Source organism: Micromonospora sp. IBHARD003 (assembly GCF_056106285.1).
Map to the genome: position 1 here is coordinate 7,343,802 of NZ_JBWBBX010000001.1, position 57,671 is coordinate 7,401,472.

The window sequence follows — 57,671 nt, forward strand, 5'->3', positions numbered from 1 at the left end:
GGAACCTCGGAGAGGAAGCCAAGCGCGAGCGGCTCGAGTCGACCCGCGAACTCCTCGGCAGGATCCGCGGCGACAAGGTCTACGAGGACGACACCGACCCCGTGGCCGTGGCGCTCGCCGACGCGGCGCGCCGGTTCCCGATCCCGCTCGCCGGACTCGACGAGCTCATCGACGGCGTCCTCATGGACGTCCGTGGCGAGACCTATGAGACCTGGGACGACCTCAAGGTCTACTGCAGGTGCGTCGCCGGTGCCATCGGCCGGCTCTCCCTCGGTGTGTTCGGCACCCAGCCGGGCGCGCGGGGCGCCGACCGCGCAGGCGAGTACGCCGACACGCTGGGCCTGGCCCTCCAGCTCACCAACATCCTCCGGGACATCCGCGAGGACGCGGCGGGCGGCCGCACCTATCTGCCGGCCGACGACCTCGCCAAGTTCGGCTGCTCCGCGGGATTCTCCGGCCTGGTGCCGCCCGGCGGCGCGGACTTCACCGGCCTGGTCCACTACGAAGTCCGGCGCGCGCGGGGCCTGTTCGCGGAGGGCTACCGGCTGCTGCCCATGCTCGACCGGCGCAGCGGCGCCTGTGTCGCCGCCATGGCGGGGATCTACCGGCGCCTGCTCGACCGCATCGAGCGCGATCCCGGTGCGGTGCTCCGCGGCAGGGTCTCGCTTCCCGGCAGGGAGAAGGCCTATGTCGCCGTCCGCGGTCTGTCGGGCTTCGACGCCCGGCATATCTCCCGGCACATCACGCGGCAGACCGTCAGGAGGCGCGCTTGATGCGATGCCGCCCCGTCCGGTTTCGCCGTGCGCGTAACCGGTGTGCAACCCTCCACGGCGTTCCCGCGTCCCTGACTACTGCGACGCGGGGGACCGCGGCGCGGTCGCACGCGGCGCGTGCCGACGCCGGGGAGGGCAGATGACAGCACACGACGGCACGACTCCGGCACCACACGCGGTGGTTGTGGGCGGAGGGCTCGCCGGAGTCACCGCGGCCCTGCAGCTCGCGGACGCGGGACTGCGCGTCACCCTGGTCGAGAACCGCCCGCGGCTCGGCGGTCTCGCCTTCTCCTTCCGCCGCGGTGAGCTGACCGTCGACAACGGCCAGCATGTGTATCTGCGCTGCTGCACCGCCTACCGCTGGTTCCTGGACCGTATCGACGGCGCCCGTCTGGCCCCCCTCCAGGACCGGCTCGACGTCCCCGTGCTCGATGTCGCCGACCCCCGCAGGCCACGCCTGGGACGGCTGCGCCGCAGCGCGCTGCCCGTGCCGCTGCACCTCGCCGGCAGCCTGGCGACATATCCGCACCTCTCTCTCGCGGAGCGGGCGGCCGTGGGACGGGCCGCGCTCGCACTCGGGCGCCTCGACCCCGCCGACCCGGCACTCGACGCCGTCGACTTCGCCAGCTGGCTCGGTCGCCACGGCCAGTCGCGGCGCGCCATCGAGGCGTTGTGGGATCTCGTCGGCGTGGCGACCCTCAACGCCACCGCGGCGCACGCCTCCACGGGCCTGGCCGCGATGGTCTTCAAGACGGGCCTGCTGTCCACGCCGGGCGCCGCCGACATCGGCTGGGCCCGGGTGCCGCTCGGCGAACTCCATGACACGCTCGCCCGCAAAGCCCTCGACTGCGCCGGAGTCCGTACCGAACTGCGCACACGCGTCAGTGCCGTCACACGCACCGCCGACGCGCGCTGGAACGTCACAGCAGGTGCCGAACGTCTCGACGCGGACGCGGTCGTGCTGGCCGTACCCCAGCGTGAGACGCATGCCCTGCTGCCCGACGGCGCACTCGAGGACCCGGACCGGCTGCTCGGCATCGGAACCGCCCCGATCCTCAACATCCATGTGATCTACGACCGTATGGTGCTGCGCCGGCCGTTCTTCGCCGCGCTCGGCAGTCCCGTCCAGTGGGTCTTCGACCGTACGGAAGCCTCGGGACTGGCCCGAGGGCAGTACCTGGCGCTGTCCCAGTCGGCCGCACACGACGAGATCGACGCCTCGGTCGCCGTGCTGCGCGAGCGCTATCTGCCCGAGCTGGAGCGGCTGTTGCCCGCTGCCAACGGCGCGGAGGTCGTGGACTTCTTCGTCACCAGGGAGCGGACCGCCACCTTCGCACCCACCCCCGGCGTGGGCAGGCTGCGGCCCGCTGCGCGCACCCGTGCCCCCGGCCTGTATCTGGCCGGATCGTGGACCGCCACCGGCTGGCCCGCGACCATGGAGGGCGCCGTGCGCAGCGGACTCAGCGCCGCCGCGGCGGCGCTCACCGCCCTCGGCCGCCCCCATGGACATCCGCTCAAGGAGGCGGCATGAGACCGAGCACTGGAATCAGAGGAGAGAAAGTGCCGACTGCGCCCTCGGCGAACCCGGCTGTCGACACCGTGGACATCACCGCGCTGCTGGAGCGCGGGCGGACCCTGTCCACCCCGGTGCTGCGTGCTGCCGTGGACCGGCTCGCGCCGCCCATGGACACCGTCGCCGCCTACCACTTCGGCTGGATCGACGCCCAAGGCCGCCCTGCCGACGGCGACGGTGGGAAGGCGGTTCGGCCGGCGCTGGCACTGATGTCCGCCGAGGCGGCCGGAGCCGCACCCGAAGTGGGCGTCCCCGGCGCCGTCGCCGTCGAGCTGGTGCACAACTTCTCACTGCTCCACGACGATCTGATGGACGGCGACGAGCAGCGCCGCCACCGCGACACGGTGTGGAAGGTGCACGGCCCCGCCCAGGCCATCCTGGTCGGTGACGCGCTCTTCGCGCTGGCCAACGAGATCCTCCTCGAGCTCGGCACGGTCGAGGCCGGGCGTGCGACGCGCCGGCTCACCACCGCCACCCGCAAGCTCATCGACGGCCAGGCCCAGGACATCTCCTTCGAGCACCGCGAGCGGGTCACCGTCGAGGAGTGCCTGGAGATGGAGGGCAACAAGACGGGTGCCCTGCTCGCCTGCGCGGTCTCCATCGGTGCGGTGCTCGGCGGAGCCGACGACCACACGGCCGACACCCTGGAGGCGTACGGCTACCACCTCGGACTCGCCTTCCAGGCCGTGGACGACCTGCTCGGCATCTGGGGCGACCCCGAGTCGACGGGCAAGCAGACGTGGAGCGACCTGCGCCAGCGCAAGAAGTCCCTTCCGGTCGTCGCCGCCCTCGCCGCGGGCGGTGCCGCGTCCGACCGGCTCGGAGAGCTGCTCGCCGCCGATGCCAAGAGCAGCGAGTTCGACACCTTCTCCGAGGAGGAGTTCGCCACCAGAGCGGCCCTGATCGAGGAGGCCGGCGGGCGCGAATGGACCGCGCAGGAGGCCCGCCGGCAGCATGCGATCGCGGTGGGCGCCCTGGACCGCATCGAGATGCCGGACCGCGTACGGGCGCAACTCGTCGCGCTCGCCGACTTCGTCGTCGTACGCAAGAGGTGATCACGACGGTCGGAGGGGCCGATCACGCGAGGGAGAAGAACGCGCGAGAAATGATCACCACCAATCGCATATGAGCTCGCAGTCGCCGGCCGGTGCCCCTGACGGCACCGGCCGACGGCAGACCCGCAGCAGCAGAAAACGACTGCACGAAGGGGAAGCCATGACAGCGACGACCGACGGAAGCAATGGGGCACCGGGACCCCGCGCAGCCGCGGCCAGCGAACCGACCGACACACTTCCCGCCCCACTCCCTCTCCCCGCCCCCGACCCGGGAGGCGACCTGCTCTTCGCCGCGGAGCGTGCGGCACAGCGGTCCGTGGAGTACCTCCTCGCGCTGCAGGACGCACGGGGCTGGTGGAAGGGCGACCTCGAGACCAATGTGACGATGGACGCCGAGGATCTGCTGCTCCGTCAGTTCCTGGGCATCCAGGACGAGAAGACCACGGCGGCGGCCGCCCGCTTCATCCGCGGCGAACAGCGCGACGACGGCACCTGGGGCACGTACTTCGGCGGACCCGGAGAGCTCTCCACCACCGTCGAGGCCTATGTCGCGCTGCGCCTCGCGGGCGACCGGCCCGACGATCCCCACATGGCCCTTGCCTCCGCCTGGATCCGCGCGCACGGAGGCATCGCCGCGAGCCGCGTCTTCACCCGCATCTGGCTGGCTCTCTTCGGCTGGTGGAAGTGGGACGACCTGCCCGAGCTGCCGCCCGAACTGATCTTCCTGCCTTCCTGGTTCCCGCTCAACATCTACGACTTCGGCTGCTGGGCCCGGCAGACCATCGTGCCGCTCACCATCGTCTCCGCAGAGCGGCCGGTGCGTCCCGCACCGTTTTCGCTCGACGAGCTGCACACCGACCGCCACCACCCCAATCCGCCCAGGCCCCAGGCATCTGCGGCGAGTTGGGAAGGCTTCTTCCAGCGCCTCGACAAACTGCTCCACGGCTACCGCAGGGTCGCCCTGCGCCCACTGCGCCGTGCGGCGATGAACGCGGCGGCCCGCTGGATCGTCGAGCGCCAGGAGAACGACGGCTGCTGGGGTGGTATCCAGCCGCCCGCCGTCTACTCGCTCATCGCGCTGCACCTGCTCGGATACGACCTCCGGCACCCCGTGATGCGTTCCGGACTGGAGTCGCTCGACCGCTTCGCCGCATGGCGCGAGGAGGCGCCCGGCGGCCCTGACGGCGGCGCTCCCGTCAGGATGGTCGAGGCCTGTCAGTCGCCGGTGTGGGACACCTGTCTCGCCACCATCGCGCTCGCCGACGCGGGACTGCCCGCCGACCATCCGGCGCTGGTGAAGGCGGCCGACTGGATGCTCTCCGAGGAGATCGTCAAGCGCGGGGACTGGGCCGTGCGCAAACCCCGGCTCGCCCCCGGCGGCTGGGCGTTCGAGTTCCACAACGACAACTACCCCGACATCGACGACACCGCCGAGGTCATCCTCGCCCTGCGCCGGGTCAGGCATCCGGACCCGGCGCGCGTCGACGCCGTGATCGCCCGGGCCGGCAACTGGACCCTCGGGATGCAGTCGAAGAACGGCGCCTGGGGAGCGTTCGACGCCGACAACACCAGTCGGCTTCCCAACCGCCTGCCGTTCTGCGACTTCGGCGAGGTCATCGACCCGCCGTCCGCGGATGTGACCGCGCATGTCGTCGAGATGCTCGCCCTCGAAGGCCGCGCCCATCACCCGCGCACCCGCGCGGCCGTCGAATGGCTCCTCGCCGAACAGGAGCCGAACGGCGCCTGGTTCGGACGCTGGGGCGTCAACTACGTCTACGGCACGGGCTCGGTCGTACCGGCCCTCACCGCGGCAGGACTGCCGGCCCGGCACCCCGCGATCCGGCGAGCCGTCCGCTGGCTCGAATCCGTCCAGAACGACGACGGCGGCTGGGGCGAGGACCTGCGGTCCTACCGCGCCCCCGCGACCGCCGGCCAGGGCGGCTCCACCGCGTCCCAGACCGCATGGGCCCTGCTGGCCCTCCTCGCCGCGGGGGAGCGGGACGGCAAGGCGGTCGAGCGCGGCATCGCCTTCCTCGCCGGCACCCAGGGCCCGGACGGCTCCTGGGACGAGCCGCAGTTCACCGGTACCGGATTCCCCTGGGACTTCTCCATCAACTACCACCTGTACCGTCAGGTCTTCCCGCTCACGGCACTCGGCCGCTATGCGCACGGCGAGCCCTCCGCCCGCCGGAACGGGGCCTGAGGTGAACGCGCCCCCTGGCACGTCCCCGTCCGGCGCCGCGCCGCCCGGACTGCTGATCGCCTGTGCACTTGGCATCGAGCAGCTGGCCCTGCGGGGCGGCCGGCGCGGCCGAGACGACGCGCACGGGCCGGTGACCGTACTGCGAACGGGTATGGGCCCGAAGAACGCGCAGCGCGCCGTCACCCGGGCACTGGACGACGAGCGCCGCCACGATGCGGCGGTCGTCGCCTCCGGCTTCTGCGCCGGACTCGCCCCGGGCATGCACCCGGGTGACCTGGTGGTGGCGGTCGAGACCCGCGGCCCCTGGGGCATGACGCCCTGCACCGCGCCCGGGCTGCTGGCCGAGGCGCTGGCCCGGGCCGTACCCGGCCACACCGTCCACTGCGGTCCGCTGACCGGGACCGACCACGTCGTACGCGGCCAGGAGCGCGCGGTGCTCGCCGCCACCGGAGCGATCGCGGCGGACATGGAGTCGGCGGCCACGCTCCACAGTGCTCTGAGCGCGGGCGTACGCCCCGTTGCGGCCGTCCGGGTGGTCGTGGACGCTCCAGAGCATGAACTGGTCCGTATCGGCACGGTGCGCGGTGGAATATCTGCTTTCCGTGTCCTGCGTGCCGTCCTTCCGGCTTTCCATGAATGGCACCGTTCTTCGCTGCTCCCCAGGAGGTAAGCCAGATGGCCATGCCGCTCCGCCAATCCATCAAGGTCGGGACCTACCTCTTCGAACAGAAGCTCCGCAGGCGGGAGAAGTTTCCGCTGATCGTGGAGCTGGAGCCGTTGTTCGCGTGCAATCTGAAGTGCGAGGGCTGCGGGAAGATCCAGCATCCGGCGGGTGTGCTCAAACAGCGCATGCCCGTCGCGCAGGCGGTCGGCGCGGTACTGGAGTCAGGGGCGCCGATGGTCTCGATCGCGGGCGGCGAGCCGCTGATGCATCCTCAGATCGATGAGATCGTCCGCCAGTTGGTGGACCGGAAGAAGTACGTCTTCCTGTGCACCAACGCCATGCTGCTGCGCAAGAAGATGGACGGCTTCACTCCGTCGCCGTTCTTCGCCTTCGCCGTCCACATCGACGGGCTGCGGGAGCGCCATGACGAGTCGGTCGCCAAGGAGGGCGTGTTCGACGAGGCGGTGGAGGCCATCAAGGAGGCCAAGCGGCGCGGCTTCCGGGTCACCACCAATTCGACCTTCTTCAACACCGACACCCCGCAGACCGTCATCGAGGTGCTGAACTACCTCAACGACGACCTCAAGGTCGACGAGATGATGATCTCGCCCGCCTACGCCTACGAGAAGGCACCGGACCAGGAGCACTTCCTCGGTGTCGAACAGACCCGCGAGCTGTTCCGGAAGGCGTTCTCCGGCGGCAACCGCAGGCGCTGGCGGCTGAACCACTCACCGCTCTTCCTGGACTTCCTCGAGGGCAAGGTCGACTTCCCGTGCACGGCGTGGGCGATCCCGAACTACTCGCTCTTCGGCTGGCAGCGGCCCTGCTATCTGATGAGCGACGGCTATGTGCCCACCTACCGGCAGCTCGTCGAGGAGACCGACTGGAGCAAGTACGGCCGGGGCAGGGACCCGCGGTGCGCCAACTGCATGGCGCACTGCGGCTACGAGCCCACCGCCGTACTCGCCACCATGGGCTCCCTCAAGGAGTCGCTGCGGGCCGCCCGGGAGACGGTGTCCGGCAACCGCGGATGAGGACGACCGGGCGGGCGCCCGGACAGGACGACCTGGTGCCCGCCGTCGCCGTGACCGGAACGGACCAGGAGAGGGGGCCCGAACGTGTCCATGCTGGAGGACATCCGCTGGCCGCACAGCACCGCCTCGTCGCGGTCGTCGAGGACAACATCCGGGCCGGCGGGGTCGGCTCGGCCGTCGGCCAGGCGCTGCGGGACGCCGCGGTGGACGTGCCGCTGCGCACCTTCGGTATCCCCGAGCAGTTCCTGGCGCACGCGAAACGGGCCGAGGTGCTGGCCGACATCGGGCTGACGCCCGTGGAGATCGCGGGCCGGATCAGCGCCGCCCTGGTACACCGCGAGGAAGCCGCCTCCGCCCACCGCGCGGGGGAGAGCGAGGGGAACGGACGATGAGCAAGGAGTTCGACCTGGGGCGTCTGCTGGCCGAGCGCGGCGGCGAGCGCTACGAACTGCACACCAGGCATCTCAACCACCAGCTGCCGCGCATGCTCCACACCATCGGTTTCGACAAGGTGTACGAGCGAGGGGAGGGCGCGTACTTCTGGGACGACGAAGGCAACGACTACCTGGACATGCTCGCCGGCTTCGGCGTGATGGGTCTCGGCCGGCACCACCCCGTCGTCCGCAAGGCGCTGCACGACGTCCTCGACGCGTCGCTGGCCGACCTCACCCGCTTCGACTGCTCGCCGCTGCCCGGGTTGCTCGCCGAGAGACTGCTGGCCCAGAGCCCGCACCTGGACCGGGTGTTCTTCGGCAACAGCGGTACGGAAGCCGTCGAGACCGCGCTGAAGTTCGCCCGGTACGCGACCGGCAAGCCCAGGATCCTCTATTGCGCCCATGCCTTCCACGGGCTGACCACCGGCTCGCTCTCCGTCAACGGTGAGGCGGGCTTCCGGGACGGTTTCGCCCCGCTGCTCCCGGACACGGCCGTCGAGCTCGGCGATCTGGACGCGCTGGAGCGGGAGCTGCGGCGCGGGGACGTGGCGGCCTTCGTCGTGGAGCCCATCCAGGGCAAGGGCGTGCACGAGGCCCCGCCCGGATTCCTTCCGGCGGCGCAGGAGCTGCTGCGCCGCCGCGGAGCCCTGCTCATCGTGGACGAGGTGCAGACCGGCCTCGGCAGGACCGGTGACTTCTACGCCTACCAGCACGAGGACGGGGTGGAGCCCGACCTGGTGTGCGTGGCGAAGGCGCTCTCCGGCGGCTATGTGCCGGTGGGGGCGACGCTCGGCAAGGACTGGATCTTCAAGAAGGTCTATGCGTCGATGGACCGCGTCCTGGTGCACTCGGCCAGTTTCGGGTCGAACGCCCAGGCGATGGCCGCCGGGCTCGCGGTCCTCTCGGTCATCGAGGAGGAGCGGCTCGTCGCCAACGCCCGGGCCACCGGAGCGCTGCTGAAGGCACGGCTCGCGGCTCTCGTCGACCGCTATGAGCTGCTGAAGGAGGTCCGCGGCCGGGGACTGATGATCGGTATCGAGTTCGGCAGACCGTCGTCCCTGGGGCTCCGCAGCCGGTGGACGATGCTGCAGGCCGCCCGCAAGGGGCTCTTCGCCCAGATGGTGGTCGTGCCCCTGCTGCAGAAGCACCGGATCCTCACCCAGGTTTCCGGCGACCACATGGAAGTGATCAAACTGATCCCGCCGCTCGTCATCGGTGAGGCGGAGGTCGACCGGTTCGTCGGGGCCTTCACGGCTCTCATGGACGACGCGCATGCCGGTGGCGGACTGATGTGGGACTTCGGCAGAACGCTGGTGAAGCAGGCGGTGGCACAGCGGTAGTGCGGTAGAGCCGTCTGCCGGGCCGCGTCTTTGCCTCTGAGGCAAAGAATTTGCCCAGGGGGAAACATCCTGGCGCAATGGAGCCATGACCCCATCCGCCGGAGAGCCCTCCGGGCAGGCAGCGGACGAGCTGCCCGACGTCGCCCCGCGGCTGCGCGCACTGCGCCGCCGCCGAGGTCTCACCCTGGAGGCCGCCGCCCGGGGAGCGGGCCTGTCACCCGCCCATCTGTCCCGGCTGGAGACGGGCAACCGGCAGCCCTCGCTGCCGGCGCTGCTCACTCTCGCCAGGATCTACGGTACGACCGTCGCCGATCTCCTCGGCGAGATCCCGCCGGAACGCGACGCCGTCATCCGCGAGGGCCGGATGGGCCCGGCGGAGGCCGACGGCTGGATCTACCGGCAGGCCGGCGGACGCGGCCGGGCCATGCAGGCCCTGCGGGTCCGAGTGCCGTACGGCACCCAGGGCGACCTGGTGCGGGTCCATCCGGGCGAGGAGTGGCTGTACGTACTCGAGGGCCGGCTGCGGCTGGGCCTCGGCGACACCGTCCAGGAGCTCGACCCCGGGGACAGCGCCCACTTCGACTCGCTCACTCCGCACCGGATCGCGGCCGCCACGACGGGCGGGGTCGAGCTGCTGTTCGTCCACACACTGCTGCAGAGTCCCGATCCGCATGCCTGAGCCGCGGAGCCCCGGTCCGCACGCCTGAGCCGCGGAGCCCTGATCCGCGCCCCTGGACCGCCGGTCCCACGCCCGATACGTCCGCCCGCACACCCGAGGAGTTCCGTCATGCCCGAGAAGCCGCCGTCGAGCGGGCGCGCGAGCCGCGACGCCGCCGCCACCTCCGGCGAGGAGAAGACCTTCCCGGTCGGACTGGCCGTGCGTCTCTTCGCCTATCTGGTCGCGGGCCATCTGTTCGCGGCGTTCCTCTACCTCCTGTTCACCGTCGGAGGGAAGTGAGGGGGGCCTCTGCGGCCGGGGGAGCCGCAGAGGGCCGACCGAGTCTTGGCGGAGGTCAGACCGCCCCGTCCAGCAGACGGCCGTGCAGCCGCTCCTGGGTCTCGGGGGCGAGGCCCAGGCCCTCCGAGAGATAGCGCTCCGTGCCGCCCCAGGTCTCCTCGATGGTCTCGAACGCCGCCGCCAGATACTCGGAGCGGGCGTCGAACAGCGGCCGGAGCAGCTCCATGACCTCGGGTGACATCCCGGCCGGGGAGGTGTCGCTGCGGCGGACCTTGTAGCGGCGGTGCGGGTCGTTCGACTTCAGGTAGTCGGCCTCGATGGCGTCCCGCTCGACACCCACCGCCAGCAGCGAGATCGCGATCGACAGCCCCGCACGGTCCTTCCCCGCCGCGCAGTGCATCAGCGCCGGGACGCTGTCCTCCGCCAGGGCGTGGAGCACACGGCTGTGCTCCTGCGTGCGCTGCTTGATCATCTTCCGGTACGAGGCGGTCATCCGTGCCGCTGCCTGGCCGTCGGCGAGGATCGAGCGCAGCTGGTCGAGATCTCCGTCGCGGACCATCGTCCAGAACTCGGCGCCGTCGGCGGGATCACTAAGCGGGATGTTCACGTTCCGCACGCCGGGCAGCTCGACGTCCGCTCCCTCCAGCCTGTGGTCGGCGGCATTGCGGAAGTCGAAGATCGTGTGGAGGCCGAGGGAGGCGAGGAACGCCGCGTCCTCGTCGGTGGCGTGGGCGAGGTGTCCGCTGCGGAAGAGCCTGCCGTGCCGTACCTGCCGTCCGTCCACGGTCGGCAGGCCGCCGACGTCCCGGAAGTTGCGCACTCCGGAGAGCTCGGGCTCGGTCGACGGGACCTGGGGCAGCTGCTGCGTCACGGGGGCTCCTCCGGGCCTGTGGTCGGCGCCGCGCGCCGACGACGGTATGCACTTGACCATACGACATTGATTCCTCAGGCAATCATCACGGCGGCCGTCCCGACCGCCTTCCTTATGAGGTGCATTGCACTGTTAGTCCGATATGCCCGTGATGGGTTTCCATCGGCGTCGGGATGGTGTCCCGGTCTGTCTGTTGCGGGCGGACCTGGCCGTAGTCGTCGGATGTCGACTTGGAATGTTCTATGCCTGATGAGGCTTCTGTCCGAATTGGTGAATTCGCGTAACACGCCCCGGTTGGAAGGGGGATGGGCTTCGGGTCGTGAGCCGAATCATATTCGTGACGGTCCGTTGTTGTACCTCCCCGTCAAAGCCCTTTGCCCGTAAGCAAGTCAAAGATTCGAATCAACAGAGGGTGACCGGTAGATCCCTGTTGATATCGCCCGGGTGAATGGCGACTGATTGGCACTCCTTGTACCTCTCGCCCCGCTCGCCTACGGTCGCCGCAATCCGGACGGACCGCCGAATCCTGCCACCGTCCGGAATTTCACACCCACCCACGCGTGGCAGGAGCGGGGGACCCAGGTAAGTACGCCGTCCCGGAGTTCCGGGCGGCTCGGGGTGAAGTCGCGTGACCGCGCGGCCGGGCATCTCCAGTCCGAACCCGACAGCTCACCTCGCAGGCGCCGGAGAGGAACTCGCCATGCCCGCACGGGGTAAGCACCGTCGTCCGAAGGCCCGACCGCTCGCGCGCCGATTCGTCGCCGCGGGCACCGGCGGCGCCGCCATCGCACTCCCGCTCATCGGTGCCGCCGGGGCGCATGCCGCGGAAGCGTCCGCCACCGCCGTCACTCCCGAGCACGTCGCCGCCGTCGCCCGCCAGGCCGCCGCCCCGCAGGCGCCCCAGGCTCCGCAGGCGCCGAAGGTCTACACGGTCGTGCCCGGCGACCACCTGTCCAAGATCGCCGCGGAGCAGGACGTCCGCGGTGGCTGGAAGAAGCTGTACGCCGACAACCGCGAGGCCGTCGGCGCGAACCCCTCACTGATCCACCCGGGCCTCAAGCTCGCGCTCGGTGCCGCGCCGCGGGCGAAGACCCCGGCCCAGGCGGAGCCCGGGGCCGCATCCAAGGCTCAGTCCAAGGCGCAGCCCAAGGCCGAGGCAACGGCGAAGAGCGACCGGGCGTCCCGCTCGGCCGACCGTGCCGACTCCGCGCCCCGGAAGGACGCACCCCAGGCCGCCGCAGCCGCCCCCAAGGCCGCCGCCGCGCCCGCGGCCGCCGCGGCTCCGGCCGTGAAGAGCAAGGCTTCCTTCTACGCCGCTCCGGTCGGCGGAGGCATCAGCACCTCGTACCGCACTCCCGGTGCCATGTGGTCCAGCGGCTACCACACCGGTATCGACTTCGTCGCGCCCATCGGCACCTCGGTCAAGTCCGTCGGCCCGGGCACCGTCGTCTCGGCCGGCTGGGCAGGCGCCTACGGCAACCAGGTCGTCATCCGGCACACCGACGGCACCTACTCGCAGTACGCCCACCTCTCCTCCCTGGCCGTCTCGGCCGGCGAGGGCGTGAGCGGCGGCCAGCAGATCGGTCTGTCCGGCTCCACCGGCAACTCCACCGGTCCGCACCTCCACTTCGAGATCCGGACCACGCCGAACTACGGCTCGGACATCGACCCGCTGGCCTACCTCCGCGGGCACGGGGTGTCCCTGTAGGTCCTGTCCGGGCGATCTTCTCGGGCCTGCGACGACAGCTACGGCACTCCCCCAGCTACCGCTGGGAGGTACCCCCACGCTGCGTTGTCGGAGTCGCCCGGGTATGCCCAGTACGAGAGCGATCTCCCCCAGCCTCCGGCCGGGGGTACCCCCACCGCCTTGCGATGCTTCCCCTCGGCCCCCGGGGGCCTGGGGAGACCCCATGCATCTGACGCCGCGGGCTGATCCTCAAAGATCGCCCGGACAGGACCTAGTCTGACGGCATGTCAGTGGCGTCCGCCGCCCCCTTCCTGACGCGGGGGGCGGCGGACGTGTGTCCGTTCCCGGTATTCCCTCCGCCCGAAACCGACCGGGTGGTCTATGTCACTCCCCGTCAACCCCTCCCTACGGTGGCGTAGGTCACTTCGGGCCGTGAATGATGTCGTGACGTGGCAGACGATGCGAGATCAAGGGCAAACGGAACATTCTGGTCGTACGCGGCCATCGGCGACAGCTTCACCGAAGGCGTCGGAGACCCGGGGCCCGACGGACAGTTCGCCGGCTGGGCGGACCGCTTGGCGGTCCTGCTCGACGACCGCGTACCGGAGCACACCTTCCGCTACGCCAACCTCGCCGTACGCGGCAGGCTTCTCGACCAGATCGTGGAGGAGCAGGTTCCGCGGGCCAAGGAACTCGCCCCCGATCTGGTGACGTTCTGCGCGGGGGGCAATGACATCATCCGGCCGGGTACCGACCCCGACGATGTCGCCGAGCGCTTGGAACGCGCCGTCGCCGACCTCCGCGCGTCCGTCGGCACCGTCATGGTGACCACCGGCTTCGACACCAGGGGCGTTCCCGTGCTGCGCCATCTGCGCGGCAAGATCGCCACGTACACCGCACATGTACGGGCCATCGCCGACCGGCACGGCTGCCCGGTGCTCGACCTGTGGTCCCTCAGGTCCGTCCAGGACCGTCGCGCCTGGGACGGCGACCGGCTGCACCTCTCGCCCGAGGGCCACACCCGTGTCGCCCTGCGCGCCGCCCAGGTGCTCGGGATCGACGTGCCCGCCGACCCGGACCAGCCGTGGCCGCCGCTGCCGCCCCGGGGCACGCTCGAGATCCGGCGCGACGACATCCAGTGGGCCCGCGAGCACCTCGTCCCGTGGATCGGAAGGCGCCTGCGCGGCGAATCCTCGGGCGATCATGTGGAGCCGAAGCGCCCCGACCTGCTTCCTCTCTGAGCCTCCGGGCCGTCCGTCGTGTGCGGCAGCGTGGCGGGAATCCTCTCCAGGACCCCGCCCGCGAACACGTCGTACAGCGGCAGCGACTCCAGATGCACATAGCCGATGTGGCAGTCGCACACCGCGAGCGGACAGGGACGGGGCCGCAGCGCCGGACGGTACGAGCCGTCGTACAGACTGCCGAGCCGGGTCCGGACGAAATGGCAGCGCCGCACCGATCCGTCGCCGTCCACCGAGATCACCGACTCGCCCGTGCGGCACGGCAGCCCGGCCGAGCGGTGCGGGTGGCGGCTGTAAGGGAACAGCGGGTCGAGTGCGGTCCAGCGGGCGGCCTCCTCGTCGGTGTACGTGCGCCCCTCCGCCGCGTTGATCCACAGATAGACATGGGCCGGAAGGTCGGCCCTCAGCCGCCGCGCCTGCTCCAGATGCTCCTCGAAGCCGACGATGCCCACGCTGAAGCGGACACCACGGTCGGCGAGGTCACGGCACTTGCCCAGGAACCTGTCGTACGGCGTCTGCCCGGGGTGGTACGTGCACCACAGGGCCAGCGTGTCCGTGTCGGCGTCCGCCAGCCAGTCGGTGCGGCAGCTCAGATTGGTCTGGATCGCGACCCGGCGGATGTGCGGCAACCGGGACAGCTCGACCAGGGTCCTCCGGTACCAGGAGCGGACCAGTCCCTCCCCCCAGGGAGTGAACAGCACGGCCAGCCGGTCGTCGGTCTGCTCTGCCGCCCAGCCCGCGAACCTCTCCAGCGCGGCCCGGTCGGTCCGCAACTGCTCCCGGCTGTCGCGGCGCTTGGCGAAGGGGCAGTACGGACAGTCGTAGTCGCAGGAGGCGAGCGGCCCCCGGTACAGCAGCGTCAGATCCATGCCCGCCGCGCCCCTCACTTCGCCTCGTACTCGGCCATCGCGGCCCGCACACCCACCGAGAACAACGCGGGGCCGAGAGCGTCCGAATGGGCCAGCCCTTCCGCGGTCAGCCGCAGCAGCCCAGCCGTCTCCTCCAGCCAGCCGTGCCCGGCGAACGCTCCGATTTCCGCCGGGAAGTCGTCGGCCGGAAGGCTCCCGAAGCGCGCCGTGTACTCCGCCACCGCCATGCCCTGCGCCTGCAGCAGCGACTGGAGCAGATGGCGGCGGCGCGCCTCGTCCCCGTCGATGCGCCGGCCGACCTCCGCGCGGGTGAAGTCCTCCGTGAGCGTGTAGTCGTCGATGATCCTGCGTATCTCCCGCATGTCGACGGCGTAGTCGAACGAGTAGTGCAGCCCGGACGTGTACGAGCGGGCCCCGCAGCCGAGGCCGATCATCCCGTCGGTCTGGCAGGCATGGTCGTCCGCACCTTGCGCCGGTGCGCCCGCGCGGCGGAACATCCGCATCGACACCTGCTGATAGCCGTGGCCGAGGAGAAGGTCACGCCCCTGCCGGTACAGCCGCAGCCGCTGTACGTCCCAGTCCGTGTCGGCGTCGGCGTCGGCCAGGCGGCCGAGACCGGTCAGCGGCCGCACATACAGGGGGTAGAGATACAGCTCTTCGGGACGCCAGGCCAGAGCGGCATCGAGCGAGCGGCGCCAGGTCGCCTCCGTCTGGCCGTCGATGCCGTAGATCAGATCGATGTTGAGGACCGGGAAGCCCGCGTCCCGGATGCGGCCGAGTGCCGCGTCGACGTCCGCGCGCCGTTGCGGACGGACCGCCGCCCTCGCCTCGTCGTCGACGAAAGTCTGCACGCCGATGCTCAGTCGTGTCGTCCCGCGCTCGGCGAGCACGGCGAGGCGGTCGGCCGTCGCCGTGGCCGGTGAGGTCTCCACGGACAGCGGAACCGCACGCAGATCCGCGCCCATGCGCTTCTCGGCGATGTCGCAGAGCCGCTCCAGCTCCCCGGCGGTGAGGAAGGTCGGTGTACCCCCGCCGAAGGCCGCGGCCGCGAACCGCACCGGGTCCGTGTCCCCGAGCGCTTCCCTGACCGCCAGGGCCTGCCGCTCGAGAGCGTCCAGATAGCGCGTGGTCAGCTCGTCGGGCGCGCCGATGCGGGTGAACAGGTTGCAGAAGCCGCAGCGGACCTCGCAGAACGGTAGGTGCAGATAGAGCGAGAGCGCGTCCTTGTCTTCCCCTGCCCACAGTTCACGCAGCGCGGGCCGGTCGGTGAGGGGACGGTACGCGGTCTTGTGCGGGTACGCGTACACATAGCTCTGGTAGGGACGGATGGCGTTCATCGCTCCTCCCCTGCCCCGCCGTTGCCCGCGGCTTCAGCCCCGTCTGCCGGTGCAACTGCCGGCCCGGGGAGGAAGAAGTGCGCGTACGGAATCGTCCAGACGACCTCGTGGCCCAGCCGGTGACCGGTGTAGCCGTCGTCGCCGTACGCGGTGCCGTGGTCGGAGCAGACGATCGCGAAGCACCGGCGCCTGCTGCTCGCCGCCGCGAAGAGCCGGCCGATGTGCCGGTCCACGTACTCCAGCGCGGCGGCATGGGTCTCGCGCGAGTCGCCCGCCTCACGGGTGGCGCCCGGCAGATGGAACCAGTTGGGCTGATGAAGCGCCGCCACGTTGAGGAACAGGAACAGCCGCTGGTCGTGGGGGAGTGAGGCGACGACCTCTTCGGCACGGTCCACCTGGGCCTCGAAGGAGGTGGGCGACGCCACACCGAACCCGGGCTCCCAGTGGCTGTCCTGGAACAGCCCGGGCAGCACCGACCCCAGCGGCGCCTGCCGGTTGAAGAATCCCACGCCCCCGATACACACCGTCCGGTAGCCCGCCTCGGCCAGCCCGGCGACCAGATCCGGGGTGTCGTAGACGAAGGTCCCGTCCGCGGTGGTCTCGCTGCCGGCGAACCGCGCGGCGAACAGCCGTGGATGGGGCCCGGGCGCCGCGGGCGTCGGCAGAAAGCCCGCGAAGATCGCCTGGTGGGAGGCATAGGTGAAGCTGCCGGGGGCGTGCCTGCGCTCCCAGACACCGCCGGGGAGATGCCGCGCCAGATGGGGAATGCGGCCCGCCGCGGCGAGCTCGGCGGCGACATCGAACCGGAGCGTGTCCAGGGTGACGAGCAGCAGATCGTCCGTGCCGACCACGGATGCCATGTCGATCATGTCTGCCGTGCCGGAAGGGGTCGCGCGCATGATGGATCCTTGTGGTACGAGGTGATGACCGCGGCGACCTGCGCCGCATAGGTGTCGAGGCCCACGGCCCCGCTGCCGGGCAGTCCGGTCAGACGTGGCAGCAGATCGCCGAACGCGTTGACCTCGCCGACGTTGAATCGCCGCCAGGCGGTGGCGGGCAGCAGATCGACGCCGACGCACAGCCGGCCGGGGAAGCGGGCCGCCGCACGCTCGCACAGCCCGAGCACATCCTCCTGCCAACTGCGGCCCGCCGCCCGGACGGCCGCCATGGCCTCGGCCAGATCGCCGCGCTCGCCGCCGAGATGCAGATTGGTCAGCGGAGAACGACTCGTCCGTACGACGGCGTGCGTCGCCCTGCCCGCGACGACCACGACCCGCAGATCGGTGGCCCGGCCGCGGTGGACGGCCTTCGGCAGCCACCGCTCGATGTGCAGACCGTCGGGCGCGAGCGCGTCGACGATCGACCCGATCTCGGAATCCGAGGTGTAGCGGCGCAGCCGAAGCGAGTTGAAAAGCCTCCCGTCCGATGCCCGTTCGACCGAGGTGACCGCGCGTACCCGTCCGTCGGCCGCCGTTTCGACGGCCAGTACGCCCGAGGCGGACGAGCCATGGGCGAGCTTGACGAACGCACGGCGGAAACCCGGTTCGGCGAGATGGGCACGGACGTCGTCCCACCCGCGTACCACCGGAGCCGCCCGCCCCGACGTGGGCGACGGCGGCACCGCCACGCCCGCCGCCGCGAGCCGCTCATGGCAGAGCCGCTTGTCGAACAGCACGGCAAGGTCGTCCGGGTCGTCGAGGAGCGTGCTGCCCGCCTCCCGTACGGCACGGGCCACGTCCCGTACGGCTTCGGTGAACCGGCCGTACCAGCGGCCGCTGCCCTCCACCCGGGACGGGTCGCGGACACCCCGCAGCAGGAAGTCGACGTCCGCGTTCTCCCCGGGCGAGTCGATACGCACCGACTCGCCCGGCAGAAAGCGGGCGCTGCCCCGCAGCACATCCAGCCACGGCACGACGCGTGCGTCGGGCAGGCCCGCAGCACGCACCGCATCCCGGAAGAAGGCGACGCGCCTGTTCTCGGGGTTGCCGACGACGGAGAATCGCCGAGGCGGCGTCGTGGTCACTCCGCCACCGCGGTGAACCGGCCGCCGTCGTCGCTCCACGGCTCCTGGACGTCGTCGAGGTCGACGGTGACGCCGGCCGGCTCCAGGGCCCCGCGTATCCGCAGGCGCATCGGCTCGCTGATGAAGTGGTGGTTCAGGTCGAGCTTCCTGAGGTGGGTGAGGGGCTGCCCTTCGAGCAGCGCGGACGCCCCCTCGTCGCCGAGCGTGCCCATGGACAGGTCGAGTGCCTCCAGCCTGGCGACGACCGGGGCGCCGGCGAGGGCGGTCGCGATCTCGTCCTGGATCTCACTGTTACGCAGGGCCAGATGCCTCAGCCGGGGCAGCCCGGTGCCCGTGAGGAAGGGCTCCAGATCCGAGAGCTCGGCGTCGCCGCCGTACTCGGAGACACCGAGCCACAGGTCCAGATGCTCCAGTGCGGGCAGCTCGCTCGTGGCGATGCCCCGTACGACCTCGGTTGGCAGACCGCCCGTTTCGACCCGGAGGACGCGTAGCGCCGCGTGCTTGACCGCGGGGAATTCGAGGCCGGTCCCGCCGCGGACACCGAACTCCTCCAGTTCGGGGAACGCGTCGAGCAGGGGAGTGACCGTGGTCTGGTTGATCCACGAGATCTCGCACTCCTCGTAGGTGATGTCACCGAGGAACAGCGCCCGCAGCGCGGTCAGCCGCCCGCGCGCATCGAGGAGGGCCGAGATGACCTCGTCGGGGCCGTCCTCGTACACATCGCTCCACGCGCCGACGATCAGCGCCCGCACCCGGGTGGTGTCCACGGCGTCGAGGAAGCGGGCGAAGGCCTCCTGCCACTCCTCGTCGCTCTCGTACGCCTCGACGGTGATCCGCCAGGCGACGGACGCCGGGTCGGGCAGAGGGGCCGTCTTGGCGTCGGCGTCGGCATCGGCGTCGGGGAAGTCGAACACAGGCAGGCCGTACAGCTCCTGCAGATGGCCCGAGATGGTCATGACGGACACTCCAGACACCGAAAGGCGTTGATCGGCTGATGTGCGAGCAGTTCTACCAAGCCGCAGTGACAACGCCCGCTGCGGGGCCACCCGCTGCGCCACGGACCGGTCGTGCCGTGGAGCCACGACCTCCGGAACCCGGCTGCAAGTTCGATGTCAGACCCTCCCTCTAGCTTCGGTGTCAGGTTCGGTGCACTCGGCGCCGGCGGTGGAGGGGAGAGCCATGTACCGGCAGGGAGACGTGCTGATCGTGCCCGTCGCTGAGGACCTCGTTCCGGAGCGTGCGAAGCGGGTGCAGGGCGAGCCGAGGGACGGCAAGGGCCGCCTGGTGCTGGCACTCGGCGAGGTCACAGGTCACGCCCATGCGCTTGCCGCGCGGGGCCGGCTCGTCCGGGAATCCGGTGTGCCCGGCGGGCCGATGCTGCTCGAACTTCCGGAGGGCGGGCGCCTCGTGCACGAGGAGCATGCGCCGATCGCGCTGCCCAAGGGCTGGTACCGCGTGGTGCGCCAGCGGGAGTACGCACCGGGCGCCGTCCGGATCGTCGCGGACTGACGGCGCCTGCGGGCGCGACGACGGCGGAACCACAACGGACATCAGGGGACGGGGAATCACGATGCAGTACATGGACAAGTGGCGGGCCGTGGCAGCGGCGACGGGCCCCGCGGAGCGGGTGGAAGCGGAGGAAGGGGTGCGGCTCGCCTATCACTCGGCCGGTCTGATCCCACCCGAGCGGCTGATCTGGGTGGACTCGCCCCGAGCCGCGGTGGCCGCCGTACGGTCGCTGGAAGGCGCGGGCCGCTCGGTGCGGGATCGGATCCGGACGGACACCTGGGCCGACGAGCGCCGCCGGGTGCACGACGAACTGGGCCCGGCGGGCTGGACCGAGCACTGGTCGCGGACCGGTGCCCTGCTCTGGGACCACACGCGTGCCCTGGCCGAGCGGATACGGGCCGGAGTCGCCGACGAGCTCGCCGAGGAGGCGACGGCGCGGGCCGGGGGCGACGACGCGGCGGGGGCCGCCGAGCGCACCGCCGTCCGTCTTGTCCTGATGGACGCGGTGCTGGGCCAGCACGACGCCGCCTGGCTCGCGGCCTTCGACGGGCGCAGTGAGCGGCTGGCCGGTCTGGCCCGGGTGGCGGAACACGCGGGCTGGTGGTGGCCGTTCGAGCAGGCCGTGGTGCTGTGTGAGCGGCCCACCGCGCTGCACCGCGACGAGGCGGGACGGCTCGACCGCGCGGACGGACCCGCGCTGGCCTTCGCCGACGGCTTCGCGCTGTACGCCTGGCGCGGGATGCCTGTGGCCGCGGACTTCCTGGCGGGACTCACCTCACTGACGCCCGAGCGCATACGCACCGAGGAGAACGCCGAACTGCGGCGTGTGATGCTCGAGTCCTATGGCTACGACCGGTATCTCGGCGAGTCCGGTGCCCAGCCCGTGCACCGTGACGAGACCGGCGTGCTGTGGCGCATCGCGCTGGACGGCGACGAGGACGTCGTCATGGTCGAAGTGGTCAACTCCACCCCGGAACCGGACGGTACGCACAAGACGTACTGGCTCCGGGTACCGCCCACGACCAGCACCGCGAAGGAGGGAGTCGCCTGGACGTTCGGGCTCGATGCAGAAGTGTACGAACCCGTACGCCAGACCTGAGACCGTGCCGGTTCCTCGGGCGCACCGCCCTCGCTGTCACGGCACGGAACGGCCCGCCGTGCCCGAGGAATCTCCCGAGTCGGCGGTGCGATCCGCCTCCAAGACCCGCGATGAGCACCGGTGTGATCAGGCACTCTGCCGGGTCAGCGCCTCATGGTCGAGCCCCAGTTCACGGGCCAGGGCGTCGTCCGTCCACCTCAGCATGGCAGCGCGGGTGAGCGACCCGGCGTACGAGGTCATCTGCACCGCCAGCCCGTCCAGCAGCGCGGTCAGCCGCCAGGCCGACGACGCCGGATCGTCGCAGCGGAATTCGCCCGACGCCGCCCCCTGCGCGATGACCTCGGTCAGGGCCGCTTTCCACTGCTGGTCGAGATCACGGGCGACGTCGCGCAGGGCGGGGTCGCGCAAGGCCGCCGCCCAGCCCTCTATCCACAGCCGCCACCCTTTGGCCTGCCCTGTCGGGGCGTACCAGCGGACGGCGGCGCGCAGCCGGCGCACCGCGGACGTCCGGCGCCCGAGGATCCTGCGCAGACGGGCCAGATCGCCGTGCGCGGCGTGGGCGAACGCGGCAGCGACGAGCTTCTCCTTGGTGGAGAAGTGGTACAGCACCAGGGCATTGCTCACCCCGAGCGCCGATGCGACGTCGGCGATGCGCACGGCGGCCACTCCGCGGACCTCGATCTGCTCCACGGCGGCCCGCAGCAGTTCCTCCTGCCGCTCCGCCACGCTCAACCGGACTCTCGCCACCGGGACACCCTACACACGGGCCTGCTCCGCCTCCCCTCGGGCCGCCGGGCCGGACGTGGACCGCCCGCGGCCGCCTCCGAACGGCGGCCGGCTTCGCGAAGCGGGTCCGCTCAGCGGTAGCAGCCGAAGCGTTCCGCGATCGCCGGCAGCCGCTCCGCGGCGATCGCGTGCGCCGCCGCGCGGGGGGTCGTACCGTCCGCCGCCGCGCGCGTGAGCATTTGGTCGACCAGCCTGCGCATCGAGCGACGAGTGTGGTCGAACGCCTCGTCCGCGTCGGGGCCGATGTCCCCGAAGAGGGTCCACCACCACCATGCGTTGGTGCCCGAGTTCACGACCACGTCGGGCAGTACGGTCACACCTCGCGCCGAGAGCAGCTCCTCCGCCTCCGGGAGCACCGGCATATTGGCCGCCTCGACGATCCAGCGCGCCCTGACCCGGGCCTGGTTGGCGGAGTCGACGGCGTACGAGACGGCCGCCGGTACCAGGACCTCCGCCTCGGCGGACAGCCAGGCGTCACCGGGGAGCTCGGTGTCCTCGGGTCGCAGTGCCGCCCGGTCCACCGTGCCGAAGGCATCACGGGCCGCGAGCAGGGCCTCGACGTCCAGGCCGTCCGGATTTGCGATGGTGCCCTTGATATCGGCCACGGCCACGACCGCCAGTCCCGCCCGGGACAGGAACCGGGCCGTGGCCCCGCCCATCGTGCCGAGCCCCTGCAGGGAGACCCGGGTGCCCGCGCGGGCAGCCCCCGCCCGGTCGAGCGCCGTGAGCACCGACTCCGCGACTCCCAGCCCGCCGACGAGCTCGTCGAGGCCGATGCCGTCGATCTCGACGGCGAAGGCGTCGGCCAGCCGCCCGCGCGCCGCCGCCTCGTCGTCGAGCAGCGGGTACACGGCTTGCACCGAAGAGACGAGACCGGCCTCCGCGGCCGCCTTGTCGACGAGGTCCTGGGTGAGCCCCAGGTCCTCCCCGGTGGTCCAGCAGCTCTCGATGTACGGGCGCATCGCGCGCAGATAGCGCACGAGCACGCCGTAGGCCTCGGGCGCCTGCGGGTCGCAGTCGATACCGCCCTTCGCACCACCGAGCGGCACATAGCGGACTCCGGGGGCGTCGGCGTCGTAGTGCAGGGCCTCCTTCATGGTCATGCCGCGTGCCAGACCCGCCACCTCGTCGAGGGTGCACCCGGCACGCATCCGCAGCCCGCCACTGGCCACTCCGCGCACGAGCCGGTCGACGACGAGATGGCCCTGCCGACCGGTGACGTGGTCGGTCCAGGTGAGGGAGATCAGCGGACGGGCCACCAGGGTGTTCGGTGAGGTGCCCACGGCGGACACGGAGCCTCCAGAGCAAGCGACGGACTGAACCGTCGGTCAGTATCCGGAGGCCGCTCCTGGCATGTCAACGCGATTTCCGTCGTGGCGCGGCGCCGGGCGGAAGTGCGGCGCGGCTCGCGGTGTGGCGCGGATGTGACGGGCACCGCGCGCCGCGCCGGCGCGGAGTCAGCCCACCACACTGCGGCCCCGGGAGGCTTCCCCGGACTTCTGCGGCACCTCGCAGCTGTCCTTGAACCCCTGGCTGGTCAGGCCGAGCGCCGCATTGATGCGCGAGCGCATGTTCTCGACGGCCACCATCGCGGTCAGCTCCACGTACGCGGCCTCGCCGAGCGCCCGCAGCAGCCGCCCGGCCAGCTCGTCCGTGACGTCCGGCGCAGTGGCGGTCATGGCCTCGGCGTACTCGATGACATCGCGCTCCAGCGGTGTGTACGCGTCACTCTCGCGCCATACGGGGATGTCCTCCAGCTTGCGCGCGTCGACGCCGTCCCGGCGGCTCGCCCAGTAGCCGAAGTCCATGCACCAGCTGCAGCCGATCGAGGCCGCGGTGGCCAGCTCGGCCAGCGACTTCAGTCCCGGGTCCAGCGCCTTCCACCTGGCCACCGCCTGCTCGAAGCGCAGGTCCGCGCGCAGGACGCGGGTGTTGTGGCCGAGCGCCTTCACCGGGTCCAGGGTCCGCCCGAACGCCCGCCTGGAGTACCACTCGGTCGCGCGGTAGAAGAGGCTGCGGGGCGGGGTCAGCGAGATGCGGGCCATGACGGACTCCTTTGCCGTGCACATACGTCCTTGACACAGCTACGACGGATCCCGGGGCGCGGATGTGACATGCGGGACACCAGGAGCCCGGCAGGCAGGCCCCACGAAGGAGGTCCTGGCTCGTGTTCGGGCAGGTCACCGGCCTCGGAGCGGGCCGCCGCCGGTCGTGCCGCGGGAACCGTGCGCCCCGGTGCCCCGTTCCCCCACTGCCGCACCCCACGCACATAATGGAAGCCCCGCATGGAAGACCCGGACCCCCAGGAGGCCTCGTGACCGGCGCCGCGTCCCCGAGTTCCCTGCGCTCCAGGCTGCGGTCGCTGCGACCCGCTGCCTTCGGGGCGGACCCGGAAGGGGAGCGGATGGAGCGGATCCGCCGCTCGCCGAACTTCGTCGACGGGGTGTTCCGCAATCCGGCGGAGGCCAGGACCAGGCCGTCCGGCTCCACGCGTGAATTCGCGAAGACCTACTTCCAGCGGGAGGCACGCAGGCTGCGCACGCCTGCCGCCCCCATCCCGGTGCACGACGGCACGCTCACCGATCTGGCCGCACCGCCCGCCTCCGGGCTCCGGCTCACCTGGATGGGCCATTCCAGCGTCCTCGCCGAGATAGACGGTCGCCGGGTGCTCTTCGACCCGGTGTGGGGCTCGCGCTGCTCACCTTTCGCGTTCGCCGGGCCCAAGCGGCTCCACTCCGTCCCCCTGCCGCTCGCGGCGCTCGGACCGGTCGACGTGGTCGTGATCTCCCACGACCACTACGACCATCTCGACACGCCCACGATCCGCGGGCTGGCCTCCACGGACACCGCCTTCGTGGCCCCGCTGGGCGTGGGGGCCCATCTGGAGCGCTGGGGCGTATCCGAGGGGCGTCTGCGGGAACTCGACTGGGGCGAGTCGACCGAGGTCTCGGGGCTTCGGCTGACCGCCACCCCGGCCCGCCACTTCTGCGGCCGCGGTCTGCGCAACCAGCAGCACACGCTCTGGGCCTCGTGGGCGGTCCTCGGGCCGTCGGGGCACCGGCTCTACCACAGCGGGGACACCGGATACTTCCCCGGTTTCAAGGAGATCGGCGCTGAGCACGGCCCCTTCGACGCGACCATGATCCAGATCGGCGCCTACAGCGAGTACTGGCCGGACATCCACATGACCCCGGCCGAGGGCGTACGGGCGCACCTCGATCTCCAGGGTGGAGAGCCGTCCGGAGTGATGCTGCCGATCCACTGGGGCACTTTCAACCTGGCTCCGCATGCGTGGGCGGAGCCGGGGGAGTGGACGAAGGACGCGGCGGAGGAGGCCGGCCAGGCGGTGGCGTTCCCTCGTCCGGGCGAGCTGTTCGAACCTGCTGGGAAGCTGCCCTCCGACCCCTGGTGGCGCGGGGTGTCCCAGCCCATCGCTCACCCGTGGCGGCGACCCGAGCCGACGCAGGCTCCTGCCGAGGCCCCCAGGCACGATCTCGACCTTGCGGGTGAGCGGTGACCGGTCCGGCTCCAGCCCGAAGAGCGGGCCCATGCGATGCGAGCGCTTGAGGGGGTTCCGCGCGAGGCGTACGGCGAGTCGAGCCACCCCTTCGCGGGAGTATGCGGCTCGATCGCGGGCCGGCTCCCCGGCCTCGCGGCAACCGCGTCACCGGAACACCGGCGGAGCCGGCCCACCAGCGCCGACCGCGAGACTCTCAGCCATGGTGCTGTTGCCAGTAGCGGGTGTGCGGCAGATCGTCGTCCAGCCAGTATGCGTCGTCCTCGGTGACCACGAGCAGCTCCTCCCATTTCACGCCGATGTCGCCCTTGCCGATGTGCGGCTCGACGGCCCACAGACCGGTCTCGCAGGGCTGGTCGGCGCCCTCGTTCCACAGCGGCGTCTGGTTCAGGCGCGGACGGATCGCTGAGGAGAGGAGATGGCCGCCGAGGTAGGCGAGGGCCTGCGGGCTGAATCCGTTGATCCGGAACGTGGGCAGGCGGGTGCCGGGAACCTTGCCGACCTTGTGGGCGATGACCGAGCCGGGATAGTAGCTGTGGATGTTCTCGAAGCCCTGGTCGGCGATGAGCTCGTCGACCTGCCGGTAGATCTGGGCCTGGGTGGCACCGCGCTGGACCAGTTGCAGGATCAGGGCGCGGTACGGCTCGAGCGCCATGCGCGCCTCGTGGAACTCCTCGCTGTCGTCGCCGCCGAGTGTGCACGAGTAGCCCATGTCGCAGGCGACGTCGCCGACCACGGGCCCGATGTCGAGGATGACGGCCTCGCCCTGGCGCAGGGGGCGGTCGGTGGGCTGGAACTGCTTGCCGAAGTGGGCCATCTTGGGGTTGAGGAGGCTGCCGAGCGCCCCGCCCCTGGGCTTGGTGAAGTCCCGGAACCGCGTCCGCTCCCCGAACCATGCGAAGCCGTAGTGGAAGAAGCGGCTCACTCCGTGGTCACGGAGCCATTCCTCGACGGCCCGCGCGGCCTGCTTCTCGGTGATTCCCTCGTACAGCTGCGCCTCGACGGCTGCCACCGCGTCGTAGGCCAGTCGTTGGGCCGCCTTGAAGTCGGCGAGTTCCTGCTGGGTGAAGTGTTCCTTGGCCATGGGGCTGCAACCTCTCGGAGGAGTGACAGTGGGGGCGTGCGGGGCGTGCGGTGGCCGTCGCCGGCCGCTACGGGGCGGGGATGTCCCGGAGCGCGCGCTTGAGGATCTTGCCGGTGGCGTTGGTGGGCAGGGCCTCGAGGAACTCCACGAGGCGCGGGTACTTGTAGCTCGCCATCGTCTGCCTGCACCAGGCGATGAGTTCGTCCTCGGTGAGTGCTGCACCGGGGGCGCGTACGACGTATGCCTTGATCTCTTCGCCGTGCCGGTCGTGGGGGACGCCGATGACCGCGGCCGTGCTCACCGCGGGGTGGGTGTGCAGGATCTCTTCGATCTCACGCGGGTAGACGTTGAAGCCACCGCGGATGATCAGGTCCTTGGCGCGGTCGACGATGGAGTACCAGCCGTCGGAGTCCCGGCGGGCCAGGTCGCCGGTGCGGAACCAGCCGTCGCGGATCACTTCGGCCGTGGCGTCGGGGCGGTGGTGGTAGCCCTTCATGACGTTGTGGCCGCGGATGGCGATCTCGCCGACGGTGTCGGGGCCTTCGATGTGGGTCCAGTCCTCGGTGATCAGGGCCACCTCGACGCCCCAGACCGGTCGCCCGATGGAGCCGGGACGGACGTCTTCCCCACGGGGGGAGAAGGTGGCGACCGGACTGGTCTCCGACAGGCCGTACCCCTCCCGGATGGTTACTCCGAACCGTTCTCCGAAGCGGCGATGAATCTCCACCGGCAGGGCGGCCCCGCCGGAGACGGCGGTGCGCAGGTTCTCGGCGATCTGTTCCACGTCGGCGGTGGCGGTGTCCTCGCCGAGCAGCGCCCAGTACATGGTGGGTACGCCGGCGAAGAAGGTGACGGCGTGGCGCCGCATCAGGGCGAGGGCGTCGGAGCCCTGGAAGCGGGGCAGCAGGACCAGGGTGGCGCGGGCGGACAGTCCGGCGTTCATCTGCACGGTCTGGCCGAAGGAGTGGAAGAGCGGCAGGGTGACGAGGTGGACGTCGTGCTCGGCCTCGCCGAAGAGCTTGTGGCAGGTCAGGGCGTTGAATGCCATGTTGGCGTGACTGAGCTCGGCGCCCTTGGGGCGGCCGGTGGTGCCGGAGGTGTAGAGGATGACGGCGGTGTCGCCGGCCTCGGTGGGCACGGTGTCGAAGTCGGCGCTCTGGTCGGCGAGCGCCGCGCTGAGCGTCTCGGTGCCCGGAATCGGGGATCCGGCGGTGGCGGCGTCGGTGGTCATCAGGAAGAAGTGTTCGCAGCCCGGGGTCTGGCCGAAGCCGGAGAAGCCCTCCTGCCCGAGGGGCAGTTCGGCGCTGCCCTCGAAACAGAGGTAGGCCCTGGCGTCGGAGTCGGCCAGGTGGTAGGCGATCTCGCGGCTTTTGAGCAGCACGTTGAGCGGGACGACCACGGCGCCGGCCTTGAGGATGCCGTAGTACACGATCGGGAACCACGGCAGGTTGGGGCAGGACAGGGCGACCTTGTCGCCGGGCCGGATGCCGCGTGAACGCAGCAGGTTGGCCACCCGGCGGGCCTGGGTGTCCAGTTCGGCGTAGCCGAGCCGCTGCTCGCCCAGGATGACGGCGGTGCGGTCGGGGACGGCGCGGGCGCTGTCCTCGAGCATGACGGCGAGGTTGAGCATGGGGAACTCCGTGCGGTTCGAGGGGTGGGGGTCAGATGGCGGCGGCCTGCGGGGCGTCGCTGTCGGCGTCCGTGCGCAGTTCGCGCTCGTAGCTGCGCGAGGCGGTCCACAGTGCGGCGGCGGCGCCTGCGCAGAACAGCGGCATCAGGGCGAGGGCGGCGGCGATGCCCAGGGTGTCGGAGAGCCATCCGGTGAGCAGCGGGCCCACCGCCAGGCCGAAGAGGTTCTGGGTCAGAGCGACCAATCCGAGGGCGGTGGCACGGACCTTGGGGTCGACCACGTCCATCACGACCGCGGGGACCGGGCCGACCGCCGCTGTCACGGTGAAGGCGCCGGCAACGATCAGGGCCAGTTGCACGGGGCCGGCCGGTATCCAGGCGAAGGCCGAGGTCAGCAGGGCCAGGGCGAGCAGAGCGAGGCACGCCGGCAGGGTCAGCTTCCTCCGGGCCCGGACCGCTCCGGCCCGGTCGGCCACATAGCCCAGTACGACGGTGCCGATCGCGCTGGCGATGACCGCCACCGCCGACACCGCACCGGCCTTGGCACTGGTGTAATCGTGGGTGCGTGTGAGGTAGCTGGGCAGCCAGGCGTAGAGCGTGGAGAGCACCACGAGCTGCATGGCGCCACCCAGGTACGAGGCGACTGCGGTACGGCTGCGGAAGAGCTCGGCCAGGGCACCCCGCGCACGGGCCGGCGGTTCGCCGGTCGTGGCGGCCGGGGTCGCCCCCGGCGTGCGCCCCTCCCGCACCCGAAGGAACAGCAGCGCCAGGAGCAGGCCGGGTGCGGCGAACACCGCGAGCGTGATACGCCAGCCGAGCGAGGGCACCATCAGTCCCCCCAGGAAGACACCCAGGACGACACCGAGCGGCCCGGCCGCCTGGAGCGCGCCCACCACCGTCGCCCGCAGCCGCTGCGGGAACAGGCCGGCCATCAGGGCGCCGCTGGCCGGCCCGTAGCCGGCCTCACCGAGCCCGACGGCCGCCCGAGCCGCCAGCAGCTGGGCGTAGTTGCCCGCGACAGCGCAGGCGATGGCGGCCAGGCTCCAGACCGTGCCCATCAGGGCGATGGACTTCGCCCGGCTCCAGCGGTCGGCCACCAGCGCCATGGGCAGCGCGCCGAGTGCCACGGTCACCGAGACGACGGAGACCAGGGCCCCGAGCTGGGTGTCCGACAGTCCCCACTCGTCCTCGAGGACGGGGAAGGTGGCGACGATGATCTGGCGGTCGATGAAGTCCGTGAGCATCAGCGCGAAGGCGAGCGCGAACACGGCCCAGGCGTAGCGCCTGGAGACTGGACGCGGCTCCGAACCCGGCGGGCCGGGCACCGGGCGCACCACTGGGGCGGGTGAGGGACTGTCCATGGGGGACCTCCGTGGCGGGGGCGGTGGGTGCACCGGTCGGACGGGTGGAGAGGCTGGTCAGCCGACGCGGCGGACGGCCGGCGCGTGCCAGGTGCGGCCCATGACTTCGGGCCGGGGCCAGAACAGGCGCAGCATGAGGTTGAAGGAACCTTTCGGCGCGGGGAGCCAGTTGGACTCCGGTCCCTCGGCCGGCACCGCGTGCTGGATCAGCAGCGTCAGTGAGCCGTCGGCGTTGAACTTCAGCGCGTCGCGGTCGCCGATGGCGTAGCGGTCGATCGGGTTGTCGACGAAGAACTGCCGGTCGTTGTACATCGTCAGCGACCAGAACGCGTTCACCGGCGGAAGGCCGTCGGAGGCGAAGTGCAGCTCGTAGCGGTCGCCGCCGCTCAGCGGCTCGCCGTCGGCATCGACCCGGCACACCGGGTAGACCGCGTCCTGGGGGAGGTTGGCGCCCAGGCCGACCAGTGTGACCGCGGCCCGCTGCAGGTAGTCCGTCCCGTAGGTGCCGATGTCGAACGCGGTCATCCAGCCGTCGCGGACCTCCGCCCGTGGACTGAGGCCGGCGGCCTGGATCCGCGCCAGGCCGTCGGCCGCGCCCTGGGCGATCATGTGCTGTGCCTCGGGAGCGAGGGAGTCCCAGTCGAACGGCCGGCCGGGGACGACGCCGAGCTGTGCCATCCGCTCGACCATGGGGGCGTCGGCGGCCTTCGCCGGGTTGCCCGCCATGAGATGGGCGGTCATGGCGAAGAACGTGGCGGCGTCCAGTGCGGCCACCTGGTCGACCGGAGCGGTCACTGGGTCCACCGGGCCGGGGCCTGCCTCCACGGTCGTGGCGGTGCCGGTCATCGGTGTCAGCCGGTAGCCGGCCTGGACGGCGTGCACCGCCGGGTAGTCCTCCACACCGTTGACCTGGGTACGGCCGATGATCGCGACCATGGAGGTGGGTGCGTCGATTCGCTCCGCGCCCTCGGGCAGCCTGCCCTGCCAGCCGGGACCGACCAGCGCGAACTCACCGGCGGCACTGCCCGTGGTCCGGGAGCCGGGGCAGGCGAACACGTTGGTCCAGGCGTCGTACACCGGCAGAAGGCAGTACCGCCCGTGGGTCTCGGGTACGGACAGCAGCACCGGCCCTGCCGACAGATCCAGCCAGGCCAGCGAGTACAGCGTGTCCGCGTTCGGGCTGACCACACCCTCGAACGAAGCGTCCGGCGTGACCGGCACGTGTGCGAAGGCGTTCAGCGGCCCGCTGCCGGGGACGGATGCGCCCGGGGCGGTCATCTGGCGCCTGGTCAGCTCCATGGTGACCAGCGGATAGGCGAAGACGTACGCCTCGGCGGCCAGCGCGGCCAACTCCCCGGTGACCTGGGTCTCGGTCGTCGTCACGGGATCCTCCTTGGATCGGTGGCGGTATCACATGTGCCCGGCCGTGCCGGTACCGGTTCCGTCGGCTCGTGCTGCCCGGGAGCTGCCCGGCCAGTCGAGGTGAGCCCGCAGGACGGCAGCGGACGGCATGGCACGGCCGGCGGGTCCGAATCGAGGATCGGCTCGGACGCCGGAGCGTTCAGATCGGGACGGTACCTGGCTGAAAGGCGACATGCTTTGCGGATGGCGACGAATCATTTAGCATTTCACGACACTCCGTCGCCCGGGAGATCACCGTGCAACCGCAGATGCGCACCACCGGACTGGCCAATTACGTCGACCTCGCCCGCTCTCTGGGGGGAGATCCCCTGGCGCTGATGCGCACGGTGGGGCTGGACCCGGCCGCGCTCGCCGCCGCCGACCGCTGGCTCCCCGTGGCCTCGGTCGCCCAGCTCCTGGAGAACACGGCTGCCGCCACCGGCTGCCCCGACTTCGGCCTGCGGCTCGCCGAACTCGCCAGATTCTCCAACCTCGGCCCCGTCGGCCTCGTCGCCCGCGAGGAGCCCTCCGTACGCAGCGCCCTGGAGCTGCTCATCCAGCATCTCCATCTCTACAACGAGGCCCTGCGAGCAGAGATCACTCTCAGCAACGGTCTTGCCGGGCTCTGGGTGGACCTGGCGCTGGACTCGCCGCCCGACCGCCGCCGCCAGGGGACGGACATGCTGGTCGGGGTCTGCCACGGCCTCATCGGCAGACTGTCCGGTGCCGACTGGAGACCGGTCGGCGTCACCCTCAACCACACCGCCCCGGACGACCTCGGTGCCCACCACCGGGTCCTCGGCCCCGCCGTCACCTTCGGACAGCCGCGCTCCGGCATCATCCTGTACCCCTCGGACCTCGAGGCGCCCAACACCCTCGCCGACCCCCGGCTGCGGCCCTACGCCCGCCAGTTCCTGGAGAACATCGCGCCCTCGCCCGCCGCTGCCTTCACCGACCGCGTGCGGCAGCTCATCGAGGCGCTCCTGCCCACCGGCCGCTGCTCCCTCGAACAGCTCGCCCGCACCTTCGGCATCGACCCGAGAACGCTGCAGCGGCGCCTCGCGGAGAGCGGGGAGGGCTACTCCTCGGTCGTCGACTCGGTCCGTACCGGCCTCGCACGCCGCTACGTGGGCGGCTCCAGGCGCCCTCTCACCGAGATCGCCGGCCTGCTCGGGTTCTCCTCCCTGGCCACCTTCTCTCGCTGGTTCCGCAGCCGCTTCGACACCAGCCCCAGTACCTGGCGCCACCGCCAGATGCCACCCGAGCGCCTGGACTCGGGCGCGATCGGGGCGGCGCCGAGAGCAGGGGCATGGGCGAACCGCGGGCGGGTTCCGGGGAACCTGCGTGCACGGTGAGCGACTCCGCGGTCGACTGCGGCCCGACACCGGGCGGTGCCGGGCAGCGGCAGCACGCGACGACCTCGGCGGCACCGGGTGCTTCGGCGGAAACGGCGCTTCGGGACGGCCACCCGTCGGCGTGAGGGTGCCGGCCGGGCCGCACGCATGGCCGAGGTTTTCGCGCTGTCGTACGAGGCCTCATACCAGAGCGGGACGCTCGACGGGCAAGTTTGTCAACTGCCCACCGCACATGAACGGTTGACGACTACCGTGTGTGGCCGGTGATCAACGACGGGCCACCTCGCGCAGGTGCGCCCGTCGCTGAGCCGGAGCCGAACACCCGTAGTACGCCGATGAGTACACCGATCGGTACTCCGAATCCTGGGCCACGTACCAAGGACGCTGATGTCTCAACTTCGCGCACCCGCTGCGCGGCCGGAACGCCGCGAGGGCGGACGGCACGGCCGGTCGGCCTCCCGCACGAACGCCGCGGGCAGGAAGCAGCCCACCCCACCGCCGGAATCCCGGATACGACCGCAACTGCTGCGCACCGCGGTCCTGCCGGCCGTCATCGCCTCGCTCAGCGGCGCAGCCGCGGTCCTCTACACGATCCGCTCCACGCACACACGGCCGTCCGCCGCGCTGTGGATCGCCCTCGCCGGCTCCGCGGTTCTGGCACTCGCCGCCGTGGCCGCCGCGGCGTTCAGCGCGGACCGTGCCGCGAGATCCGTCCTCGACCGCTGCCACACCCTGCGCCGTACGACCGCACGCGGCCAGGCGGAGCTGCGCACCGTGGTGGAGGGACTGCGCCGCGGCGAGCGCCCGACGCCACGCCGGGACACTCCGGCCCCCGCCCCCGGCGGCGACGAGTTCGACCTGCTCGCCCAGGAACTGACGAGGTCCTACGACGCCGCGGTCTCCGCGGTCGTCCAGGCGTCCCGGCTCTCCAGCAGCGCCGGCAGCGAGCAGAAGGTCGAGGTCTTCGTCAATCTCGCCCGCCGGCTGCAATCCCTGGTGCACCGCGAGATCCAGCTGCTCGACGAGCTGGAGAACGAGGTCGAGGACCCCGAGCTGCTGAAGGGGCTCTTCCACGTCGACCACCTCGCCACCCGCATCCGCCGGCACGCCGAGAACCTGGCCGTTCTCGGAGGCGCCATCTCCCGGCGCCAGTGGTCGAACCCGGTGACCATGACCGAGGTGCTGCGCTCCTCCATCGCCGAGGTCGAGCAGTACCCCCGGGTCAAACTGGTCCCGCCGATCGACGGCACCCTGCGCGGTCACGCCGTCGCCGACGTCATCCACCTCCTCGCCGAACTGGTCGAGAACGCCACCCTGTTCTCCGCCCCGCACACGCAGGTGCTGCTGCGTGCCTCCCGGGTCACCGCGGGCCTCGCCGTCGAGGTGGAGGACCGGGGACTCGGCATGCCCGTAGCCGAGCAGCACAAGATGAACGCCCTGCTGGCCGACCCCGATCAGGTCAACGTCGCCAAGATGCTGCAGGACGGCCGCATCGGACTGTTCGTGGTGGCGGCCCTGGCGCGCCGGCACGGCATCGCGGTCCGGCTCCAGTCCAACATCTACGGCGGCATCCAGGCCGTGCTCGTCCTCCCGCAGGGCCTGCTCGGGGAGGAGACGGACGGTCGTACGGACGCCGCCACCGGGCCCCCGCCCGAGCAGACCCTTTCACCGGCTCCCGGCCACGTGCCGGCGGCGCACGCGCCGGGGATCGCGCCCCCCGACCCGCCCGGCCGCCCCGCCGCGCCCGCATCCCCGGCCCCGTCCGTCGCACCCCCGCAGACCGTCTCGGCGCCGCGCTCCGCGGGCGATGTGACCCACACCGGTCCTCAGCGGTCCCTCACCTACGTCACCTCCGGACCCGCCCTTCCCCACCAGCCCGCGCAGGCACTCGGCGGCAACGGTCAGGGACCGCTTCCCGTACGAGGCCGGCACCAGCCCGAGCCCGGGCCGGCCGAGCCGGCGGCAGCGGAGTACCCCGGCGGGCTCCGGGCGCAGTCCCTTGCCGAGTCCCCGAGCCCCGCGGTGCGCGGCGCCGCGGGGCGACCCACGCTGCCCAAGCGCCGCGCCCAGGAACACCTGGTGCCTCAGCTGCGCGACGCTCCGGCCCCACGGGCGGCGAGCGAAGAGACTCTCCACGACCCCGGACTGATGGCGGCCTTCCAGCGGGGCATCGGCCTCGCGGAGACCGGTAGTCAGTCGGCCGCCCCCCACGAATCGCCCCATCGGGACGACACCCACAAGGAGTAGATGCACCATGGCGAGCGATGCGCCGACCGGCCATTCCTCGGATCTCGACTGGCTGCTCAGCGGACTGGTCCAGCGAGTGCCGTACACCCGCAACGCGGTTCTTCTCTCCTGCGACGGCCTCGTGAAGTCCGTACACGGACTCGACGCCGACAGCGCCGACCACATGGCGGCGCTGGCGTCGGGGCTGTACTCCCTCGGCCGCAGCGCCGGTGCCCGGTTCGGCGACGGCGGAGAGGTCCGGCAGGTCGTGGTCGAACTCGACTCCACGCTGCTGTTCGTCTCCACCGCCGGCTCCGGCACCTGCCTGGCCGTGCTCGCCGGACGCGAGGCCGACGCGGCGGTCCTCGGCTACGAGATGGCCATGCTGGTCAAGAGCGTCCGGCCGTATCTGATCACTCCGGCGAGACAGCCGGCAGGGGCGCCGAGCACCACGGGACACTGACCGTGCCGGCCCCGCAGGACGGGCCATGGCTCGACGACGCGGCCGGGCGCCTCATCCGTCCGTACACCGTGAGCGGCGGCCGTACCCGTCCGACGGCCACGCTGGATCTGCTGTCGCTGGTGATGGCGACCGGCACTGCCCCGCAGTCGTATCTGGGCCCCGAACACGCCCTGGCGCTCGGGCTGTGCGACGGACCCACCTCGGTGGCCGAGATCGCGGCCCACTTACGGCTCCCGGCGGTGGTCACCAAAGTGCTCCTGTCCGATCTCGTGGACTGCGGGGCGGTCACCGCGCGGGCGCCCCGCTTCCAGGAGTCACCCACCGACCGTTCCCTGCTGGAGGCAGTGCTCGATGGCCTACGACGACGGCTCTGAATCCCGCGGCCTCACGGCCCGTCCCGCCGCCGACCTCTTCCCCACCGCGCTGAAGATCCTTGTCGCAGGTGGGTTCGGGGTGGGCAAGACGACCTTCGTCGGCGCGGTCAGCGAGATCGAGCCGCTCAGCACGGAGGAACTGTTGACCACGGTCAGTGCGGAGACGGACCGCCTGGACGGGGTCGAGTCCAAGACGACCACCACCGTCGCCATGGACTTCGGCCGCATCACCCTTGACGACAGCAATGTGCTGTACCTGTTCGGCACACCCGGCCAGGAACGCTTCTGGTTCATGTGGGACGAACTCTCCGAGGGAGCGCTGGGCGCCGTCGTGCTGGCCGACACACGCCGCCTCGAGGAGTCCTTCTCCGCCGTCGACTTCTTCGAGCGGCGGGGCATCGAATTCGTGGTCGCGGTCAACGAGTTCGACGGCGCCTACCGCTACGAGCCGGACGAAGTGCGTGCCGCGATCGACCTCAGACCCGAGGTTCCGGTCGTGCTGTGCGATGCGCGCATCGCCAGTTCCGGGATACGGACCCTGGTCACCCTCGTCCAGTATCTGCTGACCACCACCCCGGCACCCGAACCGGCGCCGAGCTACGGAGCACACTCATGACGTACGACCCCACCGGCCATCTGCTGCTCACCCCTGTCGACCGGGATGCGCCCATACGGGTCCAGCGGCTGCGTCAGCTGGGCCTGGGGGAGCGGCCCGAGCCGGCTTTCGACGACTTCGCCCACAGACTGGCGGAGGTGACGCGGGCGCCGTACTCGATGGTCAACTTCATCGACGAGAACCGGCAGTTCTTCGCCGGACTGCACACCCCGGCGGGGAGCCACTCCGGTGGGGAACTCGACGCCACGGCGGCAGCCGCGGGGGGTGACGTGAGCCGATTCATGGCCCGGGACCACGGCTACTGTCCCCATGTGGTGGTGCGGCGCAAGGCGCTCGTCCTGGAGGACGTCTGCGACTATCCGCGGTTCGCCGGGAACCCGGTCGTCGACGAGATCGGCATCCGGTCCTATCTCGGGGCGCCGCTGATCGACCGCACGGGGATCGCGCTGGGCACGATTTGCGTGGTGGACACCGAACCGCGGCCCTGGGGGCGGGCGGGCCTGGAGACGATCAAGGCGCTCGCGGCGGAACTGGTGGAACAGATCCACCGCCGCGAGAACGGGGGACTGTGACGGGAGGCGCTTCGCTCCGCGCCGGTGCGCCCGCCCTTCAGAGGGCGGGCGCCAGCCGTGTCACCGGAGCGAGCCGCTGAGACCACTGGCCCTTCGCGGTGCCCAGCGCCACCTCCGCGAGCCTGAGCAACTGGATGTCGGACGTACCGGCGGGCGCGAAGATGTGGTGCGCGTCGCGGAGATAGCGTTCGATCGGGCGGTCCGTGAAGAGCCCGGCCGCCGCGTGGATCTCCATCGCGTTGCGGGCCGAGTCCAGCGCCGACTCGACGTTGACGAGCTTCGCGTTCATCAGCTCCGCGTCGCAGGCCAGCCCTTCGTCGAGCAGATGGACCGCATGGTAGGCGGCGAGCCGCGCCGTCATCAGCCGGGACTGCAACTGCCCCAGCTTGAGCTTGATGGACTGGAGTTCATGCAGTGGCTTGCCGTAGCGGTGGCGTTCCGCGCAGAACCGCGTCGTCTCCTCCAGGATCGCCTGATGGATGCCGAGCGAGACCGCGGTGAGATTCGCCCGTCCGTACAGGACGCTGGACGAATAGGCGACGGCGAGGCCGTCCCCCTCCGCTCCGAGGCGGTTGTCCGCGGGCACCCGGCAGTCATCGAAGGACAGTTCGCCGAAGCTGAATCCGTGTAAACCCATGGTCGGCTGTTGTTCGCCCGTGCGAAATCCCGGTCTGTCCGACTCGACCAGGAACGCGGTGAGACCGTCCGAGCCCGGGCCCGTGCGGACGACGACGCCATGGAGATCACCGACATGGCTGTTGCCGACATAGATCTTTCGGCCATTGATGACGTAATCGTCCCCGTCACGGACCGCGGTGGCGCTCATGCCCAGTACATGGCCTCCCGACTCGGGCTCGGTGACCGCGATGGTGGGCAGGCACTCGCCTGCGGCGATCGCCGGCAACCAGGTCTTCTTCTGCTCCTCGCTGCCGAAGTGGACTATCTTCGCCGCGCCCAGCTGGGAGGCCTGGACCATGGCGCCCATGGCCCCGCTGACCCGGGACAGCTCCTCGATGATGATGGTCTTGGCGAGATGGCCGGCGCCCATCCCGCCGTGTGCCTTGCTGATCGTCGCTCCCAGCCAGCCCTGCTTCGCGATCAGCCGGGACAGCTCGTGGTGCACCGTGCGGGCCGTCTCCATGGCGGGGATCCGCGGGCGCACCTCACTCTCAGCGAAGTGCCTGACACGGTCACGGAGCTGATGGTGCGCACGACTGGCGAAGTACCCGTCCATCGCGAGCCCTCCTCTGCGAAACGCCAGCTCGCGCGGGTGTGCGAGCCGGTGGTGCATCGGCGTGGTCCCGTCCCGTGCAGGCCGACCACCTCATGGTGTTGATCACCGCCGAAGGCTTCCAGGCTGATTGCCAACTATGGCTGAAACATGATTCGTTGACGTTTGATTGAAACTGTGTGCTGTGTGGTAGCGACCTGCCGGTTCCTTCCGAAGGACATGCCCACCGTGCCACTTTCTGCCACATGCCAACGGCAAAGGTTTTGTGGGCAGATGGCACTGAGGGACAGCAGCCGCGGTGCCTGGGCGCGCAGAAGCGCCGATCGGGGCGGGAGGAAGGGGGTATGGGCCCCCAAGCCACCTCCGCACCGGCCGCCCGAGGCGACCGGCGCATGGTTGCGCCGCCCCGCGCCCCCGTCCGCGCCGGGCGCTGTTCCACGGCGGGGGTGACCGGCAGGACGCCACAGGGCGCCGGATGTGTCACCCCGGATGCGCTTCCGCGGCAGGGCGACGTCGCCGGCGGGGTGTCGCTGTCGGTGGGGCGCCGTACGGTCGTCGTATGGCCAATGCCGACGACGTACGCAGAATCGCGCTCTCGCTGCCCGGAGCGGTCGAGAAACCCGCCTGGGGACAGCCCACGTTTCGGACCGGCCCGAGTGGGAAGGTTTTCGCTTCGCTGGACGACCACGACGAGGTGCTCGGAGTGAAGTGCCCCAAGGAGGACCGTGAGGAGCTGATCGCCTCCGAGCCGGACAAGTTCTTCCTGCGTAAAGGGCACGACGACAACTACGCCTGGCTGCGTGTGCGCCTCGGCGCACTGGACGGCGAGGACGAGCTCCACGCCATCCTGCTCGACTCCTGGCGCCAGGCGGCTCCGCGCAAACTTCTCGACGCCTACCCGGAGTTGGGGGACGGGAGCACGCGGTGACATTCGCACCGACCGGCAAATGAGGAAGACGAGCGCCGGGGTGTGGAAGGTTTAGCGAATTCATTGTGATGACATTCACCGCCACTCTGGCCTGCGGTAACGCATTGTGATGAGTTGCCTACGACTTCAGCACGTACAGTTACGTGTGTGCAGACAGTCGACGAAGGAGACTCATGCGACCGTTCGTACTGAACTACGTACTTCCGGCGGAGAGTCCAGCGGCCACGCTTCCCTACAGCTATGACTCCGCCCTGCAGCTGAACGTGCTGTCGGACGGGCGTGCGGCCGTCGATGACCGCGCGGTGCTCCTGGCGACCGGAACGACCACCTCCACGGCCGGTTCCAAGACCCACTTCGACGACTGAACAGACCGGCGCAAGACATGACCGTGCTCATCCTTACCTGTAGACAGGACGTCACCGCAGACTTGGTGGTCGCCAAGCTGCACGAGCGAGGCGTGCCCCTGCTGCGTCTCGACCCCGCGGACGTACCCGGTGAGGCATCCTTGTCGGCCGAATACGTCAGCGGCGACTTCTACGGCCATCTGTCCACGGAAGGGCGCCTGTTGAGCATGAGCGCCCTGCGTTCCATATGGGTGCGCAGGCCCGGCGAACCGGCGGCACACGCCCCGGAGCGCTCGGAGTGGCTGGCCGCCGAGACCGAGCAGGCGCTCTACGGGATGCTCTACTCCGCGACCGCCCGGTGGATGAACCATCCGGCGATGGCCGCTCAAGCCCGCTGCAAGCCCTGGCAGTTGAGCCTCGCCCACCGCAGCGGATTCGCCGTGCCACCCACGGTGATCACCACCTTCCCCCGGGTGGCCCGCCAGTTCGCCGCCCAGTACCGGGACATCGTGGTGAAGTCCGCGTCAGGACCGCCGGTCGTCGATCCGCCCGTCGCCCTGCCCACGACCCGGATCGACCAGGACGCCGACTTCTCCGGGGTCGCCGCCGGGCCCACCCTGCTGCAGCAGTACATAGCGAAGCTGGCCGACATACGACTCACCGCGGTCGGCGGCAGGCTCTTCGCCGCGCGGAAGCTCGCCGCTTCGGACCAGGTCGACGGGCGCTACGGCACCACCGGCCACACCTGGGAGCCGGCCGAGGTGCCCCATCGGATCGCCCGCGCCGTGCGTCACTACACCGGTGAGGCGGGTCTCGCCTACGCCGCCTTCGACTTCGCCGAGGACGACGAGGGTGTGTGGTGGTTCCTCGAGTGCAACCAGGGCGGCCAGTTCGGCTTCGTCGAACTGGAGACGGAGCAGCCTATCGCCGACGCGGTCGCCGGGTGGCTGGCCGCTGCTCCGAACGGAGCAGGCCGCGTTACGCCCGCCGCATCCACGGGGGACGGTCACCGTGTTCTGTGACCACCTCCCCCAAGGAGAGACCATGCGTATGCGCACTCTGATGGCATCGGCCGCGCTGGCCGCCGCCGCGGTACTCGGCGGCGCCGGTGCCGCCGTCGCCGACGACGGCCCCACCGCCATCGGTGTGGTGTCGGGCTCGCCCGGCGTGCTGTCGGGCAACCTGATCCAGATGCCGGTGTCCGTGCCGGTCGCCTTCTGCGGCAACTCGTTCACCTTCTTCGGGATGTTCAACCCGGCGATGGGCGTCGCCTGCGTCAACGCGTACTAGACAGACGCGGGACCCGGCGGGCCCGCCCAGGAGAGCGGTGTCGACGAGCCCGAAGAGGCCGCACCGCTCCCGCGGGACCGCCGGGTCCATCCTGCCTCCCCTCCGCCCGTGAGTCCCGGCCTGCACCTGGCGGGCCATGGGGACGCGTCGCGGTCGTTTCCTCACGCAGTGTGGCCGAACAGATCTCCGGCCCGGCACCCACCGTGTACGTCCGCTCGCACCCGCGCCCGCCGGGAAACGGTTCGTGACCACCCGGGGAAGTGCGGTATGGTTCTCGTGCGCGTTCGGCCGGGGGAAACCCCAGGTCAGACGGGCATCGGGACGTGGCGCAGCTTGGTAGCGCACTTGACTGGGGGTCAAGGGGTCGCAGGTTCAAATCCTGTCGTCCCGACCAGCGTTTTCGCCGGTCGGAGGTCGTTTTCTCATCGTGAGAAAGCGGCCTCTTTCTGTTGCCGGTGAACACCCGCGCGAGGCGACGGGAGCAGCCTGTCGTCGGCGTCTCCCGTACCACCTCATTCCTGCCGATTCAGGATCGCGGTCATTCCCGCCGTGCCACCAGGCGGTACGCGTTCGCCAGCCCGAGGCGCTGGGCGAAGGGCGCCACGGCCCGGTCCATGAGTGCCGCCAGCAGCAGCGACGGGATGCCCGCCAGCAGCACCGAGGCGCGCAGCGCACGGCGGGCGGCCCCCGGTCTTTCGGGCAGCCAGGGGACGTCGTCCCGCGGGGCAGCCTCGTCCAGGGCCAGCCAGACGGCGGCCAGCAGATCCACCGGCTCGTGGGCTTCACCGTGCTGCTCCGCCACCACCGTGAAGCCCAGAGCCGCGAGCGCCCGGCGCAGATTCGCCACCGGGACGAGATGGAGGTGCTGCGGCTGGAGCCAGGGGAGCCACCAGCGGCCCAGCAGCCGGGCGTAGCGGCTGTCCGGATCCGGCACCTCGATGACCAGATGGCCGCCGGGGCGCAGGGTCGTGCGGGCCGCCTCCAGTTCGCGCAGCGGTTCGGTGCTGTGCTCCAGGTAGTGGAACATGCTCACCACGTCGTACTCCGCGGTGAGGCCCGGTGCCAGCTCGGTGAAGCTGCCCCGGTGGCCACGTTCCACCCGCCCCTCGCGCTCGGCCAGCTCGGCCCCGTCGGAGCGGTCGAGCCCGTCGAAGACGACGTCGGGCAGCAGGGTCCGTGCCACCTCGCAGAAGTGACCGTGACCGGTACCGACGTCGAGCCATCGCTTGGCCGCGCCGAGATGCGGCAGCAGGGACTGCGCCCGGCGGCGGTAGGACGCGGTGCGTCCGCGGAACATGCCGTCGAGCCGCTGTTCACCCAGCCCGTCGTAGAAGTCCCGGTAGTAGAAGTCGAGACCCCGGGCGTTGAGACGCGGGTTCTGGAACAGATGCCGGCAGGAGTGGCACCGGTCGAGCCGGAACGTTCCGGGCTTGTGCTGGAGCAGGTCGTGCGTGCGCAGATACCCGCCGACCCGCTGCGAGCCGCACCAGGGGCAGCTGTGCCGCATCGGCTCGAAGAACGCCTGCGGGCCGTCGGCGAGCTCGGCCCGGTAGGCGGGGCGCAGTGCGGCCACGGTCTCGTGACGCGCCTGCTGGGGGCGGGGGTGCTCCGGGCTGGGATTCATTCGGCGTCCTCCTCGCTGGCGTGCTCCCCGGCGGTCCGGCGCGGGTCGGGCCGCTCCCGCGCAGGCCGGGGCGGGAGCGGATGGCTCAGGGCGAGCTGTTCCAGATGCACCGCGGCCGCCGCCGCTCCGCCCGCCGCACGGAACGCGGAGCCGATCGCCCTGGCGGCGGCCCGGTATCCGGGCGCGTAGAGCACGGCGTCGACGGCCGCCCCGATCCGGTCCGCGCCGGCCCGGCCGAAGCGGACCCGTACCCCGGCGCCCGCGTCGGCGACCTGTGCGGCGATGACCGGCTGGTCGTCCCGGATCGGTGCGACGACCAGCGGGACGCCGTGCCACAGCGTCTCGCACACCGTGTTGTGGCCCGCGTGGCAGACGACCGCGTCGACATGTCCGAGCAGGGCGAGCTGCGGCACCACGGGAAGCGCGAGCAGATCCTTGTCCTGGGGCAGGGCACCGGCGCCGTCCGGGCTGCGGCCGAGTACGCCCTCGGGGTCTACCACGACGGCCTGCACCCGGTCCGCCCGTGAACGCAGCGCCCGGGCGCACTCGGTGAGGAAGCGCGCCCCCACATCCGTGTTGGCGGTGCCCAGCGTGACCAGGACGGTCGCCCGCCCCGGATCCAGCCACTCCCAGGGGAAGCGGGCCGGAGCAGGGCGCGCGGTCAGGGAAGGTCCCACCCAGCGGATCCGGTCGCCGCCGCGGGCAGGCGGACCGGCCAGCTCCTGCGTGGTGAACGCCAGCACCAGATGGGGCGAGAACCGGGGATCCGCCGTCCCCTCCGGATCGCCGATGCGCTGCCGGAGTTCATGCAGCAGGGCCTCGTTCCAGGCCGCGACCTTCGGCATGGACGCCAGGACGTCGGCGAACTCGGCGGACGTCGTCGCCGACGTCGCCCACCTCACCCCCAGCCGCTCCGCGACGAGCCCGCCCGCCGCAGCCTGCTGGTCCGCGACGACCACATCCGGACGGAACGCCTCCACCGCGTCCGCCACGCCCTCGGCCATCGCGTCCGCCAGCGGCACCAGAAACCGCTCCCACAGAAACCGCAGCGCCTCGGGCCCCCGGATGTCCGGGGGCCTGGCCGCCGCCTCCCCGTCCGTCCAGGACGCGGGCGACGGGAACACCCGCGCCTCGGGGCCGGCGAGGCGGTGCACCACCTCGGGCACCCCCGCCCAGGCGACCAGATGCCCCCGGGCGGTGATCTCGGCGGCCACCCCCACCAGCGGGTTGATGTGTCCGACGAGCGGAGGGACGACGAACAGACAGCGGCTCACGGCACGTTCACCTCCACGGGCGCGGCGGGCAGCCGGTCGCCGTGGTCGTGCGCATGACACCCGATCCAGTCGAGGACGAGGTCACGCACCCGGCCCGGCGCCTCCACCAGGACCGAGTGCTCATGGCCCGGCAGCAGCACGGTCCGGCACCCGGGCAGCAGCGCCCGCAGCCACGGTGCCTGTTCGGCGAGGTCGGAGTCGCCTCCGTACACGGCGAGCACCGGACAGCGCAGCGAACGGATCGCCTCCTCGCCGACGATGTCGCAGGCGGTGACCTCGGCGGCGATCGCGGTGTCCCGCACCAGGCGGCCCGCGGCCTTCGCCAGTCGCGCCGTGTGGCCGCCGCGGTGCGTGGCGATCCAGTCGAGGGCGTCCGTCTCGTTCGCGGTCATCTCGTGCCGCACCCGGTCCAGCAAGCCGGCGATCTTGTGCGCCCAGGACGGTGTGGCCGGTTCCGACTCGACGACCGAGATGCTCGCCACCCGGTCCGGGCGGCGGAGCGCATAGCCGAACGAGACCGTGCCCCCGAAGGAGTTGCCGACGAGATGCACCGGCCCGGGGATCTCCAGCCGGCCGATCAGTGCGCCGAGGTCGCCCACGAACGCGTCGAGGCTGTATCCCGTGGCGGGCCGCTCGCTGCGGCCGTGGCCCCGCTGGTCGTACATCACGACATCGAGACCGGCAGCGGCGAACGCGGGGGCGACGGTGAAGTAGTAGCTGGCCAGGCTGTCGGTGAGAAGACCGTGCAGCAGGACGACGGTGGCCCTGGCCGGGCGCCCGTCGCCGGGCCCCAGCCGCTGGACGTGCAGCCGGATGCCGGCGGCGTCGACGATGGCCATCGGTCAGGCCGCTCCCGCGCTCTTGAGGCAATGGGCCACATGCTCGACGAGCCGGCCGACGGTGAGCTCGATGATGTCCTCGAGCTCCATGGAGGCCACGAACTCGGCGAAGTTGACCGCGCGCCCGTACCGTTCCTCCAGATGGCCGGCCAGGGTGACCAGGTCGATGCTCTCGAACTCCAGGTCCCTGCCGAAACGGGTCTCCATGCCGATGTCGGTGTCGTCGAGCCCGTCGTCCTCGAGGACCAGTCCGATCATGGCGGTGATATCGGCGAGAATCTCGTCCTGATCCGCTCGTAACGGGCCCGCAGGCTGTGTCGTGGTCATGCCCTGTCCTCCTTGTCTCCGTCCTGCCCCGGCCCCCCGGTCCATGCCACGACGTAGGCGCGCGCCGGCAGCCCCGGAGGATTGGTCACCTGCTCACAGCGGACCCGGTGACTGCGCACCGGCACACCCGAGGCGGTGCGCACCTCGACCGTCAGCAGGTCCTGTGCCGCCTCCACCACCCGGAAGTCCTTGGGACGGCCGGCGAATCCCGTGCCTTCCGCCTTCGCCGCCGCTTCCTTCGCCGTCCAGAAGCGGGTGAACCACAGTGCCCCGGACTCGCCCGTGGCGGTACGGCAGGCGCCGAGCAGATCGCGCTCCGCCTCGCCCAGGGCAGCCGCCAGGGTGGCCTCGGAGGGTTCGGCGATCTCCTCGATGTCGATGCCCGGACCGGGCTGCGCGCCGCCGTCGCCATGGACCGGCGGTCGGGGGGCCACGAGAGCGACGGCCGCCTCGGCCCGGTGGGCGATCGACAGCGCCAGGGGCGGCAGCGTCCGGCCGTGCCGTCCGGCCACCAGGGGGCGGCCGTGCGCGTCGTTGTCCACACTCAGCTCGGCGGGGAAGACGGGGCCCTCGCCCTGCCGCCAGAGCCACCGGCGCACCGCGTCCTTGGCGGCGATCCGGCCCAGCAGCCACTGCCGGCGGCCGCGCGGCGGCTGCTCCGCGTAGGCCGTGCGCTCGCCGCCGCCCAGGAGGTTGCGCATGACCAGATCGCGTGAGGCCAGGTCCGGCCAGCGCTCATGGACCAGCGACCAGCCACCCGTACGGTCCTCGGACAGCGTGTTGCGTTCGGGGAACCGCTCGACCGGCCGGGTGTGCGGGTCGTTGTCGAAGCGGCGGTCCTGCCAGCCGCTCAGCCGCGCCCACACCCTGCCCCGGCACGTCAGCTGGGCGTCGGCCTCGAGAAGCGTGTCGGTGAGCGAGGTGATCCGGACCAGGCATTCCAGCGGGGTGCCGGACGGGGGCGGCGGGCCGTAGAACCGCATGTGCCGCATCCGTACGGGGAACACCACGGTGCGCTCGGCGGCGGTCGCCATGATCCAGTAGCCGAGGACCTGACCGACGTTGTCGAGCAGCGCCCCCGGCGCGGGCGGTGTGGTGAGCACGGCGCGGACGTGCCCGGCTCCGATACCGGTCAGCTCGGTGACGCCCTGGTACGCCGGCCCGTGGAACATCCAGCGCTCGTCGTACAACTGGGCCGCGGTGTGGCCGGGCAGGCGTTCGTCGGGGAACTCGGTCCGGTCCCAGGCGGGCGGCGGCGCCGGGAAGCGCTCGGCGAGTGCCACCGTCGCCCGTGCGTGCGGACCGAAGGACACCGCGACCCGGTCACGCTCCGCCGGAGCCACGGTGACGGTGACGTCCGTCGGCTCCGTGGCGGTCAGCCAGCGGTCGAATCTGGCGTCGTGCACCGCGACCGCCCGCATCCCCGGGGCGCTCCGCTCGGCCGCCTCCAGCAGATGGTGGACGATCGTGGTGGCCGGGACGACCGGCCAGCGGTCCGCCACATCGGGCCAGCCCGGCCGCTGCCGGAAGAAGCAGTGGTCGAGCAGATACGGCATGGCTTCGGTGCCGACGCGGACCGTGACCGCGAAGGGAGTCGCCGACGGGCCGGCGGGGGGTGCCGCAGGAGGCCGGGGTGGTCCGTGCACCGGGGCCTCATGGGCGGGAGCGGCCGGCCGGCGGGGCGGCGCCGACGGCCGCCTTGCGGGGGAGCGGGGCGGTGGGGAGGTGTACCCGGCCGCCGTGATCAGCTCGGCGGCGGTGGCGGCGGTGTCCCGCATCAGCGCCGTGAGTTCGGCGAGTACGGGGAAGCGCGCGGTCGCGGAGGCGGACAGGGGCACGTCCCCGGACAGGGAAGTGGCGGTCTCCACCCCGGCCGGTGGGAGTACGGAGCCGGGAAGGACCGCGGAGTCCCCCGCGGCCGCCGGTATGCGCACGGGGCCGGGGAACCGCGGATGGTCCGGCAGCAGAGCGGGACGCAGCTCGGCGAGAACGTGCCGGTCCAGCGAGACCAGCGGTGCGCTCAGATCGAGACGTATCGGTGCGGGCGCCTTCCTTCCCGGGGCGCCTGCAGCGCTCGTGAGGGCGGTAGCGGCTCCCGTGGCCGGGCCGCCGTCCGCCCCTGAGTGTCGTACCGCCCCGTTCCAGGTGGCAGGGCGGTCGATCACGTCCGGTCGTACCGCCGCACCCACGGTCCACAGCGCCAGCGCCACCCGCCGCAGCTGCGCCAGACCCGAACGATGCGGCGAGTTGGCCGCGACGACCAGGTGGTCCTGCCCGGCCAGCGTGTCGTCGATCAGCGACCCCAGCTGACCGGTCCCGACCTGCACGAACGCCCGGAAGCCGGCCGCGTACAGAGCCTGCGTCAGCTGGCGGAAGCGGACCGGTTCCAGCAGATGGCGGACGAAGAGCGCCCGGATGTCCGCCTCGTCATCGGGGAACGGCGTCGCCGTGGTGCCCGACCAGACCGGGACCGCCGGGCGGTGCAGTGCGAACCGCTCGGCGGCCGCGCGGAACGGGCCCAGGCAGGGCTCGAGCATGGGCGTGTGGAAGCCGGAGCGGAACGGCAGCACCCGGCAGAGCACTCCTTCGGCCCGGAGCGAGCCGACGAACGCCTCCACCGCGTCCGCTGGACCGCACACCATCGACTGGCGGGGCGCGTTGTCATGGGAGAGCGTCACCGGAAGCCCTGTGGCCCGGCGCGCGTCCTCGACCTGCCGTGCCGAGGCACCGACGGCCGCGAAGGAGAGGTCCGGGACCGTCACGGTGTCGGGATCGAGCGAGGTCATGAAGTCGTCGACGGCCTGCCCGTCGTACATTCCGGCCGCCGCCATCGCCGTCCACTCGCCGATGCTGTGCCCGGCCACCGCGCCGGGCACGATCCCCATCCGGCGCAGTGCCCCGTCCAGCAGCCGCCCCACGGCGACGACGCCCAGCCCGTGCCGGCCGATGTCACCGACCTCGGCCGCCGCCTCCGTGCCGGGTGAACCGGGCGCGGTCAGTGCGAAGTGCTCGGCGATCCCGTCGACGCGGGGTTCGAAGTCGCTTTCGAGCCCCGGGAAGACGAAGGCGATACGGCCGCCATGGTCGCCACCGAGCAGCGGACGGGGGGCGAACCAGACGTCATTGCGCCCCTGCCAGGCGCGCCCCTTGGCGGCCGTCCTCCGTGCGAGTATCAGCCGTCTGGGTGTCGGATCGACGATCGCCAGACGGCTCCCGCCCCCCGTCTGCGCGGTGTGCCCGTCCAGCCCGGAGGCCAGGACGGTCGTGTCGTCGGTGTCCAGAAGGGCGGCCAGCCGCTCCGGGGTGTGGGCGGCGAGGAGCAGCACCCGCTCCGGCTCGGCCACGGACAGGGCCCCGGCGCCCACTGCTCGGGTCAGGCCGCCGGACCCTTCCGCGGTCACGGGTGCGACGGGAGCCCCGCTGCCCCGGGACGACGCGCCCGGCTGTGCTCGCGGCGCAGTGAACGCGCCTTCATTCGGGGGCTGTTCGAGTACGACATGGGCGTTGACGCCGCCGAAACCGAAGGCGTTCACCGCCGCCCGGCGCGGGTGGCCGGACCCGGTCTCCCAGGGGGCGGGCCGCGCCAGCGGACGGAAACGGGTGTCCGCGAGAGCGGGATGGGGATCGTCGCAGTGCAGAGTGGGCAGCAGCATCCCGTGGTGCACGGCGAGCGCCGCCTTGACCAGGCCGGCCACTCCCGCGGCGGGCATGGCGTGGCCGATCATCGACTTCACCGAACCGATGACGGGCCGGTCATCCGGGCCGGTCTCCTGCCGGGCGACTGGAGGTCCGAACACCTCGGCGAGCGTACGGAGTTCGGCCGCGTCACCGGCTGGTGTTGCCGTGCCGTGCGCCTCCAGCAGACCGAGGGAGCCCGGGGCCGCGGGGTCCAGCCCGGCCGCCCGCCAGGCCAGCCGCACCGCGCGGATCTGGCCACCCGGATCGGGGCTGGCCGGCCCGGCCGTGCGGCCGTCGCTGCTCACGGCCGTGCCCCGGATCACCGCGTAGACCCGGTCCCCGTCCCGCTGGGCGTCGGCCAGCCGCTTCAGCACCACCACTCCGGTGCCCTCGCCGATCAGGATGCCGTCGGCGCCGCGATGGAACGGCCGGATCCGCTGACTCGGCGAGAGTGCGCGCAGTTGTGAGAAGACGCTCCAGAGAGTGATGTCGTGGCAGTGGTGCACCCCGCCGGCGAGCATCAGGTCGCAGCGGCCGGAGGCGAGTTCGGCGACCGCCTGGTCCACGGCGACGAGCGAGGACGCGCACGCGGCGTCCACCGTGTAGGCGGGGCCCCGCAGATCGAGCCGGTTGGCCAGCCGCGAGGCGGCGAGGTTGGGAACGAGCCCGATCGCGTTCTCCGGCCGGTCGGGCCCCAGCCGCTCGGTGAAGGCCTCGCGCACGCGGGCGAGTTGGCCGTCGTCCAGACCGGGCAGCAGCTCGCCCAGTGTGCGTACGAGCTGCCCGGCCGTGCGCACCCGCTGATCGAGCCGGACGAGGCCGGGGGTCAGATAGCCGCCTCTCCCCAGCACCACACCGACCCGGTCCCGTCCCGGCAGCCGCTCCTCGCCCCCGGCGTCCGCGAGGGCGGCCGCCGCCACATGCAGCGCGATCAACTGATCGGGCTCCGTGCCGGAGACCGAGCTGGGCATGATGCCGAACCGCGTCACGTCGACATCCGTCAACGAGTCCACGAAGCCGCCCCGGCGGCAGTAGACCCGGTCCGCCGACGACGGCCCGGTGGCAGCGTCCGGGTGGTAGTACTCCGCGTCCCAGCGCCCTTCCGGCACCTCGCCGATGGCATCGACGCCGGTGACGAGATTGCGCCAGTACGTGGCCAGGTCCGGTGCACCGGGCAGCAGCACGGCCATCCCGGTGATGGCGACCGGGACGGCCCGGTACGCATGCCCGCGCGTACCGCGCACACCGCGGGAGTCGTTCCCGCCCCGTGCCGTACCGCCGTTCGCCCAGCCGTCGGCCATCTCACCACTCCGACGCGGTGTGGACGACGGCAGTGGCGCTCTCATCGCCCCAGGCCAGCTCCTTCAGCAGGGCGAGCGGCCCCTCCTCGGGGTCGATCAGGGAGATCCCGCGCCGGGTGTACGCACGGGCGAGCTCGGGGCCGACCATGCCCACGTGGAGCCCGGAAGGCGCCCACGGGCCCCAGTGCACGGTCAGTGCCCGGCGCCCGGTGCGCGTCCTCCAGTGCTCGCCGAGGCTCTCCAGGGCGTCGTTCGCCGCGGCGTAGTCCGCCTGGCCGCGATTGCCCAGTACGGCGGCGATGCTGCCGAACAGCACGACGAACGAGGGGCCTTCGGGAAGCTCGTCGACCGCGGACAGCAGGGACGCGGCACCGGAGACCTTGGTGTCGTACACCCGCTCGAAGGACTCCGCGGACTTCTCCTCGACGAGCCGGTCCTCGATGACGCCCGCGGCGTGGATCACCGCGTCGAGCCGGCCGTGATCGGCGTGGATCTCCTTCACCGCCTGGAGCACCGCCGCGGGGTCACGGCAGTCGACGCTGCGGTAGCGGGCGCGGCTGCCTGCGGTTTCGAGAGCGGCCAGGGTGGCGGCGATCTCGCGCTGGGCGAGGATCAGTTCGGCGGCGCGGGCGATCCCGGCGGGCGATCCGTGCCCGCCGCGTGCGGCGAGCAGGCCGCACAGGGCGGTCCTGTCCGCTGCCGCCGCGATCTGCGGATCCTCCGGCCCGGCCGGGGCGGGTGTGCGGCCCAGCAGTTCGATGCGGCAGCGGGAGGCCCGGGCGAGCGCGGTGGCGAAGGCGGCCGTGATCCCGCGTGCTCCGCCGGTGAGCACGACGACCGCGTCCCGGTCGAGCCCGAGGGCCGCCGCTTCGGACGCCCCGTCGCCGGCCGGTCCCGCTCCGGTCGATGCGAGCGGACCCAGCGGTGCCTCGGAGAGCTCCAGACCGGCCCGTCCGGCGGCTCCGCGCACCACAACCGGTGTGTCCACGGGGGCCGTCAGCTCCTCGAGCAGGGCGGCGACGACGGCGTCCGGCCCGAGCCGCCCGGGCAGGCCGGCCGTGTCCAGGTCGACGACCGAGGCCGATGTCCCGGGGTATTCGCGGGCGATGCTGCGCATCAGCCCGCGCAGCCCCGCGGTCCGCTCGGCGGGCCGTCCGTCCTCGGCGTACCGCGCGACGAGCAGCCGGCCGGGGCGGCAGCGCAGCGCGGCCTGGACGACGGGGAACGCGCCGGGCAGCACGGGCGGGCCGGACACCGCGAGCGGATCGAGGAGAAGCACCCCGTCCAGCGGCTCGGCCGGCCCCCCGTCCGGCCGCGAAAGCACATGCCCGGCTTCGTGGACGGTCGCGGTCGCACCGTACCGGCGCAGTGCCTCCGCCAGTGCCGCGGCCGTGCCCGTCCGTGCGCCGTCGCCGTCGCCGAGCAGGGCGAAGCGCCGCCCGGTGAGACCGGTCGCCTCGGGCGGTGGGGCCTTCGGCAGGGAGACCGGCCGCAGCAGGAACCGTCGGGGCGTGGCCACCGCGAAAGGCGGCGACCCGGGGCCCCCGGTGGCATGCAGGCTGTTGTCCGACGCGTGGGCCGAGGGGGGTTCGCCGCCACCCGCGGCGACCGCGGACGTGTTCGGGGGCCGCCCCTCCGCGCCGGCGGATTCCGCTGCGGCGACGGCGGTTCCGGCCGGCCCCGTGGTGGATCCGCCGGGTGCCGGGACGGCGGCCGCGCCGGTGCCGGAGGTGCCCCCGGATGCGTCCGACGACGGGAGAGGAGCGGGAGCCGCCGCGTCCCCGGCGGTGGCCGCGAGGGCGGCGATCCGGCCGGCCAGCGCCTCGGCGGTCCTCGCCTTGGCCAGCTCTTCCATGGCGGAGTCGTCCAGTGCGGCCGTGTCCGCCGTCACCACACCGGCGGCGGCCAGCCGGCCCGCGAGCTCGCCCACGATCTCGGTCCGCTTGATCGAGTCGATGCTCAGGTCCGCTTCGAGATCGAGCCCTGGCTCGACCATGTCCGCCGGATAGCCGGTGCGTTCGCTGATGATCTCGACCACCATCCGCAGCACGTCGTGCTCGGACGGCGCCGGTGCCGGGAGGGCGGCGTCACCGGGCCCCGGGGCGGGGGCCGTCCCCGCGGCCCGCCCGGTGCCGTGCGCCGGTAACCCCTCCGCCCAGGGCTGTGCGGAAGCGGGCACCTCGGTCACGGCCGCCGCCTGTGTGGTCCCCGCCGCCGGGTCCGCGGGCGCGGGCGGGGCCGTGCCACCTGTGGCCTGGCCACCGAAGTACGTCAGCAGGACATCACGCTGCGCCGCCACCATCTCCCGGCTGGTCCGCAGGAATTCGGCGATCAGAGCGTCCTGACGGGCCGAGGCGTCCTCGGCCGCGCCCTCGGAGTGGTTCGTCGTCACAGTCGTCTCCACGACACGTCGGGCCGGCGCCAGCGCACCGGGCAGCAGGTCACCGGACGCGGTGCGGACCAGATGCCCGTCGACCGTCCAGCCCGGCGGCCGTACGCCGGTGGCGCGAGCGGGGTCGACGGCGTCGCGCCCGCGGAACATCCAGCCGGTACGGACCGGCAGTCCGGCGACCGCGAGCCGGGCGAGGGCGTCCAGCAGCCCCGGCAGACCGCTGTCCGGGCGGGGTTCGCAGGCGACGGTGAGGTGGGGCCGGTCGCCGAGGATGGCGGCCACCAACCGGGTCAGCACCCGGCCGGGACCGGCTTCGACGAAGACCCTGGCACCGGCGGCGTACATCGCCTCGATCTGGTCGGCGAACCGGACCGGAGCACCGATCTGCGCGGCCAGTTCCGCACGGATCGCCTCGGACCCCTCCTCATACGGGAGCGCCGTGCGGTTGGCCCACACCGGGAACTCCGGTGACCGTACGGTGTGTTCGGCCAGCGCCCGTGCGAAGCGCTCCGCCGCCCCCGCGACCAGCGGACTGTGGAAGGCACAGGCCACCGGGAGACGCTTGGCTCCGAGACCCGCCCCGCGCAGCAGCCGTACCGCGGTGTCCACGGCAGCGGTCGGCCCCGAGACGACCGTCTGCCGTGGTGCGTTGTGATTCGCGATGACCAGACCGTCGCCCGGGCCGGCCGCACCCGCCGTGGCGAGGGCCCGTTCGACGTCGGCGGCGGATGCGGACACAGCGGCCATGGCGCCGGGATCGTCCCCGGCGGAGGCGAGGATCGCCGTGGCGCGTTCCCTGCTCAGGGCGAGCAGGGACTCCGGGTCGACGGTGCCCGCCGCACACAGGGCGACCAGTTCGCCGTAGCTGTGACCTGCCGCCATGTCCGGGGCGACGCCCGCCCGGGTGAGCAGCGCATGGGCGGCGAGGCCGACCATGCCGAGGGCCGGCTGGGCGGCCCTGGTGTCGGTGAGCGCGGCTTTCAGACGTGCCCGTGCGGCGTCGTCGAAGGCGGCCGGCGGATGGAGTACGGCGGCGGTGTCGCCGCCGGCGGCGAGCAGATGGTGCAGGCCGGGGAAGGCGGCGAAGACGTCCGCGAACATCCCGGGGCGCTGGCTGCCCTGTCCGGGGAAGAGGAAGGCCACCTTGGCCCCGGTGCCGGTCGTGCTTGCGGTCCCGGTCCCGGGACCGTCGGCCGCCTCCGCGAGGTGGATGCCCGCGGCCGGGTCGTGTTCACCGGCGATCGCCCGCCGCAGCCGGTCGCACAGCCGCACCGGATCCTCGGCCACGACGGCGATCCGCACCGGGCCGTGTGCCGCTTCGCTCCGCCGTGAGGCAGCCGCCGCCAGGTCGCGCAGCCGCCACCGCCGGGGGCCGTCCGCACCGGCCGACGCCAGAGCCAGCACCTCCTCGACGGCCCGGTGCGCGGCAGCCAGGTCCGTCCCGCGGAACAGAAACAGCTCGGCGGGCCACGCGTCACGGCCGTGCACCGGAGGCGTCCCGCTGCCGTAGGCGCCCAGCACCACATGGAAGTTGGTGCCACCGAAGCCGAACGCGCTCAGCCCCGCCAGCCGCCGCTCGGGCGGAGCCGCCCACGGCAGGGCCTCACGGTGGAAGACGAACGGGCTGCTGCCTTCCTGCCAGGCGGAGTTGGGCCGCTCCAGATGCAGCGTCGGCGGCCTGATCCCGGTGTGCAGGGCCATCACGGTCTTGATGAGTCCCGCGAGTCCCGCCGCGCACTTGGTGTGCCCGATCTGCGATTTGACCGACCCGAGGACACAACGTCCCGGGTTTGCGCCCGCCGCCTCGAACACCTCGGTGAGAACGCCCAGTTCGGTCCGGTCGCCGACCACGGTGCCGGTCCCGTGCGCCTCCACCAGCCCGACGTCGGCGGGGGAGGTGCCCGCGTTGCGGTGCGCCCGGACCAGTGCCCTGCGCTGGCCCTCCGGACGCGGCGCCGTCAGACCGAGGGAACGGCCGTCACTGGAGCTGCCGACACCCTTGATGACGCCGTAGATCCGGTCGCCGTCGCGCTCGGCGTCGGCCAGCCGCTTGAGCACCACACAGGCCACCCCCTCGCCGAGGGCGATGCCGTCCGCCGAGCTGTCGAACGCCCGCGAACGACCGGTGGGGGAGAGTGCGTGCACCGACGAGAACAGCACGTAGTCGTTGATGCCGTTGTGCAGATCGGCACCCCCGCACAGCATCAGATCGCTGCTGCCCGCGAGAAGTTCCTTGCACGCGACGTCGACCGCGGCGAGCGAGGACGCACAGGCGGCGTCCACGGTGAAGTTGGGCCCGCCGAGGTCCAGCCGGTTGGCGATCCTGCCGGAGATCACATTGGCGAGCATCCCGGGGAACGAGTCCTCGGTCAGTGGGGGCAGTTGCTCCTGAAGTCCGTGTGGAACGGCGCCGTAGTACGAGGGCAGTACGGCCCGCAGAGTGGTCGCGTTGGACAGGTCGCTGCCCGGCTCGGCGCCGAACACCACACCCGCGCGCGAACGGTCGAAGTCCCTGCCGCCCTCGCCGTGTCCCGCGTCCTCCAGGGCCCGCCGGGCGGCCTCCAGGGCCAGCAGCTGAACCGGCTCGATGCTGCCGAGCGATGTGGGAGGTATGCCGTAGCGCAGTGGGTCGAACGGCACCGGCGGAAGGAACCCTCCCCACCGGGAGGCGGTCGCACCACTCGCCCCGGGGCCGTGCACATCCGGATCCCAGCGTTCGCGGGGGACTTCGCCGACGGAGTCGACCCCGTCGAGGACGTTGGCCCAGAAGGCGGCGAGGTCGGGGGCGCCCGGGAACATGCACGCCATGCCGACCACCGCCACGTCCAGTGGCCGGGGTGGCTCCGGTTCGGCGGACGCCGCCGTGTCCGGGCCGAGCCCTGGGCGTCCGCGCAGTACGGCCGACCGCTCGTCGAGGAACCGCGCGGCACCGTCGGCGACCGAGGTGTGCAGATCGGCGACACGGGTGGTGGCCGACCGCAGTACGGCGACCTCGCCGGCCATGAACATGCCCTCGGCCAGCTGGCGTTGCTCGTCCACGGTGGCCAGGGAGCCGTCGCCGGTACGCTCCAGACCCTTGGCCGCGACCCGCAGCCGGCCGACGTTGAGCCGCTCGAGCCGCTCCCACACCTCCCGGTCGCCGAGGCCCTCAGCGCGCAGTCCGGTCTCCAGCGCCCCGAAGGCGTCGCTGAAGGGGCTCGGTACGCACCGGGTCGCATGACCCGGCGCCGTCTCCAGCAGCGCGGTCCGCCCGGCCGCCAGCACCCGCCGCTGGAACAGCGGCTGGACCGCCCCCTGTGCCACGGCTTCTTCGGTGAACAGATACGCCGTTCCCATGAGGACGCCGACGGCGCAGCCGCGTTCGGTCAGCGGCGAGGCGAGGGTCGCGGCCATCGCCGAGGAGCGCTCGTCGTGGATGCCGCCGGCGAGGAACACCTCGATCCGCTCGGCGGTGCCGCGTGCACCGGCCTCGTCGGTGCGCTCCCGTATGCCGTCGAGGAAATCCTCGAGTACGGCGAACTGGGCCTCCCACAGCGGAAAGCTGTTGCGGGGACCGACATGGCCGCCGCACTCGGCGCCCTCGAAGACGAATCTCCGGGCGCCCGCTTCCAGGAACTGCCGCAGCAGCCCGGGCGACGGGACATGCAGGAACGCCTTGATCCCGGCGTCCTCCAGCACCTTCGCCTGCGAGGGTCTTCCGCCGGCGACGATCGCATGGGTCGGGCGGCAGGCCCGTACCGCCTCCAGCTGGGCGGCCCGTGTCTCCTCGGGGGCGAAGCCGAGGATCCCCACGCCCCAGGCTCTGCCGTCGAGGGTCTCGCGGACCTCCTCCAGCATCGTCCGGGCCTGCTCGCCCCCGGCGAGCGCAAGGGCGATGAAGGGCAGGGCCCCGTCGGCGGCGACCGCCGCCGCGAAGCCCGCACGGTCGCTGACCCGGGTCATCGGTCCCTGGGCGACCGGCAGCCGGGTGCCGAGGGCCAGGCTCATCGGCGACCCGGGCCGCAGCATCCGTGCGGCGGTGTCCTCCTGCACCGCCCTGCGTACGGCGCCGACCACGGCGCGCACGGCACGGCCGGTGTCGCCCCAGCGCTCGGCGAAGCGGGTGGCGAGGAACGCGTCCTGGCCCACGGGAAGCGGGAACGGCTCTTCGGCGCCGGCCTTCGCGGTCGCCGGTGCCGTCCCCCGGCGAGGGCGCAGGACCCGGTGACCGTCGACGACCACGGTCTCGGAGCCGTCCGTGGTCCGCAGCAACGCGGCGATGGGCTCGGCCACTTCCGATTCGGCCAGCAGGGCGAGCTGGGTGTCCAGCACCACTCCCGAGGCGCCGCCCACGACCGCGGCGGCCGCGGTGCCCGGCGCGATGCCTCCGCAGGCCCACACCGGGACGCCGGACAGCTCCTCTGCCGCGAGCAGTTGCTGGAGCAGGACGAAGGTACTGAGCTCGCCGACGGGACCCGCGCACTCACTGCCGCGGGCGATCAGTCCGTCGGCCCCGGCCCGGACGGCGCCGAGGGCCGTGTCCAGATCGGTGATCTCGATGAGCAGGCGGTATCCGGGCGGCACCTCGTCACTGCGCCAGGCCGACCCGGGGGCGAGGACCACGGTGTCCGGACCCGAGGAGCCGGAACCCGGGCCGGAGCCGGACGCGTTCGAGCCCGAGCCGGTGGAGGGGACGGACCCGACTGCCGGAGAGTGTCCGGAGCCCGGTGTCCCGTGGCCCCCCGGGCGGGCCGGTGGACCGAGTTCGTCCGGCCGCAGCCGGCAGTGCGGACCGATCCGTACGCCGTAACGGCCGGGAGCCCAGCGGCGCAGCGCGGCCAAGGCATCCCGCGCTCTTCTCCCACCTGCCCCCAGGTCGAGCACTCCGAGCCCGCCGGCGCGGCTGACCGCGGCGGCGAGACGGGCGTCCGGCTCACCGAAGGGGGTGGTTCCGATGACCAGGTCCACGATGTGCTCTGCCGACGTCATAATTCTCCGAATAAGCGTTGGCGTTGCCCGGAGGTTAAATTTCGGTCAATCAGAAGCGCTGGACGTACAGGGTCTCGCAATGCCCGGGAAAAGGAATTCGGGCCGTTCAAGGAACGGCTTGAAGATAGCGTCAGGTTACTCAACGGTCAACCATCGGTAGAGGGATGAATGACCTTGCTCTACGGGTGGCCGCCGAAGTGTGGAGAATTCAGGCACGGCGAAATCGGGCGGCGAGCGCTATGGCTCCCGGCCCATGACCGCCAAGGAAATTGAGCGAGGAAAAGACACGAGGGGGGAGGCGCAGGGGAAGAGGTGGGGGATTCCGGCGGCGCGGCCCGCCATACTGACGCGTCGGCGATGCACTGTCAACATCGTCGCCGGGATTTTCTGACGGTTCATCAGTCAACCTCGGCCGGTGGCGATCAACGCGCGCCCTGCTCGTGCCGTGCGAGGGGTGAGTGCTTTCCGCGGGATCGTCCGCGGGGGTAGGCGCCGGCGTAGCCGGAAAATCCGACCCGGCTGATTTCCGATGGTTCCGCGGGGTCGGGGTGCGGCATTTCCTCGCGGGGGGATCGCGCACCTTGTGCGGGTGATCCGGTGGCCGAATCGAGGCGCCGCGCCGGGCTCCTCGACGGAGCCCGGCGGTGCCGGAAGGGGTGGCCGGCGCGGTACGCCCTGAGCGGGTTCAGGACTGGCGGTCCTTGTTGGCCTTGAGTTTCAGCCACACCTCGCTGAGGGACTTCAGGTCCTCCTCGTCCAGCAGGTCGGTGAACACAGGGGCCAGAGAAGCCCGCCGTGTCTCGTCCGCTTCCGCGAACAGCTCGTGGCCCTCGGGGGTGAGCGACACCTCGACCGAGCGGGCGTCCCGTGCGGACGGAGTGCGTGTGACCAGACCGCGGGCCTGGAGGGCGTCGACGACCCGGGACACCTGGCTGCGGCTGAGCATGGTGCTGTTGCCGAGTACCGATGCCGGTACCGGGTCCGGGCTGGACGCCAGCCAGAGCATGACCTCGAACCAGGAGACGGGGAGGTCGTGCGCCTTGCTGAGGGCGCGGTCCACGCGCTCGGTGAGCACGGTGCCGGCCCAGACCAGGCCGTAGAACGCGTGGTCGGCGACGGGCATCTCGGCCTGCGTGAGCTTCCTTTTCGGCATAGCCTGAGTCTACGGGTTGCGTGTACGCACACATAATGTCTATGGTGTGTGTACACGCACGGATTCGCGTACCGCTTTGCGATCGAAAGGTCCCGCCATGTCCTCCCAGTCCGCCCAGACCTCGCCCGTCGTCCTGATCACCGGCACCTCCTCCGGTATCGGCCTCGCCGCCGCCGTCGCCGCCGCGCAGGCCGGCTGGCGCACCGTCGCGACCCTGCGCGACACCGGTCGTGCCGACGCCCTGCGCAAGGCCGCCGCCGACGCGGGG

At 71.8% G+C, this 57,671-nt stretch carries 47 protein-coding genes, 1 tRNA gene and 1 riboswitch (2 of these 49 cut by a window edge); of the genes, 27 read left to right on the top strand and 21 right to left on the bottom strand.

The genetic code is table 11. The features are described 5' to 3' along the window. The 10 genes from hpnD to ACTWOL_RS32260 form a co-directional block, all read left to right on the top strand. Nucleotides 1-773, top strand: partial view of a presqualene diphosphate synthase HpnD gene (gene hpnD, locus ACTWOL_RS32215; protein WP_474300386.1) — the 3' portion only. It extends 178 nt beyond the left edge of the window; 773 of the gene's 951 nt are visible here — the last part of the coding sequence; its start codon lies off the left edge, out of view; the stop codon is at nt 771-773. 139 nt (nt 774-912) lie between these two features. Next, nucleotides 913-2,304, top strand: coding sequence for a hydroxysqualene dehydroxylase HpnE (hpnE, locus tag ACTWOL_RS32220; protein ID WP_474300387.1), 1,392 nt, complete (start codon nt 913-915; stop codon nt 2,302-2,304). Between the two features lie 29 nt (nt 2,305-2,333). Next, on the top strand, nt 2,334-3,401 hold the full coding sequence (locus ACTWOL_RS32225) for a polyprenyl synthetase family protein (protein WP_474300388.1): 1,068 nt from the start codon (nt 2,334-2,336) through the stop codon (nt 3,399-3,401). Nucleotides 3,402-3,561: 160 nt separating this feature from the next. Further along, a complete protein-coding gene (shc, locus tag ACTWOL_RS32230; protein WP_474300389.1) occupies nt 3,562-5,604 on the top strand; it encodes a squalene--hopene cyclase in 2,043 nt (680 codons plus the stop codon). A gap of 1 nt (nt 5,605) precedes the next feature. Further along, nucleotides 5,606-6,274 carry a phosphorylase family protein gene (locus tag ACTWOL_RS32235; RefSeq protein WP_474300390.1) on the top strand — a complete coding sequence of 223 codons (669 nt, stop codon included), beginning with the start codon at nt 5,606-5,608 and terminating at the stop codon, nt 6,272-6,274. 5 nt (nt 6,275-6,279) lie between these two features. Next, entirely contained in the window at nt 6,280-7,302 is a 1,023-nt protein-coding gene (gene hpnH, locus ACTWOL_RS32240) for an adenosyl-hopene transferase HpnH (protein ID WP_474300391.1), read from the top strand. Then, on the top strand, nt 7,299-7,694 hold the full coding sequence (locus ACTWOL_RS32245) for a transketolase C-terminal domain-containing protein (protein ID WP_474300392.1): 396 nt from the start codon (nt 7,299-7,301) through the stop codon (nt 7,692-7,694). Before hpnH ends, ACTWOL_RS32245 begins: the two co-directional genes overlap by 4 nt. Then, entirely contained in the window at nt 7,691-9,076 is a 1,386-nt protein-coding gene (locus tag ACTWOL_RS32250; RefSeq protein ID WP_474300393.1) for an aspartate aminotransferase family protein, read from the top strand. Before ACTWOL_RS32245 ends, ACTWOL_RS32250 begins: the two co-directional genes overlap by 4 nt. Before the next feature lie 85 nt (nt 9,077-9,161). After that, entirely contained in the window at nt 9,162-9,755 is a 594-nt protein-coding gene (locus tag ACTWOL_RS32255; RefSeq protein ID WP_474300394.1) for a helix-turn-helix domain-containing protein, read from the top strand. 108 nt (nt 9,756-9,863) lie between these two features. Beyond that, entirely contained in the window at nt 9,864-10,034 is a 171-nt protein-coding gene (locus tag ACTWOL_RS32260) for a DUF6126 family protein (protein WP_474300395.1), read from the top strand. Between the two features lie 55 nt (nt 10,035-10,089). Here the strand turns inward: ACTWOL_RS32260 and ACTWOL_RS32265 are convergent, their stop codons facing one another. Beyond that, the gene (locus ACTWOL_RS32265; protein ID WP_474300396.1) at nt 10,090-10,905 is read right to left on the bottom strand and encodes a tyrosine-protein phosphatase; all 816 of its coding nucleotides are present in this window, start codon (nt 10,903-10,905) and stop codon (nt 10,090-10,092) included. A gap of 541 nt (nt 10,906-11,446) precedes the next feature. Continuing rightward, nucleotides 11,447-11,601, top strand: a riboswitch (cyclic di-AMP (ydaO/yuaA leader). Between the two features lie 4 nt (nt 11,602-11,605). Between ACTWOL_RS32265 and ACTWOL_RS32270 the strand changes: the two genes are divergently transcribed. Continuing rightward, nucleotides 11,606-12,613 carry a M23 family metallopeptidase gene (locus tag ACTWOL_RS32270; RefSeq protein ID WP_474300397.1) on the top strand — a complete coding sequence of 336 codons (1,008 nt, stop codon included), beginning with the start codon at nt 11,606-11,608 and terminating at the stop codon, nt 12,611-12,613. A 428-nt stretch (nt 12,614-13,041) separates the two neighbouring features. After that, nucleotides 13,042-13,833 carry an SGNH/GDSL hydrolase family protein gene (locus tag ACTWOL_RS32275; protein WP_474300398.1) on the top strand — a complete coding sequence of 264 codons (792 nt, stop codon included), beginning with the start codon at nt 13,042-13,044 and terminating at the stop codon, nt 13,831-13,833. Here ACTWOL_RS32275 and ACTWOL_RS32280 read toward each other — a convergent pair. From ACTWOL_RS32280 to ACTWOL_RS32300, 5 genes are read right to left on the bottom strand one after another with little or no spacing between them, the layout of a single operon-like run. Continuing rightward, nucleotides 13,794-14,702, bottom strand: coding sequence for an STM4011 family radical SAM protein (locus ACTWOL_RS32280; RefSeq protein WP_474300399.1), 909 nt, complete (start codon nt 14,700-14,702; stop codon nt 13,794-13,796). The two genes, ACTWOL_RS32275 and ACTWOL_RS32280, sit on opposite strands and share 40 nt — an antisense overlap. A 14-nt stretch (nt 14,703-14,716) precedes the next feature. Then, entirely contained in the window at nt 14,717-16,039 is a 1,323-nt protein-coding gene (locus ACTWOL_RS32285) for an STM4012 family radical SAM protein (protein ID WP_474300400.1), read from the bottom strand. Next, nucleotides 16,036-16,938, bottom strand: a complete 903-nt coding sequence (locus ACTWOL_RS32290; RefSeq protein WP_474300401.1) for an STM4013/SEN3800 family hydrolase — start codon at nt 16,936-16,938, stop codon at nt 16,036-16,038. The genes ACTWOL_RS32285 and ACTWOL_RS32290 overlap by 4 nt, the downstream gene beginning before the upstream one ends. Then, nucleotides 16,905-18,062, bottom strand: a complete 1,158-nt coding sequence (locus ACTWOL_RS32295) for an STM4014 family protein (protein ID WP_474300402.1) — start codon at nt 18,060-18,062, stop codon at nt 16,905-16,907. Before ACTWOL_RS32295 ends, ACTWOL_RS32290 begins: the two co-directional genes overlap by 34 nt. Continuing rightward, nucleotides 18,059-19,018 carry an STM4015 family protein gene (locus ACTWOL_RS32300; protein WP_474300403.1) on the bottom strand — a complete coding sequence of 320 codons (960 nt, stop codon included), beginning with the start codon at nt 19,016-19,018 and terminating at the stop codon, nt 18,059-18,061. Before ACTWOL_RS32300 ends, ACTWOL_RS32295 begins: the two co-directional genes overlap by 4 nt. 223 nt (nt 19,019-19,241) lie before the next feature. On the opposite strand from ACTWOL_RS32300, the gene ACTWOL_RS32305 reads away from it, so the two are divergent. Both ACTWOL_RS32305 and ACTWOL_RS32310 read left to right on the top strand, forming a co-directional pair. Continuing rightward, nucleotides 19,242-19,571, top strand: a complete 330-nt coding sequence (locus ACTWOL_RS32305; protein ID WP_474300404.1) for a hypothetical protein — start codon at nt 19,242-19,244, stop codon at nt 19,569-19,571. 70 nt (nt 19,572-19,641) lie between these two features. Next, nucleotides 19,642-20,670 carry a DUF6745 domain-containing protein gene (locus tag ACTWOL_RS32310; protein ID WP_474300405.1) on the top strand — a complete coding sequence of 343 codons (1,029 nt, stop codon included), beginning with the start codon at nt 19,642-19,644 and terminating at the stop codon, nt 20,668-20,670. A gap of 126 nt (nt 20,671-20,796) precedes the next feature. On the opposite strand, the gene ACTWOL_RS32315 is transcribed toward ACTWOL_RS32310, so the two are convergent. The 3 genes from ACTWOL_RS32315 to ACTWOL_RS32325 all read right to left on the bottom strand — a co-directional run bounded on the left by ACTWOL_RS32315 (nt 20,797) and on the right by ACTWOL_RS32325 (nt 23,501). Continuing rightward, nucleotides 20,797-21,417, bottom strand: a complete 621-nt coding sequence (locus ACTWOL_RS32315; RefSeq protein WP_474300406.1) for a TetR/AcrR family transcriptional regulator — start codon at nt 21,415-21,417, stop codon at nt 20,797-20,799. 110 nt (nt 21,418-21,527) lie between these two features. Continuing rightward, complete coding sequence (locus ACTWOL_RS32320; RefSeq protein WP_474300407.1) at nt 21,528-22,748, bottom strand: Glu/Leu/Phe/Val dehydrogenase dimerization domain-containing protein; 1,221 nt, start codon at nt 22,746-22,748, stop codon at nt 21,528-21,530. Nucleotides 22,749-22,913: 165 nt separating this feature from the next. Further along, nucleotides 22,914-23,501 (bottom strand): carboxymuconolactone decarboxylase family protein, encoded by a 588-nt coding sequence (locus ACTWOL_RS32325; RefSeq protein ID WP_474300408.1) that lies wholly within the window; start codon nt 23,499-23,501, stop codon nt 22,914-22,916. A gap of 269 nt (nt 23,502-23,770) precedes the next feature. Between ACTWOL_RS32325 and ACTWOL_RS32330 the strand changes: the two genes are divergently transcribed. After that, nucleotides 23,771-24,973 (top strand): MBL fold metallo-hydrolase, encoded by a 1,203-nt coding sequence (locus tag ACTWOL_RS32330; RefSeq protein ID WP_474300409.1) that lies wholly within the window; start codon nt 23,771-23,773, stop codon nt 24,971-24,973. A 196-nt stretch (nt 24,974-25,169) separates the two neighbouring features. Here ACTWOL_RS32330 and ACTWOL_RS32335 read toward each other — a convergent pair whose 3' ends face one another. The 4 genes from ACTWOL_RS32335 to ACTWOL_RS32350 all read right to left on the bottom strand — a co-directional run bounded on the left by ACTWOL_RS32335 (nt 25,170) and on the right by ACTWOL_RS32350 (nt 30,430). Continuing rightward, nucleotides 25,170-26,057 (bottom strand): M24 family metallopeptidase, encoded by an 888-nt coding sequence (locus ACTWOL_RS32335; RefSeq protein ID WP_474300410.1) that lies wholly within the window; start codon nt 26,055-26,057, stop codon nt 25,170-25,172. Nucleotides 26,058-26,124: 67 nt separating this feature from the next. Next, nucleotides 26,125-27,687, bottom strand: a complete 1,563-nt coding sequence (locus ACTWOL_RS32340) for a long-chain-fatty-acid--CoA ligase (protein ID WP_474300411.1) — start codon at nt 27,685-27,687, stop codon at nt 26,125-26,127. Between the two features lie 31 nt (nt 27,688-27,718). After that, the gene (locus ACTWOL_RS32345) at nt 27,719-29,047 is read right to left on the bottom strand and encodes an MFS transporter (protein ID WP_474300412.1); all 1,329 of its coding nucleotides are present in this window, start codon (nt 29,045-29,047) and stop codon (nt 27,719-27,721) included. 57 nt (nt 29,048-29,104) lie between these two features. Continuing rightward, entirely contained in the window at nt 29,105-30,430 is a 1,326-nt protein-coding gene (locus tag ACTWOL_RS32350; RefSeq protein ID WP_474300413.1) for a DUF1254 domain-containing protein, read from the bottom strand. 275 nt (nt 30,431-30,705) lie between these two features. Here ACTWOL_RS32350 and ACTWOL_RS32355 point away from each other — a divergent pair, with 275 nt between their 5' ends. The 6 genes from ACTWOL_RS32355 (at nt 30,706) to ACTWOL_RS32380 (ending at nt 36,054) form a co-directional block, all read left to right on the top strand. Beyond that, entirely contained in the window at nt 30,706-31,803 is a 1,098-nt protein-coding gene (locus tag ACTWOL_RS32355; RefSeq protein WP_474300414.1) for an AraC family transcriptional regulator, read from the top strand. Between the two features lie 387 nt (nt 31,804-32,190). Further along, a complete protein-coding gene (locus ACTWOL_RS32360; protein WP_474300415.1) occupies nt 32,191-34,050 on the top strand; it encodes a sensor histidine kinase in 1,860 nt (619 codons plus the stop codon). 7 nt (nt 34,051-34,057) lie between these two features. Then, entirely contained in the window at nt 34,058-34,492 is a 435-nt protein-coding gene (locus ACTWOL_RS32365) for a roadblock/LC7 domain-containing protein (RefSeq protein WP_474300416.1), read from the top strand. 2 nt (nt 34,493-34,494) lie between these two features. After that, nucleotides 34,495-34,866 carry a DUF742 domain-containing protein gene (locus ACTWOL_RS32370; protein WP_474300417.1) on the top strand — a complete coding sequence of 124 codons (372 nt, stop codon included), beginning with the start codon at nt 34,495-34,497 and terminating at the stop codon, nt 34,864-34,866. After that, nucleotides 34,844-35,482, top strand: a complete 639-nt coding sequence (locus ACTWOL_RS32375; RefSeq protein ID WP_474300418.1) for a GTP-binding protein — start codon at nt 34,844-34,846, stop codon at nt 35,480-35,482. Before ACTWOL_RS32370 ends, ACTWOL_RS32375 begins: the two co-directional genes overlap by 23 nt. Next, complete coding sequence (locus ACTWOL_RS32380) at nt 35,479-36,054, top strand: GAF domain-containing protein (RefSeq protein WP_474300419.1); 576 nt, start codon at nt 35,479-35,481, stop codon at nt 36,052-36,054. The genes ACTWOL_RS32375 and ACTWOL_RS32380 overlap by 4 nt, the downstream gene beginning before the upstream one ends. Before the next feature lie 37 nt (nt 36,055-36,091). On the opposite strand, the gene ACTWOL_RS32385 is transcribed toward ACTWOL_RS32380, so the two are convergent. Beyond that, nucleotides 36,092-37,288 (bottom strand): acyl-CoA dehydrogenase family protein, encoded by a 1,197-nt coding sequence (locus ACTWOL_RS32385; protein ID WP_474300420.1) that lies wholly within the window; start codon nt 37,286-37,288, stop codon nt 36,092-36,094. Between the two features lie 556 nt (nt 37,289-37,844). Here ACTWOL_RS32385 and ACTWOL_RS32390 point away from each other — a divergent pair. The 5 genes from ACTWOL_RS32390 (at nt 37,845) to ACTWOL_RS32410 (ending at nt 40,241) form a co-directional block, all read left to right on the top strand. Then, on the top strand, nt 37,845-38,213 hold the full coding sequence (locus ACTWOL_RS32390; RefSeq protein ID WP_474300422.1) for an MmcQ/YjbR family DNA-binding protein: 369 nt from the start codon (nt 37,845-37,847) through the stop codon (nt 38,211-38,213). Between the two features lie 173 nt (nt 38,214-38,386). Then, entirely contained in the window at nt 38,387-38,578 is a 192-nt protein-coding gene (gene tgmA, locus ACTWOL_RS32395; RefSeq protein ID WP_474300423.1) for a putative ATP-grasp-modified RiPP, read from the top strand. Nucleotides 38,579-38,595: 17 nt separating this feature from the next. Further along, entirely contained in the window at nt 38,596-39,579 is a 984-nt protein-coding gene (tgmB, locus tag ACTWOL_RS32400) for an ATP-grasp ribosomal peptide maturase (RefSeq protein ID WP_474300424.1), read from the top strand. A gap of 22 nt (nt 39,580-39,601) precedes the next feature. Then, on the top strand, nt 39,602-39,847 hold the full coding sequence (locus ACTWOL_RS32405; RefSeq protein ID WP_474300425.1) for a chaplin: 246 nt from the start codon (nt 39,602-39,604) through the stop codon (nt 39,845-39,847). Nucleotides 39,848-40,164: 317 nt separating this feature from the next. Then, nucleotides 40,165-40,241 (top strand) — tRNA-Pro (locus ACTWOL_RS32410). A 144-nt stretch (nt 40,242-40,385) separates the two neighbouring features. On the opposite strand, the gene ACTWOL_RS32415 is transcribed toward ACTWOL_RS32410, so the two are convergent. The 7 genes from ACTWOL_RS32415 to ACTWOL_RS32445 form a co-directional block, all read right to left on the bottom strand. Further along, on the bottom strand, nt 40,386-41,471 hold the full coding sequence (locus ACTWOL_RS32415) for a class I SAM-dependent methyltransferase (RefSeq protein WP_474300426.1): 1,086 nt from the start codon (nt 41,469-41,471) through the stop codon (nt 40,386-40,388). Next, entirely contained in the window at nt 41,468-42,745 is a 1,278-nt protein-coding gene (locus ACTWOL_RS32420; RefSeq protein WP_474300427.1) for a glycosyltransferase, read from the bottom strand. Before ACTWOL_RS32420 ends, ACTWOL_RS32415 begins: the two co-directional genes overlap by 4 nt. Next, entirely contained in the window at nt 42,742-43,584 is an 843-nt protein-coding gene (locus ACTWOL_RS32425) for an alpha/beta fold hydrolase (protein WP_474300428.1), read from the bottom strand. Before ACTWOL_RS32425 ends, ACTWOL_RS32420 begins: the two co-directional genes overlap by 4 nt. 3 nt (nt 43,585-43,587) lie before the next feature. Next, the gene (locus tag ACTWOL_RS32430; RefSeq protein WP_474300429.1) at nt 43,588-43,911 is read right to left on the bottom strand and encodes an acyl carrier protein; all 324 of its coding nucleotides are present in this window, start codon (nt 43,909-43,911) and stop codon (nt 43,588-43,590) included. Further along, nucleotides 43,908-48,890, bottom strand: coding sequence for a type I polyketide synthase (locus ACTWOL_RS32435; protein WP_474300430.1), 4,983 nt, complete (start codon nt 48,888-48,890; stop codon nt 43,908-43,910). The genes ACTWOL_RS32430 and ACTWOL_RS32435 overlap by 4 nt, the downstream gene beginning before the upstream one ends. Nucleotide 48,891: 1 nt before the next feature. Further along, nucleotides 48,892-56,250, bottom strand: a complete 7,359-nt coding sequence (locus ACTWOL_RS32440) for an SDR family NAD(P)-dependent oxidoreductase (RefSeq protein ID WP_474300431.1) — start codon at nt 56,248-56,250, stop codon at nt 48,892-48,894. 685 nt (nt 56,251-56,935) lie between these two features. Then, a complete protein-coding gene (locus ACTWOL_RS32445) occupies nt 56,936-57,403 on the bottom strand; it encodes a MarR family winged helix-turn-helix transcriptional regulator (RefSeq protein WP_474300432.1) in 468 nt (155 codons plus the stop codon). Between the two features lie 97 nt (nt 57,404-57,500). Here ACTWOL_RS32445 and ACTWOL_RS32450 point away from each other — a divergent pair, with 97 nt between their 5' ends. Beyond that, nucleotides 57,501-57,671, top strand: partial view of an SDR family oxidoreductase gene (locus tag ACTWOL_RS32450; RefSeq protein WP_474300433.1) — the beginning only. Its footprint extends 690 nt past the window's final position; 171 of the gene's 861 nt are visible here — the first part of the coding sequence; it begins with the start codon at nt 57,501-57,503; its stop codon lies beyond the right edge, outside the window.

Excerpts from the sequence above, each read along its gene's own strand:
- ACTWOL_RS32285 (WP_474300400.1), bottom strand. The coding sequence starts at position 16,039 with ATGAACGCCATCCGTCCCTACCAGAGCTATGTGTACGCGTACCCGCAC.
- hpnE (WP_474300387.1), top strand. The coding sequence starts at position 913 with ATGACAGCACACGACGGCACGACTCCGGCACCACACGCGGTGGTTGTG.
- ACTWOL_RS32325 (WP_474300408.1), bottom strand. The coding sequence starts at position 23,501 with ATGGCCCGCATCTCGCTGACCCCGCCCCGCAGCCTCTTCTACCGCGCG.
- ACTWOL_RS32245 (WP_474300392.1), top strand. The coding sequence starts at position 7,299 with ATGAGGACGACCGGGCGGGCGCCCGGACAGGACGACCTGGTGCCCGCC.
- ACTWOL_RS32385 (WP_474300420.1), bottom strand. The coding sequence starts at position 37,288 with ATGGACGGGTACTTCGCCAGTCGTGCGCACCATCAGCTCCGTGACCGT.
- ACTWOL_RS32380 (WP_474300419.1), top strand. The coding sequence starts at position 35,479 with ATGACGTACGACCCCACCGGCCATCTGCTGCTCACCCCTGTCGACCGG.
- ACTWOL_RS32300 (WP_474300403.1), bottom strand. The coding sequence starts at position 19,018 with ATGACCATCTCGGGCCATCTGCAGGAGCTGTACGGCCTGCCTGTGTTC.
- ACTWOL_RS32360 (WP_474300415.1), top strand. The coding sequence starts at position 32,191 with ATGTCTCAACTTCGCGCACCCGCTGCGCGGCCGGAACGCCGCGAGGGC.
- ACTWOL_RS32310 (WP_474300405.1), top strand. The coding sequence starts at position 19,642 with ATGGACAAGTGGCGGGCCGTGGCAGCGGCGACGGGCCCCGCGGAGCGG.
- shc (WP_474300389.1), top strand. The coding sequence starts at position 3,562 with ATGACAGCGACGACCGACGGAAGCAATGGGGCACCGGGACCCCGCGCA.
- ACTWOL_RS32305 (WP_474300404.1), top strand. The coding sequence starts at position 19,242 with ATGTACCGGCAGGGAGACGTGCTGATCGTGCCCGTCGCTGAGGACCTC.
- ACTWOL_RS32335 (WP_474300410.1), bottom strand. The coding sequence starts at position 26,057 with ATGGCCAAGGAACACTTCACCCAGCAGGAACTCGCCGACTTCAAGGCG.
- ACTWOL_RS32280 (WP_474300399.1), bottom strand. The coding sequence starts at position 14,702 with ATGGATCTGACGCTGCTGTACCGGGGGCCGCTCGCCTCCTGCGACTAC.
- ACTWOL_RS32260 (WP_474300395.1), top strand. The coding sequence starts at position 9,864 with ATGCCCGAGAAGCCGCCGTCGAGCGGGCGCGCGAGCCGCGACGCCGCC.
- ACTWOL_RS32345 (WP_474300412.1), bottom strand. The coding sequence starts at position 29,047 with ATGGACAGTCCCTCACCCGCCCCAGTGGTGCGCCCGGTGCCCGGCCCG.
- ACTWOL_RS32290 (WP_474300401.1), bottom strand. The coding sequence starts at position 16,938 with ATGCGCGCGACCCCTTCCGGCACGGCAGACATGATCGACATGGCATCC.
- ACTWOL_RS32415 (WP_474300426.1), bottom strand. The coding sequence starts at position 41,471 with ATGAATCCCAGCCCGGAGCACCCCCGCCCCCAGCAGGCGCGTCACGAG.
- tgmA (WP_474300423.1), top strand. The coding sequence starts at position 38,387 with ATGCGACCGTTCGTACTGAACTACGTACTTCCGGCGGAGAGTCCAGCG.
- ACTWOL_RS32255 (WP_474300394.1), top strand. The coding sequence starts at position 9,162 with ATGACCCCATCCGCCGGAGAGCCCTCCGGGCAGGCAGCGGACGAGCTG.
- hpnH (WP_474300391.1), top strand. The coding sequence starts at position 6,280 with ATGGCCATGCCGCTCCGCCAATCCATCAAGGTCGGGACCTACCTCTTC.
- ACTWOL_RS32340 (WP_474300411.1), bottom strand. The coding sequence starts at position 27,687 with ATGCTCAACCTCGCCGTCATGCTCGAGGACAGCGCCCGCGCCGTCCCC.
- tgmB (WP_474300424.1), top strand. The coding sequence starts at position 38,596 with ATGACCGTGCTCATCCTTACCTGTAGACAGGACGTCACCGCAGACTTG.
- ACTWOL_RS32270 (WP_474300397.1), top strand. The coding sequence starts at position 11,606 with ATGCCCGCACGGGGTAAGCACCGTCGTCCGAAGGCCCGACCGCTCGCG.
- ACTWOL_RS32430 (WP_474300429.1), bottom strand. The coding sequence starts at position 43,911 with ATGACCACGACACAGCCTGCGGGCCCGTTACGAGCGGATCAGGACGAG.
- ACTWOL_RS32445 (WP_474300432.1), bottom strand. The coding sequence starts at position 57,403 with ATGCCGAAAAGGAAGCTCACGCAGGCCGAGATGCCCGTCGCCGACCAC.
- ACTWOL_RS32435 (WP_474300430.1), bottom strand. The coding sequence starts at position 48,890 with ATGGCCGACGGCTGGGCGAACGGCGGTACGGCACGGGGCGGGAACGAC.
- ACTWOL_RS32365 (WP_474300416.1), top strand. The coding sequence starts at position 34,058 with ATGGCGAGCGATGCGCCGACCGGCCATTCCTCGGATCTCGACTGGCTG.
- ACTWOL_RS32390 (WP_474300422.1), top strand. The coding sequence starts at position 37,845 with ATGGCCAATGCCGACGACGTACGCAGAATCGCGCTCTCGCTGCCCGGA.
- ACTWOL_RS32405 (WP_474300425.1), top strand. The coding sequence starts at position 39,602 with ATGCGTATGCGCACTCTGATGGCATCGGCCGCGCTGGCCGCCGCCGCG.
- ACTWOL_RS32440 (WP_474300431.1), bottom strand. The coding sequence starts at position 56,250 with ATGACGTCGGCAGAGCACATCGTGGACCTGGTCATCGGAACCACCCCC.
- ACTWOL_RS32425 (WP_474300428.1), bottom strand. The coding sequence starts at position 43,584 with ATGGCCATCGTCGACGCCGCCGGCATCCGGCTGCACGTCCAGCGGCTG.
- ACTWOL_RS32250 (WP_474300393.1), top strand. The coding sequence starts at position 7,691 with ATGAGCAAGGAGTTCGACCTGGGGCGTCTGCTGGCCGAGCGCGGCGGC.
- ACTWOL_RS32375 (WP_474300418.1), top strand. The coding sequence starts at position 34,844 with ATGGCCTACGACGACGGCTCTGAATCCCGCGGCCTCACGGCCCGTCCC.